This window comes from Paraburkholderia sp. NPDC080076, from assembly GCF_050281145.1.
Classification (GTDB): Bacteria; Pseudomonadota; Gammaproteobacteria; order Burkholderiales; family Burkholderiaceae; genus Paraburkholderia.
Genome location: NZ_JBNNWQ010000004.1, coordinates 115,344 through 172,654 on the forward strand (window position 1 = coordinate 115,344; position 57,311 = coordinate 172,654).

The following is a 57,311-nucleotide window of genomic DNA, read 5'->3' on the forward strand; positions in this document are numbered from 1 at the left end:
CAGACCGTTTATAACAAAATGTGCGGCCTTGTGCGCCGCTTCCGATCGCTTCTGCAAACTTTCTTTTCAATCGACACCGGCACAGCAGGTTGTTGCACGTTCGCGGAGCTTTCTCCGAACGCCGGCGCCCTGCCATCCCCGCACGATTACACGGCGCGAACCTCGATGATCTTCGCTGCCTTCCCGGTGCGCTCAGCGAGCCGTGTGCGGTCTTTCACCGCGCCGGCCAACTGACCGCAGGCAGCGTCGATATCATCGCCGCGTGTCTTACGCACCGTGGTGACGACGCCCGCGTCCATCAACACTTGTGCAAACCGTTTGATCTGTTCCGGCTTCGAGCGGATGAGGCCCGATTCGGGGAACGGATTGAACGGAATCAGGTTGAATTTGCACGGCACGTCGCGCGTGAGCGCGAGCAATTCGCGCGCTTGCGCTTCGCTGTCGTTCACGCCGTCGAGCATGCAATATTCAAACGTAATGAAGTCGCGCGGCGCGACCTTCAGATAGCGCTGGCAAGCCGCCATCAGTTCGCGCAGCGGGTACTTCTTGTTCAGCGGCACCAGCATGTCGCGCAGCGGATCGCTGGGCGCATGCAAGGAGACCGCGAGCGCCACCGGCAGATCGGCGCCGAGCCGATCCATCATGGGCACGACGCCCGAGGTGGACAGCGTGACACGGCGGCGCGACAGGCCATAGGCGTTGTCGTCGAGCATCAGGCGCATGGCCGGCACGACCGCGTCGTAATTGAGCAGCGGCTCGCCCATGCCCATCATCACGACGTTCGTGACGACCCGCTCGCCCTTGCCGTCGCCACCCGTGGCGCGGCCGCCGTCCACGCCGCGCGATGCGCGCAGCGCGAACTCAGCCATGCGCAGCTGGCCGATGATTTCGCCGGTGGTGAGATTGCGGGAAAAACCCTGTTTGCCGGTCGAACAGAAACGGCAGTTGACCGCGCACCCGGCCTGCGACGACACGCACAACGTGCCGCGCGTTTCTTCGGGAATGTAGACGGTTTCAACCGCGTTGCTGTTGCCGACGTCGATCAGCCACTTGCGTGTGCCGTCGGTCGAAATATGGTCGCTGACGATGCCCGGCATCGAGATCGCGGCGCGCCCCTTGAGCTTTTCGCGCAAGGACTTCGCGAGATCGGTCATGCCGTCGAAGTCGGCAGCGTTGTATTGGTGAATCCAGCGCTGCAATTGCTTGGCGCGAAACGGCTTCTCGCCCAGGCTGTCGCAGTAGGCGACCAGCCCTTGGGCGTCGAGGTCGAGAAGGTTGACGGTGGGACTGCTCGTCATATCGAATCCTGCCATTTCAGTGCGAGACTACGTTCATGCAACAAGCTGCATGAACGCAATGCCGTTCGCGCCCATTCCTGCTGCTTTTACCTTACTACTTTGCCGGGCGATTCGTGCGATAAATCCAGTCGGCTGCACGAATCGCGCGAGGCAAGTCCTGCTTAACGCGAGTAGACGTTCACTTGCGGGAAGAAGAACGCGATTTCGACGGCAGCCGTTTCAGCCGCGTCGGAACCGTGCACTGCGTTCGCGTCGATGCTGTCAGCGAAGTCGGCGCGGATCGTGCCCTTTTCCGCCTTCTTCGGGTCCGTTGCACCCATCAGGTCACGGTGCTTCAGGATGGCGTTTTCGCCTTCGAGCGCTTGCACGACGACCGGGCCCGAGATCATGAAATCGACCAGGTCCTTGAAGAACGGACGTGCTGCGTGCACGGCGTAGAACTTCTCCGCGTCGGCGCGCGACAGGTGAACCATGCGCGAAGCCACGATCTTCAGACCAGCGTTTTCGAAACGGCTGTAGATCTGGCCGATCACGTTCTTGGCCACTGCGTCCGGCTTGATAATCGACAGGGTGCGTTCGATCGCCATAAAAAACTCCAAAAAATTAAGAGGTTACAGATTCAAATGAATCCGCTATTGTAGCATGTTCCCGTGTATGATTGCGATTGAACCCTTACAACATTGAAAGACTCCAAGCAGGAGTTTCCGAATACTGGTAGCGTAGGCGGTGTCGGTATTTTCCGGGCATTGAAACTCCCTGCCCGCGCGCCAATCTTAGGGATGAGAGCGCCGCGGCCGGCGACAAACATTCCCACCGGCGCAGCCCGACTCGCCACAACCCGCTTCACAACCATACGCATCACGCTTCTGAGGTAAGGAGAGACCATGAACGAACATCCGTATAGCTTTGGCCGCAATGGCGCGGTCAGCACGGTCGAAACGCGTAACCGCGTGCTACGGAACACCTACTGGCTGCTCGCGCTGTCCATGATTCCGACAGTGCTTGGCGCGTGGGTGGGCCTCACCACCGGTTTCTCGCTGTTCGCGGCCACGAGTCCGGCCATGAGCATGCTGGCGTTCTTCGCGATCGCCTTCGGCTTCATGTTCGCCATCCAGAAGACCAAAGACAGCGCGGCCGGCGTGTTCGTGCTGCTCGGCTTCACGTTCTTCATGGGCCTGATGCTGTCGCGCATCCTGAGCTTCGTGCTCGGTTTTTCGAACGGCCCGTCGCTGATCATGCTCGCCTTCGGTGGCACTGGTGTGATCTTCGCGTCGATGGCAACCATCGCCACGGTCAGCAAGCGTGACTTCTCGGGCCTCGGCAAGTGGCTATTCATGGGCGTGATCGTGCTGCTGCTCGCATCGGTCGCGAACGTGTTCCTGCATTTGCCGGCGCTCATGTTGACGGTGTCGGTCATGGCCATCGTGATCTTCTCGGCCTACATGCTGTTCGACGTTCAGCGCGTCGTGAACGGCGGTGAGACGAATTACATCACCGCCACGCTCGCGATCTACCTGGACCTGTACAACGTGTTCGTCAACCTGCTGGCGCTGCTCGGTATCTTCGGCGGCAACCGCAACTAAGCTTGCTTCGGGGCGCGGCGTTCGAAACGTCTCGTCCGGAAAGAAAAAGCCCATAACGAGCGATCGTTATGGGCTTTTTTCATGCGCCGCGGCGTCAGAAGCGCCGGAAATCGAGCATCAGACGCGGATCACACGCTCAGCCACGCAAACCCCTCATCCTGCGACGCCACCACCACTTCCGTCGGCGCCGCGCCCAGCACACCGGCCATGGCGGCTTGCGCCAGCTCTGGCAAATTGTTCTGCTGGCTCAGATGCGCGGCAACCAGATGGCGCAACCGCGATCGATCAAGCGAGGCCAGAATTTCGGCCGCCGCGTCGTTGTTCAGATGCCCATGATTGCCGCCGATGCGCGCCTTCAGCGACTGCGGATAGCGGCTGCCCGCCAGCATCCGCAAGTCGTGATTGCATTCGAGCACCAGCGCGTCGCAGCCGCTCAGCACCGAGCTGATATGCGGCGTGGACGTGCCGACATCCGTCAGCACGCCGAGCCGGCTCGCGCCGTTCGAGAGCACGTATTGCAGCGGCTCGCGGGCGTCGTGTGGAACGGTGTAAGGGAGAATGCTGAGATCGCCGATCGCCACCGCTTCGTCGCCCCACAGCACCTGCAGGTCGACATCGGCTTCGTCGGCGCCCACCGCGCGGGCGGTGCCCCAGCTCATGTACAACGGAATCGACCACTTGCGCGCCAGCGTCAGCGCGCTGCCAATGTGGTCGCTATGTTCATGCGTGATCAGAATCGCGTCGAGACCTTCGACGCTCGCGCCGAGCCGCGTCAGACGCCGCTCGACTTCCTTGGCCGAAAAACCGCAGTCGAGCAGTACACGCGTGGTGGTCGCGCCGCTTTGCGCTTCCACCAGCAAGGCATTGCCTTCACTGCCGCTACCGAGACTCGCGAACCTCACGGGCCGTTTAGTTCAGTTGCGCGTGCAGCAGCGTCACGATGCGCTGCGCGTCGGACGAATTGTCGACCTGCCCGTTCGCAGTCAGCACCGCCACCTGGGTCACCGTGTCGCCCTTCGAACGCACGTTGACGAGGAATTCCTGACCCGGCTTCTTGGACGAATTGCCGCTGTAGAACAGCTTGCCGAGCAGCCCTTCCTTCTTCAGTTCCTGCATCGAGTCCGCGTAGCGCACGTAGTAGATACCCTTCGCGCGGTCGCGGTTGTCGACGGTGAAGTTCGTGCGGTCGAGCGCCAGGCCCACGCGCAGCCATGCACGATCGAACGACTCCTGCAGGTCGAGCGTGGATGCGCCCGCGCTCTGATCGATCGTGGTCGGCGCGACGGCCGTGCGCGCGTCAGTCAGCAGTTCCTTCGATTGCGCTTCGGTCAGGCCGAACTTCTGCATCAGCTTGGTGAGGAACAGCGCCTCGAGCGCCGGATCGCGCGGGCGCTCTTCCCAACGCGACGACGTCTTATCCTGCCCGGTCAACACTTCCTCCATGGCGCTGTGCGTAATGGAGATGTCGGTCGTGTCACCCGGCGCACGCGACACGAGCGTGCGGAAGCTGTCACGAGTGCCCGACGAATACGCGAAGTCGATGACCTTGCCGACCGTGCGGCGGAACCAGTCGTCCGGAATGTTGGCGCGGTTTTCCGCCCAGTCGGTCGTCATGATGCCGGTGGCCGGCGCGTCGGTCTTCAGCACGAAGCCGTTCTCCTGCCAGAACTCCTGCAACTGCGGCCAGAGTTGGTCCGGCGAGCGGCCGTCGACGACCAGCCAGCGGCGATCGCCGTCGCGTTCGATATGCATGCCGAGCGGATCCTGCGCGTTCGGCTGGCCTTCGGTCGAATTGCCGGCGGCCGTGACCGCGCGCGTCTGCGCACCGCCCAGCGCCAGATTGGCCGGCGGAGCGACATAGCGCTCGTCGGTCTTGGTGGTGCTCAAATCGTTCGGAACGGCAAGCGGCGGCGCGCTGGCCGCGCCCTTGTAGTTGACGCGGTCGGAAGCAAACCAGTCGTTCAGCGTGTCACAGCCGGCGAGCGTCGTGAGGGCAAGCGCCAGCGCCGCCATGCGGGTTGCGTGGAGGGAAAGTGCGGAACGTTTCATGAGGTCCTTCGTGATGCTGGAACGCGGTGCCTTGGTTCTGTGTGCCGGGAACGTGGGCTGGATCGACGTCGGTTAAGGGAGTGCCGGTGGCAGGCTTTCGTTGGCGCTGGTGGGTGCCGCGGACGATATCCGCCTAGCCCAGCAGGCCCGCTTCGCGCAGCGCGCCGCGCACCACTTCGTGGTATTGCGCGTCGAGCGGCGTGAGCGGCAGGCGGATTCCGCCCTGCACACGACCCAGTTGCTGCAGTGCCCATTTGGCCGGAATCGGATTCGATTCGATGAACAGGTTCTTATGCAACGACAGGAGTTTCAGATGAATCTCACGCGCGGTCTTCGCGTCCGCGGCCAGGGCGGCCTTGCAAAGCTCGCTCATCGCGCGCGGCGCGACGTTGGCGGTGACCGAAATGTTGCCGTGCCCGCCGAGCAGCATCAGCGCGATCGCGGTGGGATCGTCACCGCTGTAGATGCCGAAGTGCGCCGGCCCGGATTTGATCAGATGCGCGGCGCGATCGATATTGCCGGTCGCTTCCTTCACACCGATGATGCCCGGCACCTGCGCGCAGCGCAGAATGGTTTCGTTGCTCATGTCCGCAACGGTGCGGCCCGGCACGTTGTACAGAATCACCGGCAGATCGACGGTTTCGGCGATCTTCGCGAAGTGGCGGTAGATGCCTTCCTGCGTCGGCTTGTTGTAGTACGGCACGACCTGGAGCGTGGCGTCGGCGCCGACTTCCTTGGCCTGCTGGGTGAGTTCGATGGCTTCGGTCGTGGAATTGCCGCCCGAGCCCGCGATCACCGGAATCCGGCCCGCCGTGTGCTCGACCGCGGTCTTGACCATCAGCACGTGTTCTTCGACCGACAGCGTGGCCGACTCGCCGCTCGTGCCGACCACGACGAGAGCGTTCGTGCCCTCCGCGACGTGCCAGTCGATCAGTTTGCGAAACGCCGGCAGATCGAGGCTGCCGTCTTCGAGCATCGGGGTGATGATGGCAGGAATGCTGCCGCGAATCTGAACGCTGTCGTTGCTGCTGTGGTTGCCGTTAGTCATGAAACGCCATGAATTTGATCAGGTAAACCGCGATTGTAGCGGATTAGCCAGCCAACTCGTAACAAGGCGGAGATGCCGCCTGCGCGGGGTCGTCTGAGCGCTCCGCCTCCAGAATTGCGCAGATCCGCTGGACGTAGGCCGGGCGCGGCTGCGCGAGAAAACCGTCCTGAAAAGCGACCACCCTGAGCTGGCCGTGCACGCGCTCGAGAAGCTCGCCAGGCGCCAGCAGAAACGCCGGATTAGAGGGTTTGCCGACGCTTTCGTTTCCTTGCGCGAAGGTCTCGTAAACCAGTACGCCGCCGGGCGCGAGCGCGCGCAACAACTGCGCAAAGAGTGGACGGTGCAGGTAGTTCGTCACCACGACGGCGGCGAATTTCGCGTCAGCGGGCAACGGCCACGCGGGGCCTTCCAGGTCGGCTTCGAGCGGGGTGACGAGCGGCTCGTCGCGCAGCGCGTCGAGCGCCGCCGCGTCGCGGTCGATGGCGGTCACCGGATGCCCCAGCGACGCAAAGAACCGCGCATGCCGCCCCGCCCCGGACGCGACATCGAGCACCGCGCCGCCCGTCGCGACCAGATGCGCCCAATCGCGCACCCAGGGCGACGGCTCGCCCAATCCATGCATGGCGGTAGCGGGAGTGCTCATCACTTCGGCGCGGCTCAGTTGTACGACAGGCCCATGGCTTCGCGTACTTCGCGCATGGTTTCCGTGGCGAACCTGCGGGCCTTGTCGCAGCCGTCGGCGACGATCGCGCGCAACAGCGACGGATCGTCCATATACTTCTGCGCGCGCTCGAGCATGGGCTGCTGCTCGCGCAGAATGCCTTCGATCACCGGCTGCTTGCACTCGAGGCAACCTATGCCGGCCGTCCGGCAGCCCTTCTGCACCCACTCGTGGGTGGTTTCGTCCGTGTAGACCTGGTGAAGCTGCCACACCGGGCACTTGTCGGGATCGCCCGGATCGGTGCGGCGCACGCGGGCCGGATCGGTCGGCATGGTGCGCACTTTCTTCGTGATGGTCTCCGCGTCTTCACGCAGGCCGATCGTGTTGCCGTACGACTTCGACATTTTCTGGCCGTCGAGGCCCGGCATGCGCGACGCCTCCGTCAACATGGCTTGCGGCTCGACCAGAATGATCTTGCGCGAACCTTCGAGGTAGCCGAACAGGCGCTCGCGGTCGTTCATCGACAGGCTTTGCGATTCCTGCAACATGGCGCGCGCCTGTTCGAGTGCTTCGTCGTCGCCTTCCTGCTGGTAGGCGTTGCGAAGTTCGTGATAGAGCTTGGCGCGCTTGCCGCCGAGCTTTTTCGCGGCGTCGTTGGCCTTCTCTTCGAAGCCCGGTTCGCGGCCGTACAGGTAGTTGAAACGACGCGCGATTTCACGCGTCATTTCGACGTGCGGCACCTGGTCTTCACCAACCGGCACGAGCGAGCCGCGATACAGCAGAATGTCCGCCGCCATCAGCACCGGATAGCCGAGAAAGCCATAAGTGGACAGATCCTTGTCCTTCAGCTTCTCCTGCTGCTCCTTGTAGGTCGGCACGCGTTCGAGCCAGCCGAGCGGCGTGCTCATGCCAAGCAGCAGCGCCAGCTCGGCGTGCTCGGGCACTTTGCTCTGGATGAACAGCGTGGCCTGCGCCGGATCGATCCCGGAGGCCAGCCAGTCGATCAGCACGTCCCAGACGTTCTTTTCGATCACTTCGGGCGTTTCGTAGTGCGTCGTCAGCGCGTGCCAGTCGACCACACAAAAGAAACACGGGTACTCGGACTGCAGCCGCACCCAGTTTTTCAGCACGCCGTGATAGTGGCCGAGGTGCAACGACCCGGTGGGCCGCATGCCGGAGAAGATACGGTCTGGGAACATGGTTATTTAGAAAAGCGAAACAAGGGGAGTCAGAATGGCGGTGATCGCGCTGTAGCCGATCGTGACCAGCGGGTTCAACCAGTATCGCGTCAGCGTACCCGTCATGACCAGCGCCATGACGATGAAAAACCCGTACGGTTCGAGGCGCGACAGCGTGATGGACTGCCGCGGCGGCAACAGCGCCATCAGCACACGGCCGCCGTCGAGCGGCGGCAGCGGAAACAGGTTGAGCACGCCGAGCACGAGATTCACGCCGACGCCCGCTCCCGCCATGCGCGTGAAGAACGGCTCGTCCACGTTCGCCACCGCGAGCGCGACACCGAACAGACCCCAGATCACCGCCTGCACGAAGTTGCAGCCCGGACCCGCCGCTGCGACCCACAGACTGCCCCAGCGCGGATTGCGCAGATTGCCGAAGGCGACCGGCACCGGCTTGGCGTAGCCGAACATGAACGCACCGCTGGTGGCGAAGTACAGCAGCAAGGGAATCGCAATCGTGCCGAGCGGGTCGATGTGCCGCATCGGATTGACGGAGACGCGGCCGAGCACGTAGGCGGTATTGTCGCCGAGCCAGCGCGCGACGTAGCCATGGGCGGCTTCGTGCAGCGTGATGGCGAAAATCACCGGCAGCGCGTAAACCGCAATGGTCTGTATCAGGGAAGAATCCATAACTCGTTATTGTAACAACGCGATTGCGTGCGTCTGTCCGCTTTCACTCATGCCGTCTCTTCGAGGCCGAACGGCGCGAGAGAACCGCGCCCCGGCCGCACCAGCACCGGCTCCGCGCCGGTCAGATCGATCACCGTGGACGGCTCGCAGACACACGGACCGCTGTCGATCACCAGATCCAGTTGCTTCTCCAAACGCTCGCGGATTTCTTCCGGGTCGTTCAGCGGCTGGGTTTCGCCCGGCATGATCAGCGTCGAGCCGAGCAGCGGCTGGCCGAGTTCTTCGAGAATCGCCAGCGTGATCGCGTGATCCGGCACGCGCAGGCCGATGGTCTTGCGCGACGGATGCGACAGGCGCCGCGGCACTTCCTTGGTGGCCTGCAGGACGAACACGTAGGGGCCCGGCGTCACCGATTTGATCAGCCGGTATTGCCGGTTGTCCACCATCGCGAAGTTCGCGAGTTCCGACAGGTCGCGCACCAGCAGCGACAGCAACTGCTTCTCGTCGAGTCCACGAATACGCCGCAGACGCTCGACCGCGTCCTTGTCGTCCAGATGGCAGGCGAGCGCGTAGCTCGAATCCGTCGGCAACGCGACCACGCCGCCGTCGTTGATGATCTGTACGGCCTGCTTGACGAGGCGCGGCTGTGGGTTATCAGGATGAAGCCGAAAGTATTGAGACATGGCGACTAGCGTTGGCTCACGGATGGAAGCGGATAGACGGCAAATTGAACTGCGGCTGAACACCGGTCGGAAGATCGGACGAAAAGCAGGCGCGGCGCACGGCCCGCTTTCGCGCATGACGTGCCGCGACGGCACGGCGCGATCACAGCCAGCGTTCCCAGACGGGCTTCAGATCGGAGGGCAGCGGCGGCAGCGTGCCGAGATCGACGCGGCCTTCGCCGGGTGCGTGGAAGTCTGACCCGCGCGAAGCCTCGAAACCGAACCGGCGCGCGACATCAGCGTATTCGCGATATTGATCGGGCGTATGGCTGCCCGTCACTACTTCGATCGCCTTGCCGCCGAGATCGATGAATTCGGCGAAAAACGCGTCGAATTCAACCGGCGAGTAAGCATAGCGACCCGGATGCGCAATGATCGCTTCGCCACCGGCAGCCTGGATCCAGCCGACCGCGTCGGCCAGTTTGGCCCAGCGGTGCGGCACGTAGCCCGGTTTGCCGTCGCCGAGATAGCGGGTGAACACGTCCTGGGTGGAACTGGCGTAGCCGCTGTCCACCATGAAACGCGCGAAATGCGTGCGCGAAATCATGTCCGGGTTCGACACGTATTTGAGCGCGCCCTGATAGGCGTCGGGAATGCCGAGCGTAGCCAGTTGTTCGCCGATCGCCTCCGCCCGCGCGGCGCGGCCGTTGCGGGTGCGCGCCAGACCGTCGATCAGGATCGAACTGGTCGGATCGATGCCCAACCCAACGATGTGCACCGTGCGCGAGGCCCACGTCACCGAGATCTCGACGCCGCTCAGATAGTCCATGCCGAGCGCCTCGGCGGTGCTTCTGGCTTCGTGCTGGCCGCCCAGTTCATCGTGATCTGTGAGCGCCCACAGCGTCACGCCGCCCGCGTGCGCGCGGCGCGCAACGTCGGCCGGCGCGAACTGGCCGTCGGAAACGGTGGAGTGACAGTGGAGGTCGGCGTTCATCGTTGTCTTGAAAAGGTTCTGCGCTCATTTTACTGCAACGCAGTAAGCGGACGCAGAGCTATCTCACAACGGACGTCCCGAAGGTAGCCCCTCGGTAACCCTCAAACTTTTTTAAGCGCTACGCGCAGAATCCCTCGATCAGCGCGGCCACCTGCTCCGGCTGGTCGTGATGCACCATGTGCCCCGCTTCGTCGATGATCTTCTCGCGCCAGTCGGGGAACGCCTGAAAGCGCGCCTTGAATTCGTCGAGCGGAATCTCGCCGGCGATCCGCGCGAGCGTCGGCGAATTGGCGGCCTCCACGTGCAGGACCTTCGCGCTCACCTTGCGCCACGTCGCCATCACTTCGTCCAGACGATACAGCGCCGGGCCGCGCAGCTTGTGCGCGGGATCGGCGAGCAGCATGTAGCGCCCTTCGCCGTCCGGCTTCGACCAGTGCTGCGCGAGAAATTGCGCGCGTTTCGGGTCGAGCCGCGGATTGGTCTTGATCAGGCGCGCGGCGACGTCGTCGAGCGACGCGTAGCGCTTCAGCTGCGGCGGATCGCGCAATTCGTCGAGCCAGGTGCGCAGGCGCTTGGGCGCTTGTGCCGAGTGCGACGGCGCGAGTCCGAAACCTTCCAGGTCGACCACCCGCCGCACCCGCTCCGGCCGCACGCCCGCATACACGCACGCGATGTTCGCGCCCATGCTGTGGCCGACCAGATTCACTTCGCCGGTCGGCGCGTAGTGGTCGAGCAAGGCGTCGAGGTCGGCCACGTAGTCCTGAATCCAGTAGTTGCCGCCGCCGCGTTCCGCCACCGGCCAGTCCGACAGGCCGAAGCCGCGCATGTCGGGCGCCAGCACCTGCCAGTCGCCGCCCAGCGCGTCGACGACGAACTGGAACGAGGCGGCCACGTCCATCCAGCCGTGCAGCATGAAGAGCATCGGGGCGTCGGGGTTGCCCCAGCGCCGCACATGCAAGCGGATGCCGCGCACCGCGACGAATTCAGACTGCGAAGTGTTCATGAACGGCACGCCAAAAAAAGAATGATCGTTCTATTATAACGAGATAGCCCGCCGATGCGCGGGGTCGGATGGTGAAGGAAGTCTCAGTCGCCGGCGGACGGCGAAGCCGCTTCCGGCACGTCGAGGCCCGCCAGGGCAGCCAGAGCGGCCAGTTCGGCTTCGTCGAAACCGGCGTCGCGGCGCGCCTCGAAATTGAACGGCCCACGTAATTTCGGTGCGTGATACTGGTCGGCGAGGCGCGCGTAAGTCTCGTGAGGGTCGAGGCCGCTGCCGTCGCACAGATGGCGGAACCAGCGATTGCCGATCAGCACGTGGCCGATTTCGTCGCGCAGGATCACGTCGAGAATCGCTGCCGACGCCTGATCGCCAGCCTGCAGCAGGCGCGCGCGGATCGGCGGTGAGGCGTCGAGGCCGCGGGCTTCGAGCGTGCGCGGCACCAGCGCCATGCGCGCCAGCACGTCGCCACGCGTGCGCTCGCACATGTCCCACAGACCGTCGTGGGCCGGAAAATCGCCGTAGACGTGGCCGTATTCGGCGAGGCGCGCGATCAGCAGCGAGAAGTGATAGGCCTCTTCAGCGGCGACTTTGAGCCAGTCGGTATAGAACGCGGCGGGCATGCCGCCGAAGCGCCAGACCGCGTCGAGCGCGAGATTGATGGCGTTGAATTCGATGTGCGCGAGTGCGTGCAGCAGGACCGCGCGCCCTTGCGGCGCTTGCATGCTGCGCCGCTTCAAACCGCGCGGATCGACCAGTTCGGGGCGCGCGGGACGGCCCGGCAGGCCAGCCGGTTCGTCGAGTTCGAGGTCCGCGGCGCATGCCATGCTGCCGTCGAGCACCGCGGCGTAGAGCGCCTGGGCCGCGGCGGCCTTGGCGGCCGGATCGCCTTCGCGCAATGCGGCGAGCGCTGCGGTGCGCGCGCAAGGGGCGTCGCGCCCCGTTTCAGTGGCCGGTGAATGAGGCGAAACGGACGAAACAGCGGACATCATGGCAAGCGGATCGGCAAGGGAAGCTATGAAGGAAGCCAACAACGGCATGGCTGAGGAAATGGCAAAGCCGGCGGCAACCGACGCTTTGGCATACTGCCGTCAAAGCACGCGCCGCAACCGCGCGGCCGGCAGCCTGACCGACGAAGCGGCGAACGCCCCCGCGGCCAGACCAAGCGGCCCAACCACACAACCGTTTACAATACTCGATTCGACCATCCAACGCGCCCGATGCGCCGGCGAGGCGCGACAACCCGGCGTGGCAAGACGTTTCGGGCAGTTCGGCGCAATGTCCGGCACGCGCAGTGACCGATCAAGAGGAGACACCGTGACCATTTACAAGCTTGGCGAAGCCGCCCCGACCATCCATGAAAGCGTCTTCGTCGCCGATTCGGCGAGCATCATCGGCAACGTGACGCTCGGGGAGAACGCCAGCGTCTGGTTCGGCGCGACGATTCGTGGCGACAACGAGCCGATCACCATCGGCGCCGGCAGCAACGTGCAGGAAAACGCCGTGCTGCACACCGACCCCGGTTTTCCGCTGACGATCGAGCCCAATGTGACGGTCGGCCACCAGGTCATGCTGCACGGCTGCACGATCAAGGAAGGCTCGTTGATCGGAATTCAGGCGGTGGTCTTGAATGGAGCGGTAATCGGCCGCAACTGTCTGGTCGGAGCGGGCGCCGTCGTCACCGAGGGCAAGGTATTTCCCGACAATTCGCTGATTCTCGGCGCGCCCGCCAAGGTGGTGCGCGAACTGACCGAGACGGATATCGCCAACATGCAGCGCGGCGCGGCAACCTATGCCGAGCGCCGCGACTATTACAAGGCGCAGCTCGTGCGCATCGGCTAACCAGCCGGAGCGCGCGGCGCGCACGGCGCGGCATCACGCTGCGTCATTCGACCGAGGAAAAGTTGTGAGCGACCAGTTGCAAAAATTCATGTTCAGCGCGGCGCCGGTGCGCGGCGAGATCGTTTCCCTGCGCAATACCTGGCAGGAAGTGCTGACGCGCCGCGATTATCCGGCGCCGGTGCGGACGGTTCTGGGCGAAATGATGGCCGCGTGCGCGCTGCTGTCGGCGAATCTCAAGTTCGACGGCACGCTCATCATGCAGATTTTCGGCGATGGCCCGGTCAAGATGCTGGTGGTGCAGTGCAGCTCGGATCTGTCGATGCGCGCGACCGCCAAGCTGTCCGGCGAAGCGGCCAACGTGATCGGCGAGACGACCAGCATGGTCGAGCTGCTGAACGCGAGCGGCCACGGCCGTTGCGTGATCACGCTCGATCCGGCCAACAAGCAGCCCGGTCAGCAGCCCTATCAAAGTATCGTGCCGTTGTCGGGCGTGGACGGCCCGCTCAACTCGATGGCCGAAGTGCTCGAGCACTACATGCATCACTCGGAGCAGCTCGACACGCGCCTGTGGCTCGCGGCGAACACCGAGCGCGCGGTCGGCATGCTGCTGCAAAAATTGCCGGGCGACGGCGGCATCGTCCCCCATCCGGGCGATCTGGACGCGGACACGTGGGAGCGCGTCTGCACGTTGGGCGGCACGCTGTCGCAAGACGAGCTGCTGAAGGAAGAGCCAGAAACGGTGTTCCGCCGTCTGTTCTGGCAGGAAAACGTCCAGCATTTCGAACCGGCCACGGCGCGCTTCGAGTGCACGTGTTCCCGCGAAAAAGTCGGCGGCATGCTGAAGATGCTGGGCCGCGAGGAAGTCGACGGCGTGCTCGAAGAACGCGGCCATGTCGAGATTCATTGCGAGTTCTGCAACCAGCGTTATGAGTTCGATCCGGTCGACGTCGCGCAACTTTTTGTCGCCGAGGCGCTCTCACAAGGTGTGACGCCCGCGGCTGACCAGCGGCACTGAACAGCTCGTTGGCGCGCGGATTCCATGTGCGCCGAGCGGCGGTTTGTCACGCCTGTATTACGGCAGTAAAAATACCGCGCCGCCCGCTGCCTTTTCAGGGCCCGGGCGGCGCAGTATCTTTGATCATTGGGTTGGATCATTGGCGGTGCGCGCGGCGCATGATTTGCTTAGGCATCCGACCGATGGAGATCGGACATGAACTACCCTACTTCGCCGATACCGCTGCTGCGCCGTGCGCGCACGGTCGCTGTGCTGGCTGTCCTCGCCGGTAGTGGCGCGCTTGCGGGCTGCGTGATGGACCCGCCGGGCCCGTCGCCGATTTATAGCCGGCTGCCCGCCGATCAGTCGGGCATGGCCGCCACCGCCCAACCGCTGACCCCTGAAGAACGCCAGCGCTATGACGCGATCGACCATCAAGTGATGGCCGAGCAGAATCAGGCGATGGCCGCGGAAAATGCGGCACAGGCGTGGTCGCGTTACTACGCGCCGCCTGTCAGCGTGTACGGCAGCTATTACGGCGGTGGATGGGGACACGGCTGGGGTACAGGTGTCGGCATCGGTTACGGGCCGTACTGGGGGTGGTAGGCGGCGGCAAGCTCACACACGCCGCGAGAATCCAGGTTCGACGGGCGGCGGCGAGCCCAAAGAAAAAGGCACGGTTCTCACCGTGCCTTTTTTGCATCCTTCGTACTGAACCGTTGTTGCGCTTCGGCGAAGCTCAATGCGCAGGCTTCTTGTCTTTCTCAGCAGCCGCTTTACCACCGTGCTTGCGATCCGGCTTCGCGCGCGACTCCGGATTCGGTACCACATGCAGCGGCGCGGTCGACATCTCACCACGCGTGGACGTCGTAACCGAAGGCGTGTTCGCCGCCGGCAACGGGGCATTTGGCGAAACGAACTGCACGAACACTTCGCTGTCCTTCACCATGCCCATTTCATAACGCGCCCGCTCTTCGACCGCGGCCGTGCCGTTCTGCAAATCCTGCACTTCGCCCTGAATGCGTTCGTTGCGCAGTTTCGAATCAGCATTTTTTTGCACTTGCTGCGCCAGTTGCTGCTGCAACTCGTGCACGCGCAACCAACCGCCGTGCCCCCACCAGAGCGGGTACTGGATCAGCGCCAGTAGAACGATCAGGACAGCAGTGACAAGCCGCATGAAGTAAGCACAATAAATACACGCCGCCCTGCGCTATACGCAGGGCGGCGGGGTCAATCAAAAACGAAGGATAACCGGCTCATCGGTCAGCGCTTGCAAACCAGCCATTAGCGCAGATTGTAGAACGCCGACTTGCCCGGGTAGCTAGCGATATCACCGAGGTCTTCTTCGATGCGCAGCAACTGGTTGTACTTCGAGATGCGGTCCGAACGCGACAGCGAACCCGTCTTGATCTGACCGGCATTCAGGCCGACCGCGATATCCGCGATCGTCGAATCTTCGGTTTCGCCCGAACGGTGCGAGATCACGGCCGTGTAACCGGCGCGCTTGGCCATTTCGATCGCCGCGAAGGTTTCCGTCAGCGTGCCGATCTGGTTGATCTTGATCAGGATCGAGTTGGCGATGCCCTTCTCGATGCCTTCCTTCAGAATGCGCGTGTTGGTGACGAACAGGTCGTCGCCCACCAGTTGGACCTTCTTGCCGAGCTTGTCGGTCAGAATCTTCCAGCCGGCCCAGTCGCTTTCGTGCATGCCGTCTTCAATCGACACGATCGGGAACTTGTCGGCCAGGTTCGCGAGGTAGTCCGCGAATTCCGTCGACGACAGTTGCAGGCCTTCGCCGGCCAGTTGGTACTTGCCGTCGTGGTAGAACTCGCTGGCTGCGCAGTCGAGCGCGAGCAGCACGTCTTCACCGGCGCGGTAGCCGGCTTTCTCGATGGCTTGCAGGATGGTCGACAGGCATTCGTCGTTGCTGCCGAAGTTCGGCGCGAAGCCGCCTTCGTCGCCGACGGCCGTGCTCATGCCGCGGTCCGACAGGATCTTCTTCAGCGCGTGGAACACTTCGGCGCCGCAGCGCAGTGCTTCGCGGAAGGTCGGCTGGCTGACCGGCACGATCATGAACTCCTGGATGTCCAGGCTGTTGTTGGCGTGCGCGCCGCCGTTGACGATGTTCATCATCGGCACCGGCAGCTGCATCGCGCCCGAGCCGCCGAAGTAGCGGTACAGCGGCAGGCCGGCTTCTTCAGCGGCAGCCTTCGCGACGGCCATCGACACGGCCAGCATCGCGTTCGCGCCGAGGCGCGACTTGTTGTCGGTGCCGTCGAGTTCCAGCAGGGTCTTGTCGAGGAAAGCCTGTTCGGAAGCGTCGAGGCCCATGATCGCTTCGGAGATTTCGGTGTTGATGTGTTCGACGGCCTTCAGTACGCCCTTGCCGCCGTAACGGCCGGCTTCGCCATCGCGCAGTTCGATCGCTTCACGCGAACCCGTCGACGCGCCCGACGGCACCGCTGCGCGGCCCATCGTGCCTGACTCGAGCAGCACGTCGCATTCGACGGTGGGGTTGCCTCGCGAATCGAGAATCTCTCGACCGATGATATCTACGATAGCACTCATGGTTTCCTCAAGAAATGACGTTGAATTCTTTACTGTGACACTGTATCTGGCACAGCCGGTCTCCCCGGCAAACTACCTGCGCGCCGATACGTTCGACGACCATTGCGTGCATTCGCCGCGTGCTCACGACCAAGTCCATTATGCAAAGCTCTCGTGACACGCGGTGAACGCCTGAATCAGTTGAAATCGCTTTCGAGGAACGGCGCGCGCTTGACGGCCTGATCGAGCGTAACCAGCGTCTCGAGCAGCTCGGCCATGCGATGCAGCGGCACGGCGTTCGGACCGTCCGACCTGGCTTCGGCCGGATTCGGGTGCGTCTCCATGAAGAGCCCCGACACGCCCACCGCCACCGCCGCACGCGCCAGCACCGGCACGAATTCACGCTGACCGCCCGAGCTCGTGCCCTGCCCGCCCGGCAACTGCACCGAGTGAGTGGCGTCGAACACGACCGGCGCGTTGGTTTCGCGCATGATCGCGAGCGAACGCATGTCCGACACGAGGTTGTTATAACCGAACGACACGCCGCGCTCGCACGCCATGAAGCGGTCTTCCGACAGACCGGCTTCACGCGCTGCATCGCGCGCCTTGTCGATCACGTTCTTCATGTCGTGCGGTGCGAGAAACTGGCCTTTCTTGATGTTGACCGGTTTGCCCGAACGCGCGCACGCGTGAATGAAGTCCGTTTGACGGCACAGGAAAGCCGGCGTTTGCAACACGTCGACCACCGAGGCGACCTGCTCGATCTCATGCTCGGCGTGAACGTCGGTCAGCACCGGCAGACCGAGCTGGCGCTTCACTTCCGACAGGATGCGCAAGCCTTCGTCCATGCCCAGACCGCGGAACGACTTGCCGCTGCTGCGATTGGCTTTGTCGTACGACGATTTGTAGATGAACGGAATGTTCAGCTTCGCGCAGATTTCCTTCAGCCGGCCGGCTGTGTCGATCGTCATCTGTTCGGATTCGACGACACAGGTGCCTGCGATCAGGAAAAACGGCTTGTCGAGCCCAATTTCGAAATCGCCCAGTTTCATGCTTTCTCCCCGACTGCGACCGGCGTGCGCGCCTCGTGATGCGCGAGCGCCGCTTCGACGAACGACTTGAACAGCGGATGGCCGTCACGCGGCGTGGACGTGAATTCCGGGTGGAACTGCACGCCGACGAACCACGGGTGCATGCTGCGCGGCAATTCCATCATTTCCGGCAGATCTTCACTCGGGGTACGGGCGCTGATGATAAGGCCGCCGGCTTCGAGCTGGGGCACGAAGCGGTTATTGACTTCATAACGGTGGCGATGGCGTTCGTTCACGTCCTTGCCATAAATCTCTTCGGCCATGGTGCCGGGTTTGATCGGGCAACGTTGCGAACCGAGCCGCATCGTGCCGCCCAGATCCGACTCTTCCGTGCGCTTTTCGACGCGGCCTTCGCGGTCGTACCATTCGGTGATCAGCGCGACCACACGGTTCGGCGTTTCCTGATCGAACTCGGTGCTGTTCGCGTCTTTCAGACCGACCACGTCGCGTGCGAATTCGATCACGGCCAGCTGCATGCCGAGGCAGATGCCGAGATACGGCACTTTCGCTTCGCGTGCATAGCGGATCGCCGCAATCTTGCCTTCGGTGCCGCGACGGCCGAAGCCGCCCGGCACGAGCACGGCGTCCAGATGCTTGAGGCTCTCGACGCCTTGCGTCTCGACTTCTTCCGAATCGATGTATTCGATGTTGACCTTGGTCGACGTATGCATCGACGCATGACGCAGCGCTTCGATCAGCGACTTGTACGACTCGGTCAGATCGACATACTTGCCGACCATGCCGATCGTGACTTCGTGCTTCGGATGCTCCAGCTTCTCGACGAGATCGGACCACATGGACAGATCGGCGGCCTTCGGCGCGAGCTTGAGCTCTTCGCAGATGATCGCGTCCAGACCCTGATCGTGCAGCATCTGCGGAATCTTGTAGATGCTGTCCGCGTCCCACACGGAGATCACGGCGTCTTCCGGCACGTTCGAGAACATGGAGATCTTGGCGCGCTCGTCGTCCGGAATGCGGCGGTCGGCGCGGCACAGCAGCACGTGCGGCGAAATACCGATTTCGCGCAGCTTCTGCACGCTGTGCTGCGTGGGCTTGGTCTTCAGTTCGCCGGCCGTGGCGACCCAGGGCACCAGCGTGAGATGCACGAAGCACGCGCTGTTGCGGCCCATGCGCAGGCTCATCTGACGCGCGGCCTCGAGGAACGGCAGCGATTCGATGTCGCCCACGGTGCCGCCCACTTCGACGATCGCGACGTCCGGCTCACCACACGTCGCGGAAGCCGCGCCGCGTTCGATGAACGCCTGGATTTCATTCGTGATGTGCGGGATGACCTGCACCGTCTTGCCGAGATAATCGCCGCGGCGTTCCTTGCGGATCACCGATTCGTAAATCTGGCCCGTGGTGAAGTTATTGGCCTTGCGCATCTTCGTGCTGATGAAGCGCTCGTAGTGGCCGAGGTCGAGGTCCGTCTCCGCTCCGTCTTCCGTCACGAACACTTCGCCGTGTTGAAACGGGCTCATCGTGCCGGGGTCGACATTGATGTAGGGATCGAGCTTGAGGAGGGTGACTTTAAGACCGCGCGATTCGAGGATCGCGGCGAGGGAAGCGGCGGCAATACCCTTGCCGAGGGAAGATACTACGCCGCCGGTGACGAAAACATATTTGGTCATCGCTGGATGCTCGCGGGAAAAACGGATTATACCGTAAAGCAGGGCCCCAACCCCAGCAAAATCCGAGCGAGGTCGGCACGTGCGTATGCCGCGGCGGCGGCCGTTGCCGTGCTTCGATCATGCACCGTTTTCTGCGGCCGTCAGCCGCGCTGCTCCAGTTCATGCAGCATGCTTTGCACGGCGCGTGCGGTTTCGACCGGTTTTTCCATCGGGTAAAGATGACTGCCCTCGATCCATTCCACATGGCCGCCGGTCGCGCGGCGGGTAGCGTCGAGACCGGCCTGGCGGATTTCCTTCGAACGCGTGCCGGCGATGAAGCCCACCGGCACCGGCGCGCCACGCGCGAGCCGCGAGCCGAGCGTGTGCGGCAAGGTCTTATAGATCTGATATTCGGTGCGGCGGTCGAAGGCCAGCGAGCGCGAGCCGTCGGGTGAAGTCTGCGGAATGCCGAAGTCGATGTAGTCGGAAAGCATGCGCTCGTCCCAGCGCGCGAACGCCGGCTTCGAATGGAAATGGCGCCACGCTTCGTCGCGGCTCGCCCATTGAGTCCGCCGCGTGCGGGTGGCGGCCGCGGGCGAGAGCCGCTCGTCGAGGCCGGTCCATTGCGACACGCGCAGCATGCTGCTGCGCCAGCCGGCGATCACCGGCGAATCGAGCATCACCACGCCCCTCACCCACTGCGGCTTCTTGAGCGCGGCCATCAACGACAGATAGCCGCCGAGCGAATGCCCCACCAGCCACACCGGATGCTCGTACGTCCTGCGAATGTCGTCGAGCAACTGTTCGACCAGATGCGGCCAGTCCTGCGTCACCGGAAAGCGCGCGTCGTGGCCGATCCGCTCGATGTAACGCAGTTCATAGTCGTCGGAGAGTTCGGCGAAGATCGTCCGGTAGGTCGACGCCGGAAAGCCATTCGCGTGCGAAAAGTGAATGATGTTTTTCAACTGCGCTATCTCCGTTCTGTTTTTTTGCGTGCGAGTTGTCGTGCACACCTGCGTGCAGTCACCACGCCCGGCGGCGCGTTTCTTCTATCTGTGCGGCCGGCGATTCATCGACGCCCGTCAGCGATCCATCCAGTAGCGTCGCCGCGTGTCGCGATAGCGCTCGAGCGTGAGCATGGCGCTTTTGCCGGCGACGTCGGCATACGCCTCGGTCTGTGGGCTCACCTCGACGCGCACCGCACCGTCCGCATCGCTGCGCCCGAGTTCGATCTGCCGCGCCTTGTAGCGCTCGAACACACCCGCATTCGGATGACGAAAACGGTTGCGATAGCCTACCTGAAATAGCGCGATGAGCGGGTCGATAGAGTCGAGGAACGGCTCGGTCGACGAAGTCTTGCTGCCGTGATGCGGCACGACCAGCACCTGCGCGCGCAACGCCCCGCGATCACGCGCGAGCAGAACGCGTTCGACGGGCGCTTCGATATCCGCCGTCAGCAAGGCCGTGATGCGTGACGATTCTGCTTGAATGCGGCTAAGCGACGGGCTCGCGGCGGCGGGCAACGTGCTGACCCGCAACACGCAGCAATGCGAGTTCGGCTTGCCTTGCAGCGGACCGGCGTCCGGCCAGAGCATCGCGAACTCCACACCGTCCCACTGCCAGCGCTGGCCCGCCGCGCACGGCAGCGTGTCGGCGCGGTGCTGCCTCGCGTTCGACCACAGCGCATTCGACGGCGCCAAAGCCGCCACCATTTGATGTACCTCGATCACGTCCAGCACGGCGGGCGCGCCGCCCGAATGATCGGAGTCGGCGTGACTGATGATCAGCGTGTCGAGCGCCGTCACGCCATGCGCCTGTAGAAACGGCACGACCACCCGCTCGCCGGCGTGAGTCGACTCCGGACCCGGCCCGGTATCGAACAGCAAGGTGTGATGCGCCGTTTCGACCAGCACCGAGGTGCCCTGACCGACGTCCAGCGCCGTCAGACGGAAACTGCCGTGCGGCGGCCCGGACGGCGCCGGCATCAGAAGCGGCAGCCATGTCAGCGGCGCGGCCCAGCGCAGCGGCCAGCCACGCGGCGCCAGACACCAGAGCGCGCCCACTGCCGCCGCGGCCAGCGTCCACGCATCCGGTTGCGGCAGACGCCAGAGCGCCCAGGCGGGACCGGACAGCCTCTGCAACCCCGCTGCCAGCAACTCGAGCAAAGTGTGCGCGACGTGCCACGCGTAGGCGTCAAGCGGCGCGGGCAATGCGACGCCGGCCAGCACCGCCGGCGTCACCAGCATGCTTACCCACGGAATCGCGAAGGCATTCGCGAGCGGGCCGATCAGCGGAATCTGCGCGAACCAGTAGACAGTCAACGGCGCGAGCGCGACCGTCACGGCGAATTGCACGTGCGCGGCGCTGCGCAGCCGCTCGACGGTACTTCGCATGCGGCGGCGCACGCGATCACGCAACCTCGACCATCGGCTCGATGCCTCGCCGCCCTCGCCCGTTTCGTCGCGGTGCTGTCGATGATCCTGCACACGGGGCCGCCCCGACATGGCGAACAGAATCGCCGCCACCGCGCAGAACGACAACCAGAATCCCGCCGACGCGACCGCCCAAGGATCGATCAGCAGCACGAGCCCCAAGGCCCACGCGAGCACCGCCGAGCGGGCCACATTGCGCCCGCTGATAAAAGCGAGCGCGACGACCCCTGCCATCCACAGCGCGCGCTGCGCCGGCACATTGAAGCCGGCCAATGCAGCGTGCAGCGCGGCGAACACCGCGCCGCCCGTGACCGCGACGACTTGCGCGGGCAGCCGCAACGGCCAGTTGCGGCCGAAAAATCCGGAGCGCCGCCAGAACGCGCCCGCCAGCCAGCCCGCGAGGCCCGCGACGAAACCGATGTGCAGCCCCGAAATCGCCACCAGATGACTCGTGCCCGTGCCTCGCATCAGCAACCAGTCCGTGGTGCTGACTTCGTCCTGCGCGCCGATGGCGAGCGCCACGACGATCCCGCGGTGCGGCGCGCCGGCGAGCACCGCATCGATCCGTTCGCGCAGTGCGGCACGCCAGCGGTCAACCGTCACGCCAACGCCGCGCGCATAGCCGCGCAATCGCACGGCATGAGCCGGCGCGCTGACATAGCCGGTGGCCCGCACGTTGCGCGCGAGCAGACTCGCCTCGGCATCGCGCACGCCGAAGTTGGCATTGCCATGCGGACGTTTGAGGCGCACCGTCAGCCGCCAGCGTGAGCCGGGTTCGAGCAACGGCGGCGGCGCATCTTCAGCGATCCACGAGAGTTGGATCACATGTGGGAAAGCGTCGATGGGTGCTTCGGCCGATTCAACGTGGAAGAGAAAACGCGCGCCGTTTTCATCGCGTGACGGCAGGCCTTTGATGCTGCCGACCACCTCGATATCGCGCCCTTCCCACGCGTTCGGCAAGCTCACCGCGAGACGCATTTCCGCGCGAACGGCTGCATAGCCGAAGCCCACACATAACGCCGCGCAGGACACCGCGCTCCAGCCGGCGAATGAACGCACACGCTGGCTGACGCGGATCCGGTCGGTTAGTGCAGTGAGAATTGCCGCGCGTGCATACGTGATGCTCGTGGCAGCAGCCGTCAACTTCGCGGCAGCCGTAGCGCCAGCAGCGGCCGCAGTCGCAAGCATCGCTCCAGCGACCGCGTCATCCCGACCAACGCGAGCACTTCCGCACTCGCCCAAACCCCACACCGCCACCACGACCGCGGCACAAGCAACCACCACCAACCCGCACAACGCCATCCAATCCGGCAGCACCGCCTGCCGTTGCAGCCCGATCACGCCCAACGCAAATCCACACCACCATGCCCGCATCCGCCCTCCGCCAGCAATCGCCGGACGACGCAACGCTCGCCGCGCGGGCGTCAGCGAGCCCGCCAGGCGTGGGTATCGCCCGGCGCGAACCACTCAAACCATCGAGTTCAATTATGCAGAGGAAAGTGCGAGGCGCGGCAGCGCGACGAGCGCGTTAGCCGTTGTGCCTAGGGCGGCTTCGTCGGCGGCCATGCCGCGCAGTTGCGCGAGGCCCGCGCCGATCGCCGGAATCTGCTCCGGCGTGTTGCGCTGTTTATAAATCCACGAAGGCGCGATGTCCGGCGCATCCGTTTCCACGACCAGCGCGTCGAACGGCAACTGCTCGGCGAGACGGCGGATTTGCCGCGCCCGCTCGAAAGTCAGATTGCCGCCGAAGCCGAGATGCATGCCCTGGTCGATATACGCCTGAGCCTGCTGAAAACTGCCGTTGAATGCATGCGCGATGCCGCGATGAATCTGATGCCGCCGCAGTCCCTTGATCACCTGATCCTGCGATTTGCGCACATGGCAGATCACCGGCAGATCGAATTCACGCGCGAGCTGCAACTGGCCGTTGTAGAAGAATTGCTGTCGTGCGTCGTCGAGACCCTCGACAAAATAATCGAGGCCGATCTCGCCGATACCGACAAACAGCGGGTCGTCGAGACTCGCCTCGATTTCCATGCGCAACAGATCGAGGTCACTCTCCTGCGCGCCCGGCGTGAACAACGGATGAATACCGAGCGCGTACGCGCCACCATCGACCCGGTGCGCCAGTTCACGCACCGCCGCGAAATTCTGCCGGCCGATCGCCGGAATCACGATCCGTCCCACGCCCGCGCGGCGCGCCGCCGCCGCGACTTCCGCGCGGTCGGCGTCAAATTCCGAAGCGTCGAGATGACAGTGCGTATCGATCCACATGACGTGCCTCGTTATCGGCGCAAGCGGCGCAGCGCCGGCTCACGGCGTCCGGCCATTTAAACCGGCACCGGCGGCTCTTCGTGCAGCACGCCGTCGCGCAGCCGCATGATGCGGTCGCAACGCCCCGCGAGTTCCGGATCGTGCGTGACGATCACGAAGCTCGTATCGAGCGTTTGCGACAGTTCGAGCATCAGGTTGAACACGGTGTCCGCGGTGCCGCCGTCGAGGTTGCCGGTCGGTTCGTCGGCCAGCACGCAGGCGGGCTTCGTCACCAGTGCGCGCGCAATCGCGACGCGCTGGCGTTCGCCGCCCGACAACTCGCCCGGACGATGCTTCGCGCGATGCCCCATGCCGACGCGCTCCAGCACCGCGAGCGCTTCGCGGCGCGATGCTTCGGTCGTCATGCGGCGAATCCGCAGCGGCATCGCAACGTTGTCGAGCGCGGTGAACTCCGGCAGCAGATGGTGGAACTGATACACGAAACCCAACGCGCGATTGCGCAGGTCGTTACGTTCGCGCTCCGAGAGCTTGGTAAAGGGCTTGCCCATCACCGAGACATGGCCGGCGCTCGGATCGTCGAGGCCGCCAAGCACGTGCAGCAGCGTGCTCTTGCCGGAACCCGACGCGCCGACGATCGCCAGCTTCTCGCCGCGCCGCACGCTCAGTTCCGTGTTGTTGAGCACCGTCACGTTCAGACCGCCCTGCACGAACGACTTGGAAATGCCGGTTGCTTCCAGCACGTAGGGATGCGGCACGGTGTCGGAAGAAGCCATGGACAGGTTTGCGGAACGGTCATTCATAGCGCAGTGCCTCCGCCGGACGGACTTTCGCACCACGCCAGCTCGGGTACAACGTGGCCAGCGCCGACATCGCGAAGGCGATGATGCCGATTCGCGCGACGTCGGCCGGAACCAGTTCGGACGGCAGTTCGCTGATGAAATACACCGACGGCGGCAGGAACTGCACACCGATCAGATGTTCGATCATCGGCACGAGCCATGGAATGCTCCACGCGATCAGGCAGCCGAGCGCGACGCCGGTCGCCGTGCCGATAAAGCCGATCGTCACGCCCTGCACGACGAAAATCTTCATGATCGAGCCGGGCTGCGCGCCGAGCGTGCGCAGAATCGCGATGTCGGCCTGCTTGTTGGTCACCGTCATGACGAGCGACGACACCAGATTGAACGCCGCCACCGCGATGATCAGCGTGAGGATGATGAACATCATGCGTTTTTCGATCTGCACCGCGGAGAACCAGGTCTTGTTCTGCTGCGTCCAGTCGCGAATGTATAAATCGCCGGACAGTGTGCGCGCAAGCTGATGCGCGACTTCCGGCGCGCGCTGCATGTCGGTCAGGCGCAGCCGCACGCCGGTCGGCGCGGGCAGCCGGAATAGCGCCTGCGCGTCCTTGATGTTGATCAGTGCGAGCGTGCTGTCGTATTCGTAGTGTCCGGACTCGAAGATGCCCACCACCGTGAACTGTTTTAGCCGAGGCAGCATGCCGGCTGGCGTGATGGTGCCTTCGGGCGCGACCAGCGTGATCTTGTCGTCGACCTGCACGCCGAGATTGGTGGCGAGGTCGGCGCCCAGCACGATGCCGAAGTCGCCCGGCTTCAGCGCGTTCAGACTGCCGCCTTTCATCTCCTTACCGATATCGGACACCTCCGGCTCCAGCGACGGCTCGACGCCGCGCAGCGCCACCCCGCTCACCGCGTCCTGGCGCGTGAGCAGCGCCTGCGCTTCGACATACGGCGCCGCACCGATCACTTCCTTGTTCTGGCGGGCTTCCTTTGCGGTCAGCTCCCAGTTGGGCATCGACCCGGTCGGCGAAAAAATTTCGACGTGCGCGAGCACCGACAGCATGCGGTCGCGCACCTCTTTCTGAAAACCGTTCATCACGGACAACACGACGATCAGCGCCGCGACGCCGAGCGCGATGCCCGACATCGACACGAGCGCAATGAAGGAAATGAAGCCGTTACCGGTCGTGCGTTTGCCGGCGCGGGTGTAGCGCCAGCCAATCTGCCATTCGTAGGGAAATTTCAAGCGAATCCTTGTCTGCGTTCTTCGGCTTTGTGCCGCGCACGATGGCGTGAAGCGCCTGCCGTGCGGCCCGAGCGTCGTGATCATTGGTGTCGTTGCGACGCGGATGGTTCCGGTATGGCGTGCCGTAGCGTAGCAATGCGCGCGCCACCGCGGTCCGCGGCTGTCCGGGAGGCGGCCGTTGCTGTCGCCAACATCGCTGCCACCACTAATCAAGCGCGAAGTTTGCCATACAATGCCGCCCGCTCGCGCAAACGCAGTGTGGACGGGACCTCGAACAGAAACGCCGGCCGCCTGCGGTCCGCTCGGCTCGGCGGCGGCCGTCCTGAACCGGCGCCGCGTCGCCGTGCGCCGCGTTCGGGCACGGCCCCGGTTCCGCCTAACGCAGGTTGTAACGGCCGCGCAGCTCGTTGATGATGCCCGCGGCGGCGCTGTTCGCGGCGGCGCGCACGTCGGCGTCCTTGCGGTCGCGGTGCAGATGGCTGATGTCCCAGTTGCAGCCGCTCTCGTCGTCCACGGTCTCGTGGAAGCCGGTCGGAATCCAGCCGGCCGTGGCCGGGTTCGCATCGAGCGCCTTGACGACCAGCGCTAGCAATTCCTGCTCGGTTTTGAGTTCACGCGACATGCCGGTCTCCCTCGTCATGTGCGCGGTGCCGCCGCGCGCGGCTGTTGCTCCGGCTGCCCGCCGGCGGCGAACCCGGAGGTCCGCTGCCGCCACGCTTCGTCGAGCGGATGCTGATGGTCGGAATACTCGCACTCTTTGCCCTACAATGCGCAGCATCATGCTCGCCAACCGTCTCCATCTTCTCCTGCCCTTCGCGCTGCCCGCCGCAGCGGACGCCTCCACCGCCCTTCACGCCATCCGCAGTCCGGCCCTCGACCGGCTGATCGCGCGCGCGACGCTGGTGGAACGCGTGATCGGCGAAGACTTTCAGCGCACGCTGCCGCACGAGCGCTGGGTAGCACGCCAATTTGGCGCGCTGCCGAGCGGCGCGGCGGCCGCCGACGAAGCGCCGCTCGCGCCGTACATGCTGCGCGCCGACGGCGGCGAACCCGGCAACGCCACATGGGCCTGCGTGCAGCCGGTGCACGTGCGCATCGCGCACGATCATCTGGTGCTGATCGATCCGGCCTCCCTCGATCTGTCCGACGAGGAAGCCGGCGCGCTGCTCGCGGTCGCGCGGCCGCTGATCGAGGAACTCCGCGTGCGTATCGAAGCGCCGCGGCCCGCGCGCTGGTATCTGTCGGGCGACGGCTTCGGCACGCTGGCCGGCGCGTCGCCGTTGCGCGCGAGCGGGCGCAACATCGAAATCTGGCTGCCGCACGAGGCCCATTCCGGCGAGCGTTCGCGCGCGTGGATGAAGCTGCAGAACGAAGTGCAAATGGCGTGGTTCGAGCATCCGGTCAACGAAGCGCGCGAGGCGCGCGGCCTGCCGGCCGTCAACTCGATCTGGTTTCACGCGCAGGGCGCGGCGCAACCGGTGCGCAGTCCGTTCGCGCGGGTGCTGTCCGACGCGGCCGCCACGCGCGGCCTTGCGATGACCGCCGGGGTCGCGAACGGTGCGCCGCCGGGCTCGTTCGGCGCGCTGGCGTCGCTCGCGGACAAGGCGAACGGCGCCACGCACGCGGGCGCGAGCATCACGCTGGTCGAACTCGATCCGTTCTCCGCGCCCTACATCCAGCAGGACTGGGCGCGCTGGAACGGCGCCTTCGCCGCCATGCAAACAGACTGGTTCGAACCCGCGCTCGCCGCGCTGCAATCCGGCGATCTCGCTGAGCTCGGCCTGACCTTGTGCGGCGACACCGGCTCGGTGACGCTCTCGGTTACGCGCGGCGACCTGCGCAAATTCTGGCGGCGGCGCGTGCTCGCCTCGCTCTTCATCGAATAATTGATTGAATGACTCACGGCCTTTCCGAATGACTCGAATCGTTACGCGCGCCTGCTCTCCTGTCGACGCCGAAGTCCTCACCCGCCACGGCCTGCATCCGGTGCTCGCGCGCCTCTACGCATCGCGCGGCGTGTGCATGCCCGACGAAATCGAAACCGGCCTCGCGCGGCTCGTGCCGCCGGTCGCGCTCAAGGGCTGCGAAGACGCCGCCGCCTTGCTCGCCGACGCGATCCAGAACCAACGCCGCATGCTGGTGGTCGCCGACTACGATTGCGACGGCGCCACTGCCTGCGCGGTCGCGGTGCGCGGCCTGCGCATGTTCGGCGGCCGGATCGAATATCTGGTGCCGAACCGCTTCGAGTACGGCTACGGCCTGACGCCCGAGATCGTCGCGCTGGCTGCGCGCAGCGCGTCGGGCAAACCGGATCTGCTGATCACGGTGGATAACGGCATCGCCAGCGTCGACGGTGTGGAAGCGGCCAATGCGCTCGGCATCGACGTGCTGGTCACCGATCACCACCTGCCCGGCGACGAACTGCCGGCCGCCCGAGCGATCGTCAATCCGAACCAGCCGGGCTGCACGTTCCCGAGCAAGTGCATCGCGGGCGTAGGCGTGATGTTTTATGTGCTGCTGGCATTGCGCGCGGAACTGCGCCGCCGCGGCGCCTTCAACGACGCGTTTCCCGAACCGCGCCTCGACGGCCTGCTCGATCTGGTCGCGCTCGGCACGGTCGCGGACGTCGTCAAGCTCGACGGCAATAACCGCGTGCTGGTCGCGCAAGGCTTGCAGCGCATCCGCAAGGGCAAGATGCAGCCGGGCATCGCCGCGCTCTTTCGCGCCGCCGCGCGCGACGCTCGCAGCGCGTCGGGTTTCGACCTCGGCTTCGCGCTCGGGCCGCGCCTGAACGCGGCGGGCCGCCTGTCGGACATGTCGCTCGGAATCGAATGCCTGACGACCGACGACATCGGCCGCGCGTGGGATCTCGCGCAGCAACTCGACACGATGAACCGCGAACGCCGCGAAATCGAAGCCGGCATGCAGCAGCAGGCCCTCGAAGACCTCTCGGCGATCGACCCTGACGGCGCGACTACCATCACGCTGTTCAATCCCAGCTGGCACCAGGGCGTGATCGGCATTGTCGCGGGGCGGCTGAAGGAGAAGTTCCACCGGCCCTCGTTCACCTTCGCGCTCGCCGACGACAGCGGCCAGACCGTCAAAGGCTCGGGCCGCTCGATCGCGGGCTTCCATCTGCGCGACGCGCTCGATCTGATCTCGAAGCGCGAGCCCGGCCTGATCGTCAAATTCGGCGGCCACGCGATGGCCGCCGGCCTCACGCTCGCCGCCGCCGACGTAGCGCGCTTCACCGCCGCGTTCGAAGCGGTCGGCCGCGAATGGCTGTCCGAGGACGCGCTCTCGCGCACGGTGGAAACCGACGGCGAGTTGGAGGACGCGTATTTCACGCCGCAATTCGTCGAAATGCTCGACGCCGCCGTGTGGGGCCAGGGCTTCCCGGCGCCGGTGTTTTCGGGTGAATTCGACATCGCCTCGCAGGCGCTCGTGAAGGACAAGCACCTGAAGCTGCAACTCGTGCGCGGGCGCCAGCGCTTCAACGCGATCTGGTTCAATCACACCGACACGCTGCCCGCTCGCACCACCGTCGCCTATCGCCTCGCGAGCGACACATGGAACGGTGTATCGCGCGTGCAGCTGATCGTGGAGCACGCCGCGAGCTGAGGCGATGCACTGAAGCGGTGAGTCGAAGCCGCGCGGCGCGCCAGGCTCCGGGACGCCGAAAACTTCGAAAAATCTCCGCAAAATCAACCGCAAACACGCGCCGGATCGCTGAACAGCCTCCGGCGCGGCACGCCGATCGGCTATAATTTCCCCTTTTTACGAAGCTATAAAAGATCGACATGGAAGCGGAACGTCTCAACGCGATCGAAGCCTCACTGGCGGACCTGCGCACTCGCGCGGGCGCGCTACGGGGGTATCTTTGACTACGACGACAAAGCACTGCGTCTAATCGAAGTCAACCGGGAACTCGAAGACCCGGACGTCTGGAACGACTCGAAGCACGCCCAGGCCCTCGGCCGGGAGAAGAAGCTGCTCGACGACACCGTCGGCAAACTCACGTCGCTCGATAACGACCTGCGCGACGCGCAGGACCTGTTCGACATGGCCCGCGAAGAAGACGACGAGGAAACACTCCTCGCCTGCGAATCCGACGCGCAAGGCATCGAACAACGTGTCGCCGACATGGAATTCCGCCGCATGTTCGCGAACCCGGCCGATCCGAACAACGCCTTCCTGGACATCCAGGCCGGCGCCGGCGGCACCGAGGCGTGCGACTGGGCCTCCATGCTGCTGCGCCAGTATCTGCGGTACTGCGAACGCAAAGGCTTCAAGACCGAAGTGCTGGAACAGACCGACGGCGATGTAGCGGGCATCAAGAACGCCACGATCAAGATCGAAGGCGAATACGCGTACGGCTTTTTGCGCACCGAAACCGGCGTGCATCGCCTCGTGCGCAAGTCGCCGTTCGACTCGTCGGGCGGCCGTCATACGTCGTTTTCGTCGGTGTTCGTGTACCCGGAAATCGACGACTCGATCGAAGTCGACATCAACCCGGCCGATCTGCGTATCGACACGTACCGCGCGTCTGGCGCGGGCGGTCAGCACATCAACAAGACCGACTCCGCGGTGCGTATCACGCATATGCCGTCGGGCATCGTCGTGCAGTGCCAGAACGACCGTTCGCAGCACCGTAACCGCGCCGAAGCGATGGCCATGCTGAAATCGCGCCTGTACGAAGCGGAAATCCGCAAGCGTCAGGCCGAGCAGGACAAGCTCGAAGCCGGCAAGACCGATGTGGGCTGGGGTCATCAGATCCGCTCGTACGTGCTGGACAACAGCCGTATCAAGGATCTGCGCACCAACGTCGAAATCAGCAATACCAAGAGCGTGCTCGACGGCGACCTCGATCCGTTCATCAGCGCCAGCCTGAAACAGGGCGTCTAAGCGCAACTGGCGCGGCCTGCCCTTGCAACGCCGCGCCGTATCTTTTTACCGCCTGAGGTTTTTACTGACTGGCCACCCGCAAGCGAGCCATTTCCGTGCGGGCCACCGAATACCAAATCATCATGACCGAACCGACCCAGCCGAATGCGGCCCAGCCAAATGTGGCCCAGCCGAATATGGCGCCCGAGGTGGACGACAACAAAATCATGGCCGAGCGCCGCGAAAAGCTGCGCGAGCTGCGTGAGCAAGGCGTCGCCTATCCGAACGATTTCCGTCCCACGCATCACGCCGAAGATCTGCAGTCGCAGTACGAACACGCCGACAAGGAAGCGCTCGAAGCGAATCCGCTCGAAGTCGCGATCGCCGGCCGCATGATGCTCAAGCGCGTGATGGGCAAGGCGAGCTTTGCGACCGTGCGCGACGGTTCGGGTCAGATCCAGTTCTTCATTACGCCCGCCGACGTCGGCCAGGAAACGTACGACGCCTTCAAGAAGTGGGACATGGGCGACATCGTCGCGGCGCGTGGCGTGCTGTTCCGCACCAACAAGGGCGAGCTCTCGGTGCGTTGCACGGAACTGCGCCTGCTGTCGAAGTCGCTGCGTCCGCTGCCGGACAAGTTCCATGGCCTGTCGGACCAGGAAATGAAGTATCGCCAGCGCTATGTTGATCTGATCGTCACGCCCGAAACGCGTAAGACTTTCGTTGCGCGCACGAAGGCGATTTCGTCGATCCGCAAGTTCATGGCCGACGCCGACTTCATGGAAGTCGAAACGCCCATGCTGCACCCGATTCCGGGCGGCGCGGCGGCCAAGCCGTTCACCACGCACCACAACGCGCTCGACATGCAGATGTTCCTGCGTATCGCGCCGGAGCTGTATCTGAAGCGCCTCGTGGTCGGCGGCTTCGAGCGTGTGTTCGAGATCAACCGTAACTTCCGCAATGAGGGCGTGTCCGTGCGCCACAATCCGGAATTCACGATGATCGAGTTCTACGCCGCGTACACCGATTACAAGTGGCTGATGGACTTCACCGAACAGTTGATCCGCCAGGCCGCAATCGACTCGCTTGGCACCGCGACAATCACGTATCAGGGCCGCGAACTCGATCTGGCGAAGCCGTTCCACCGCCTGACGATCACGCAGGCAATCCAGAAGTACGCGCCGCAATACACGAACGAGCAACTCGCCGACAGCGCTTTCCTGCGCACGGAATTGAAGAAGTTCGGCGTGGATGCGTCGCAGCCGCAGTTCCTGAACGCGGGCGTCGGTTCGCTGCAACTGGCGCTGTTCGAAGAGACCGCCGAGTCGCAACTGTGGGAGCCGACCTACATCATCGACTACCCGATCGAGGTGTCGCCGCTCGCGCGCGCGTCGGACAAGGTCGACGGCATCACCGAGCGCTTCGAGCTGTTCATCACCGGCCGTGAAATCGCCAACGGCTTCTCGGAGCTGAACGATCCGGAAGACCAGGCGGCCCGCTTCAAGAAGCAGGTCGACCAGAAAGACGCCGGCGACGAGGAAGCGATGTTCTACGACGCGGACTACATTCGCGCGCTCGAATACGGCATGCCGCCGGCCGGCGGTTGCGGCATCGGCATCGATCGTCTGGTGATGATGCTGACCGACAGCCCGAGCATCCGCGACGTGATTCTGTTCCCGCACCTGCGCCGCGAAGACTGAGCGTTGCGTGGTTCGCATCCTGGAGAACGCCCGGCTCGATGCCGGGCGTTTTTCTTGCTACTTCCTTTGAAAGCACACCTGGCGGCCGTCGGACGGTTTGTAACCATCGGTAAAAGCTGCGCGCCATGCGAGGATTCCGCCGTCCGTGTTCGTCGCGCGAGCGCTTGCCGGAAGCGGCGGTCCGCCGCGCCGCGTGGGCTTTGACAGGACGCCATCGCGGCGATCACCCGGAAATCGTTACAAATTGAAACCCTCACCGAATCGATTTACCAGACACTTTGTCTTACCAAAAGTCGACTCCTGTTGAAGACTGAAGACGGAGGCCAAAATGGACAATCCGAACACGCAACCCGCCACGCAATCCGCGCAGCCTGCGCAACAACGCCGGATTCACCCGCTCGTCGCGACCGCTGCCGGCGCGGTGATCATCGCAAGCCTCGTCGCCACCGCGGCGGTCACGGGCCTGTTCCCGAAGGCATCCAGCAACGGCGCGCAAAACGATCAGACGCAATCGGCGCAAGTCGCCACGCAAGCTAACCAGCAGGGCGTGGTCGATTCGGCGGCGCCTGCCAACCCGACGGCGCAACAGGCAGCACAGCAGCAGGCCGCGCAGCAACAGGCTGCCCAGCAGCAAGCCGCGCAACAGCCGCAGCCCGCGCCCGCTCCGGCGCCTGCGCCCACGCAGCAGCAGCAATACGCGCAGCAGCAACAGGCCCAGCCGGCGCCCAACTATGCCCAGCAACAGCAGCAGCCGGCGCAACCAGCCTACTGCTCGACATGTGGCGTAGTCGAGGCCATCTCGGCGGTGCGTCAGGAAGGTCATGGCACCGGTATCGGCGCGGTCGGCGGCGCGGTGGCCGGTGGCGTGGTCGGCAACCAGTTCGGTAGCGGCGGCGGCCGTACCGCGATGACCGTTCTCGGCGCGCTCGGCGGCGGCCTTGCCGGCAACTCGGTCGAGAAACATATCCGCAGCACCACGTCGTATTCGGTACGGGTGCGGATGGAAAGCGGCAAGACGCGTTACTTCACCTACCATGAAGCGCCGCCGTTCCAGCAAGGTCAGCGCGTTCGGGTTCAGAACGGCACGCTTGTAGCAAGCTAGGGCGTAACCAGGCGGAATTTGCGCCAGACGCAAAAAAGGCGACTCCATTGGAGTCGCCTTTTTCTTTGCCGTAGCCGGCAGCGGCGTGCAGCACATCGCTGACTGGCTTCGGGAAACTCAGTGACGCTCAATAATCCGCGTCTTCAATCCATGCAGCCTGAATCGCCTCGAGGATCTTTTCGTTCGACCGGTTAGGATCGTCGTCGAATCCTTCCAGCTCGGTGACCCAACGGTGCAAGTCGGTGAAGCGCACCTGTTGCGGATCGATGTCCTGGTGCTTGTCAGTCAGGGCCATCGCGATGTCTTGCGTATCGGTCCACTTCATGGCTGCATCCTCCTGTTAGTGGTTTTCCTTCGCGTGATTGATCGAGTAGCGAGGTATTTCGACAACCAGATCCTGCTCCGCCGGCACCATGGCCTGGCACGACAGACGCGAGGCCGGTTCGAGCCCCCACGCCTTGTCCAACAGATCGTCCTCGTCTTCCTCCGATGGCGTCAAGGCGGCGAAACCCTCACGCACGATCACGTGGCAGGTCGTGCACGCGCACGACTTCTCGCACGCGTGCTCGATTTCAATGCCGTGTTCGAGCAAGCTGTCGCAGATGCTCTTGCCGGGCACGGCATCGATCACCGCGCCTTCCGGGCACAGTTCGACGTGAGGCAGCACAACGATTTGAGGCATACATTTTCCGTTTGGGTCTGAGGCACGGCGGCCGCAAACAGGCTCCGTACCATTTTACTGGCGCCGCGCGGACTTTTTAAGTCCACGCGGCGCGATTCGATTCTTTGCGGCGGACCGACCGGGCGGCCCGCCCTGCCGCAACCGCAGCGCTCAGATCTCGTCGAGCTTGCGGCCGGCGAGCGCGCGGCGAATGCCCTTGTTCATGCGGCGGGCGGCGAATTCGTCAGTGCCTTCGGCGAGGGTTTTGGTGGCGGCTTCGATCGTGTCGACATCCTCGCTTTGCGCGACGTTGCGTAATGCATCGAGCAGCGTGTCGAGCTCGGCGCGCTCACTGTCGTCGAGCAGTTCGGCGTCGGCGGCGAGCGCGGCGTCGGTGGCCTCCACGAGTCGCCGCGCTTCGACTTGCGCTTCGCGCAGCGCGCGAGCGCGCATGTCGACTTCAGCGGTCGAGAAGCTGTCTTCGAGCATTCGGGCGATATCGTCGTCGGCGAGACCGTAGGAAGGCTTGACCACCACCGACGCTTCCACGCCCGAGCCCTGCTCGCGCGCGAACACGGACAGCAGACCGTCGGCGTCCACCTGGTAGGTCACGCGAATGCGCGCCGCGCCGGCAGCCATCGGCGGAATGCCGCGCAGCTCGAAGCGCGCGAGCGAGCGGCAGTCGCTGACGAGCTCGCGCTCGCCTTGCACGACGTGGATCGCCATGGCCGTCTGGCCATCCTTGAAAGTCGTGAAATCCTGTGCGCGCGCGACCGGAATCGTCGAATTGCGCGGGATGATTTTCTCGGTCAAACCACCCATCGTCTCCACGCCGAGCGAGAGCGGAATCACGTCGAGCAAAAGCCACTCGTCGCCGTTCGCACCGCGATTGCCCGCGAGCAGATCGGCCTGGATCGCCGCGCCGAGCGCGACCACCTGATCCGGGTCGAGATTGATCAGCGGCGGTTGGCCGAAGAGCGATTCGACCGCGCGGCGGATCACCGGCATGCGCGTCGCGCCGCCGACCAGCACCACGCCCTTGATTTCCTTCGTCGTGACTTTGGCGTCGCGCAGCGCCTTCTTGGTCGGGCCGAGCGTGCGCTGAACCAGCGCCTGCGTGATGGCCTCGAAAGTGGCTTCGTCGATCGTCAGATCGATTTGAGCGCCGTTCGAGAGCGAGGCCTGTAGCTTCGCACTCGGCGCGTCCGACAACGCCTCCTTGGCCACGCGCACGCTGTCCAGCAGCAAGCGCACGTCTTCCGGTGCGAGGGTTTGCGGCGCGATGCCGGCTTGCTCCAGCACATGGCGATACAGCGCGTGGTCGAAATCGTCGCCGCCGAGCGCGGAGTCGCCGCCCGCCGCGAGCACTTCGAACACGCCCTTGGTGAGCTTGAGAATCGACAGATCAAAGGTGCCGCCGCCGAGGTCGTACACGGCGTACAGCCCCTCGGAACCGTTGTCGAGGCCGTAGGCAATCGCGGCCGCGGTCGGTTCGTTCAGGAGGCGCAGCACATTCAGCCCGGCCAGACGCGCGGCATCTTTGGTCGCTTGACGCTGGGCTTCGTCGAAGTAAGCGGGCACCGTGATCACCGCGCCGACCAGTTCGTCGCCGAGCGAGTCTTCGGCGCGCTGGCGCAGCGTCGCGAGAATTTCGGCCGACACTTCGACCGGGCTCTTCACGCCGTCGATGGTGCGGATCTGCACCATGCCCGGTGCATCGATGAAATCGTATGGCGCGTTTTCGGCTCCCTCCACTTCCGCCTTGCCTCGGCCCATGAAGCGCTTGACCGAGACGATCGTGTTGCGCGGATCGCTCGCGGCCTCGGCCTTGGCCGTGCGGCCGATACGGCGGCCGCCCTTTTCCAGGTAGCGCACCACCGACGGCAGCAGCACGTGGCCGTCTTCGTCGGGCAGCACGTCAGGCACGCCGCTGCGCACGGCGGCAACGAGGGAGTTGGTGGTGCCGAGATCGATACCGACCGCCAGACGCCGCTGGTGGGGCGCCGGCGCCATGCCGGGTTCGGAGATTTGCAGTAGGGCCATCTGGATCTTCTCGGGGCCGCTCGACCCCGTCCTGAAATTTTCGCGTTGCTGGTTGTAATGTTACGGCGCCTCGGGTCGCTTCCGCCGCGTTCGTGCCGGCGGTACACGACGTACGGCTCTGGCTCGCTAGTTCTCGAGCCGCTCGATCTGCGTGCCGATTTCCGACGCCACCCGCTCGATGAACATCAACTGGCGCACCGCCTCGCCGGCGGCCTGATTCGCGCCGCTGTCGAGCAAGGCGCCGAGCTTGTCGAAACGCACGCGCTCTTCGTCGCGCAGTTCGGTCAGCAAGGCGTCGAGCGCATCGACGTTCTTCGCCGCGGCCGCGTCCTCGATGCCTTCACGCCATTCCATCTGCTGCATCAGGAACGCCGGCTCCATCGCCGTATTGTGCTCCGCGCCGACGTCGATGCCGCGCAGATGCAGCAGATAGGTGGCGCGCTTCAACGGATCGCGCAGCGTCTGATACGCCTCGTTGGTGCGCGTCGCCCATTGCATCGCGATGCGCTTTTGCGCGTCGCCGGCCGCCGCGAAGCGGTCCGGATGCACTTGCGCCTGCACCGTGCGGTAGGCGTGATCGAGCGCTGATGTGTCGAGCGCGAATTGCGCCGGCAGATCGAACAGGTCGAAGTGGCTGTCGTTCAGCGAGGCCATCGGATAAAAGGAGTCCGTTCAGGAAAGCGCACCGGAGTGCAGTCTAAAAACGCGGCTCGGCAGAGCCTGGCGGCACAGGCGAATTCGCGGATGAAACTAAAAAGGCGGCCCGCGCCGCCTTTGATCCGCTGCACGCGGAATGTCCGGATTTACACGCGGAACGATTCGCCGCAACCGCATTCGTCCTTCACGTTCGGGTTGTTGAACTTGAAGCCTTCGTTCAGCCCTTCACGTGCGAAGTCGAGTTCGGTGCCGTCGATATAGGCGAGGCTCTTCGGGTCGACAATGAGCTTCACGCCGTTGCATTCGAACACTTCGTCTTCGGGCGCGAGTTCGTCCACGTACTCGAGCTTGTAAGCCAAGCCGGAGCAACCGGTGGTGCGCACGCCGACGCGCAAGCCGACGCCCTTACCGCGACGGTTCAGATACTTCTGGACGTGCTGTGCTGCCTTTTCGGTCAACGTAATTGCCATAGCGTTTCTCATTGCGCAGTGCGTGCCGGTCACTCTTCTGCCTGCTCACGCGCTGCTACCCTGCCTGCATCAAATATCGCTCGGACCGGACGGCCCGCTGCAAATTCGCGCCGCCGCCCGTTTCGATTCACCTGAAAACCGCGCTGAAATTGCGCCGTAATCACCGCCTAAGCGTGTTGCTTGTCGCCTTCGACGACTGCTTCACCGTGGCGTTGCTTGTAGTCGGCGACCGCTGCCTTGATCGCGTCTTCCGCGAGGATCGAGCAGTGGATCTTCACCGGCGGCAGCGCGAGTTCTTCGGCGATCTGCGTGTTCTTGATCGACATGGCTTGATCGAGCGTCTTGCCTTTCACCCATTCCGTGACGAGCGAGCTCGACGCGATCGCCGAACCGCAGCCATACGTCTTGAACTTCGCGTCTTCGATGATGCCGTCCGCGCCCACGCGGATCTGCAGCTTCATCACGTCGCCGCATGCCGGCGCGCCGACCATACCGGTGCCGACCGCATCGTCGTCCTTCGCGAAGGAACCGACGTTGCGCGGGTTTTCGTAATGGTCCAGAACCTTGTCGCTATAAGCCATGATTACACTCCTTGATCCGTTTCAACCTGCAATTGCAATTCGATGAATTCGCTATCGTCCCAAACCCGGCGCGTCAGTGCGCTGCCCACTGGATGGTCGAAATATCGATTCCGTCCTTGTGCATTTCCCACAGCGGCGACAAATCGCGCAGCTTCGAAATCTTGGTCTTCAGCAGGTTGATCACGTAATCGACGTCCTGCTCGGTCGTGAAGCGGCCCACCGTGAAGCGGATCGAGCTGTGCGCCAGCTCGTCGTTACGGCCCAACGCGCGCAACACATACGACGGTTCCAGCGAAGCCGACGTACAGGCCGAGCCCGACGACACCGCCACGTCCTTCACCGCCATGATCAGCGACTCGCCTTCGACGAAATTGAAGCTGATGTTCAGGTTGTGCGGCACACGCTTTTCCATGTCGCCGTTCACATACACTTCTTCCATTTCCGACAGGCCGCGCAGCAGACGGTCGCGCAGCATGCGGATGCGTTCGTTTTCCGTCGCCATTTCTTCACGTGCGAGACGGAACGCTTCGCCCATGCCGACGATCTGGTGCGTGGCCAGCGTGCCCGAACGCATGCCGCGCTCGTGACCGCCGCCGTGCATCTGCGCTTCGATACGGATACGCGGCTTGCGGCGCACGTACAGCGCGCCGATGCCCTTCGGGCCATACGTCTTGTGCGCCGAGAACGACATCAGGTCGACCTTCAGCTTTTGCAGGTCGATCGCGATCTTGCCGGTGGCTTGCGCCGCGTCGACGTGGAAAATGATGCCCTTTTCACGAGTGATCTCGCCGATCGCCTCGATGTCCTGGATCACGCCGATCTCGTTGTTCACCGACATGACCGACACCAGAATCGTGTCCGGACGCAGCGCGGCCTTGAGCTTTTCCAGGTCGATCAAGCCGTCGTCCTTGACGTCCAGATACGTGACTTCGAAGCCTTCGCGCTCGAGTTCGCGGCAGGTGTCGAGCACGGCCTTGTGCTCGGTCTTCACCGTGATGATGTGCTTGCCCTTGCTCTTGTAGAAGTGCGCGGCGCCCTTGATGGCCAGGTTGTCCGACTCCGTGGCACCCGAGGTCCAGATGATTTCGCGCGGATCGGCGTTCACCAGCGCGGCGACATTCTCACGCGCTTCTTCGACTGCGCGCTCCGCCGCCCAGCCATACGAGTGGCTGCGCGATGCGGGGTTGCCGAACTGCTCGCGCAGATACGGAATCATCTTGTCCACCACGCGCGGATCGATCGGCGTCGTCGCGCTGTAGTCCATGTAGATGGGCAGATGGAGAGTGTCGTTGTTCATCAATTGCTCCGGGGACGTCATGTGCTCTGGCTTCTGGGTTTCTTATCAGGCTGCGGTGACTGCTCGATACCGCGCCTAGGAACCGGCCATGTTGAAAACGGAATTGGGCCCTTTCGGCGCCACGCGGACGGGTTCGACCGCCGGCGCTTCGTTGCGCCTGTCGCGCAGCACGGCCGGCGCGCCTTCGCGCGAACGCTGCTGGTCCACCAGATCTTTCAGGGAGACCGAATCGAGGTACTCGACCATTTTCTGGTTCAGCGTGGACCACAGTTCATGCGTCATGCAGTGGCCGTCGTGCTGTTTGGTACCCTCGCAAGAGCCCTTGCCGCCGCATTGGGTGGCATCGAGCGGCTCGTCGACGGCGATGATGATGTCGGCCACGGTCACGTCTTCGGCGCGGCGGGCCAGATTGTAGCCGCCGCCCGGTCCGCGCACGGACTCGACGATTTCATGACGACGCAGCTTGCCAAACAGCTGCTCGAGGTACGACAGGGAGATGTGTTGGCGCTGGCTGATACCCGCAAGCGTCACCGGGCCCTGCTCCTGGCGCAGTGCCAGGTCAATCATCGCCGTGACGGCGAAACGGCCTTTCGTGGTGAGTCTCATATGGTGTGGGAACCGCAATTCTCGACAAGTTTTGTCAAGTATAAATACATGAGCGATTTAGTCAAGTATCCCTACCGCGATTTGGGTCATTTGCTTAATTGTTGGATAAGCCCGGCGCGCTCTCTCGCCAAACTCTACACAAGCAATTGGGGACGTAACGCCGCAATCAGGCCACGGCAGGCCGCTTCACACTGATCCAGTACCTGCTCGAAACCTTCTGCGCCGCCGAAATACGGGTCGACGACTTCGCGGGCGCCGCTCCAGCGGGCGTCCGCTTCGGGGACAAACTCCATCAGCAGACGGATCTTGTCGCGTTGCTGCGGCGGGCAGACCTGGCGCAGCGCGGCGACGTTTTTGTCGTCCATCGCAATGAGCAAGTCGAAGCGCTCGAAATCCGCCGCGGCGACCTGACGGCCGCGCAAGGCGGCGAGTTGATATCCGCGCCGGCCGGCCGCCTGCTGCGCGCGCTCGTCCGGCGGCTCGCCGATGTGCCAGTCACCCGTTCCGGCGGAGTCGATCAGAATGCGCTCCGTGAGCTTCGCCTCGCCGACCAGATGGCGCATCACACCTTCCGCGGTCGGAGAACGGCAGATGTTCCCGAGGCAGACAAAGCAGATGGATACGGTTTTCATCAAGGGGCTTTTTCAGGCGCGCGACGCGCGTAGGACGACTGTTAACAAATGGTGCCGCGATTATACAAAGCTGGCCGGAATCTCGCCGGAAGCCGGCGCGCTCATGGCCGCGAGCGTGGCGTTCGGGTCCTGCGACCGATTCCGCTCGCGCTTAACCTTTGCTTACGACGCTTCCGCGATCGGCATCGCCGTCGCGGCGCGCATGGGTTTGGCCGGCAGCGTCGCGGTGTCGTCGATCATGCCGTACGAGACGGCGCGTGCAAGTTCAGCCGTGAGTTGAGCGGCCGCGAGCGGAGCCTGCGGGGCGCGCGACGCAGCGTCGCCGCAAATATGCAGATAAGCAGCCGCAGCGAGCGGCACAACGATGGCGAGGGGCCAGTACACCGATATTGTCTTTTTCATGATGTCGTTTCTTCCGATTAGGGGCAGATGAGTTTGTAACCCACTATGCCCAGTGCGAATGCTATAGGATTTCGCAATCGGGAAAAACCCACTGGCGCGAGATAGAGCGTTGCTCCGAATGGAACAGTGAATTCACGTTTTGCGGCGCACGACGTCGACGCTCGTCATGGCACAAGAAAGAAATCCTTACAAACACATACAAAGCTCTTGCGACGGATGACGATAATAGCGGTCTTACAGAAACATAAATCTCGCACTGGTCCATCACCATGAAACGCTTCGCACCCATCGCCTGCCTCGCTGCCGCCACCCTGCTCGGCGGCTGCGCGGTCTATCCGGACGGCACGCCGATGTACAGCAACGGCTACGGCGGCGGTTACAGCGGCTATGACGATTACGACGGCTACGCCACCGGCGTGCCGGTCGCGCCACAAACCAATGTCTACATGGGCTACAGCAACTACTCTGGCCCCGGCTATTACGACGGACCGGGCCGCTATTACGGACCGGGCTACGGCGGCTATCCGAACCGGGGCCGGCCGAACAACGGCAACTATGGAAACAACGGCAACCACGGCGATAACGGCGGTTGGCACGGTCAGCCTAATGGCAGCTCGCACGGCGGCCCGCCGCCGCAAGGCGGCGTGGGCGGGCCGCGTGGCCCGAGCGGATCAAATGCGCCCCGGCCGGGGGCTGCCAGCCCGCCGCCTCCGCCACCGCCGTCGCAGCAGGCGGGCAATGGCGGTGGTCGTGGTAATGGCAATAATGGGGGCGCCCCCGTGCGAGGGGCACCGGGCCGACAACCTGGCCAGATGACGGACCACTAAGCGCCGCTGGTCGCATAGTTGCGCGGTTCGCATGCGTATCTGTCGACGCACGCGTACCGCGGTTAGTTTTCTGCGGCTACGTCCTGAACGGCAGACGGAGACAGCCGCCAAACGGCACGGCCTTACTTAGATGGCGCGGCGCCGGAATCACCGGCTCGCGCGCAACGCCACCGACCTCTGAAAATACGACGGCGCGATTCGCCCAAGAAGCCCGCTCAGCCGATATGACTGCGCTGCGCCGCATACAACTCCCTGAACGTTCGACCGACCGGAGCGGGCATATCCCGCGTATTGGTCCAGCCCGCGCCGCCCAACGGCAATTTGCCAATCGACCGATTCCTTCCGCCCATGCGTTCCAGCACGCGCACGGCCAGCTTCGTGAAAAGCGCGTACGCATCCGGATGCAGCGCCAGAAAACCCCACACAGCAAGTCCGGCGCGCTCTTTCCAGGGCCGCAGATGCCGCTCCACCTGCTTCTCGCGCAGCTTGCGCAACAGATCGGATAGCGGAATGCCCACCGGGCACACGCTGTTGCACTCGCCGCACAACGTCGCGGCCTGCGGCAAATCCAGCGCCTTGTCGATGCCGACGTAGCTCGGCGTCAACACCGAACCCATCGGGCCGGGATAGACCCAGCCGTACGCGTGGCCGCCCACCTTCTGATACACCGGGCAATGGTTCATGCACGCGCCGCAGCGGATGCACCTCAGCATTTCCTGGAAGTCGCCGCCGATCAGCCCCGTGCGCCCGCCGTCGACGAGCACCACATACATATGCTCGGGACCGTCCTGGTCGCCCTCGCCGCGCGGCCCCGTCAACACGGAAAAATAGTTCGATGTGGTCTGCCCGGTCGCTGAGCGCGGCAATAGACGCATCGCCGTGGCCAGGTCTTCGAGCGTAGGCAGCACTTTCTCGATGCCCGTCACCGCCACATGCACGCGCGGCATCACGGTGCACATGCCTTCGTTGCCCTCGTTCGTGACCAGCACGACCGAGCCCGTTTCCGCCACCACGAAATTGCCGCCGGTCACGCCCATGTCCGCGGTCATGAAATGCGGGCGCAGCATCTCGCGCGCTTCGCGCGTCATGTCGGTAATTTCGGTCAGGCGCGGCCGGTTGTGAGTCTTCGCGAACAGGTCGGCGATCTCGTCCTTATCCTTGTGGACGACCGGGGCGATGATGTGGCTCGGCGGCTCGTTGTCGTTGATCTGCAGGATGTACTCGCCCAGATCGGTTTCGATGGATTGGACACCCATTTGCCCGAGCACTTCGTTCAGGCGCATTTCTTCCGTGACCATCGACTTGGTCTTGATGACCTTCTTCACCTCGTGCCGGCGCGCAATGTCGCCGACGAGCCGCGCGGCCTCCTGGGTCGTCTCGGCAAACAGCACCGTCACGCCGCGCCGGGTCGCTTCGCGCTCGAAGGTTTCCAGCCACACGTCGAGATTCTCCAGCGCGCGATTGCGGCGCTCCTTCAGCGCGGCGCGCGTGGCGGGAAAATCGATCGCTGTCATGGCCGTGGCGCGGGCCGACACGAACTTGGTCGACAGCTTGGTGAGGTTCTGCTGCAGACGCTGGTCGGCGAGTTTCTGACCGGCGCGTGCCTTGAATTGCATCGATTGGACTTGCATGGCGGCCTTGTGCGTATTCGAGCGAAGCGGGCAAAACAGGCGAAGCGCGACTGAAGTACGAGCGCGCGTATCTGAAAACGGTGCGAGTGCGGCAAGCAGCGTTACACGTCGCCGGCCAGCACCTGCGCGATGTGCAGCACGCGCGTGGTGGCGTCGCCGGTACGCCGCAAACGGCCTTCAATATTGAGCATGCAGCCGAGGTCACCGAGCACTACCGTGCCGGTGCCGCTTGCGCTGATATTCGCGCACTTTTCGTCGACGATCGCCGTGGAGATATCGCCGTACTTGACCGCGAACGTGCCGCCGAAGCCGCAGCAATGCTCGCAATCCTTCATCTCGTTCACCGTGACGCCGACCTGCGCCAGCAAAGCGCGCGGCTGCGCCTTCACGCCGAGCTCACGCAGCCCGGAGCAGGAATCGTGATACGTGACCTGACCCGCGAACTCGCCCGGCTGCAATTGCACCTTGGCCACGTTCACGAGGAAATCGGTCAGTTCGAACACCTTGGCGCGCAGCCGGCCGAAGCGGTTCATCAGTTCCGGATCATCGGCGAAGAGATCGCCGTAATGCACGCGGATCATGCCGCCGCATGAACCGGACGGGACCACGACGTAATCGAACTGTTCGAACTCGCGCAGGGTTTTCTCGGCCAGATCGCGCGCGATGCGCCGTTCCCCGGAGTTGTACGCGGGTTGACCGCAACAGGTTTGGGCGGGTGGCACCACCACCTCGAATCCGGCGCCTTCGATCAGCTTGATGACCGAAAAACCGATCTCGGGACGCATCAGGTCGATCAGGCAGGTAACGAACAATCCGACTCGCATGAGCCCTCCTTCGGGAAAACGTCCCTGATTATCCGCTGTTTGCCGCACAATACCAACGGCCAGAAGGCATAGGACGAAAGCGGCTGAAATTGGAATTGGCGTTCCAATCGCTTTCCTTCTTTTCACAATACGGGATACAATCAATTTCCGCTGTTTGACGCGTCAACCGATTCCTCCCATGAGCGACACGAACCCGGATCCCAAAACTTCGATCCAGGTGATCGAACGCATGATGCGCTTGCTCGACGCACTCGCTGCGCATAGCGACCCGGTCAGCCTGAAAGAACTCGCCATCCGCACGGAGCTGCATCCGTCCACCGCGCACCGCATCCTGAACGACATGGTGATGTGCCGGCTGGTCGACCGGTCGGATCCCGGCACCTACCGTCTCGGCATGCGCCTGCTCGAACTGGGCAATCTGGTGAAGGCGCGCCTGTCGGTGCGCGACGCGGCGCTCACGCCGATGCGCGAACTGCATCGTCAGACGGGCCAGACGGTGAATCTGTCGGTACGTCAGGGCGACGAGATCGTCTATATCGAACGTGCTTATTCCGAGCGTTCCGGCATGCAGGTGGTGCGCGCCATCGGCGGACGGGCGCCGTTGCATCTGACCTCGGTAGGCAAGTTGTTCCTCGCCGCCGACGAATCCACTCGCGTGAGGGCCTACGCCACGCGCACCGGCTTGTCGGGCCACACGCAGAACAGCATCACCGACCTGACCAAACTGGAGCGCGAGCTCTCGCACGTGCGCCAGCAGGCCTGCGCGCGCGATAACGAAGAGCTGGAACTCGGCGTGCGCTGCATCGCCGCCGGCATTTACGACGACACCGGCAAACTGGTTGCCGGTCTGTCGCTGTCGGCGCCGGCGGATCGCTTGCAGGATTCCTGGCTCGGCCAGCTTAGCCAGACGGCGCTGATGATCTCTGCGTCGCTCGGCTACCGGCCGCAACCCGCGCAGGACCATTCGCATAGCCATCACGCGTAGCCCGGCGCTGGGCTTACGCTCAAGAAACAAAAAAGCCTCGCAACTGCGAGGCTTTTTGTTTTCATGCGGCCGGTCCGGAAACCGGCCACCGAACCAACGCTTCAGGTACCCGGACCGCTGGCGTCCGCACTAGTAATCCGCGCCTCGCCGCCGCCGTTATCCAGCCACGTGCGCAGACGCGTGGCGTCCGCGAACCGCGAGTACTTACCCGACGAGTCGAGCAACACCATGATCATCGGACGGCCGTGAATGGTCGCCTGCATCACGAGGCACTCACCCGCTTCGTTGATAAAGCCGGTCTTTTGCAGACCGATGTCCCACGTCGGGTTACGCACCAGCGCATTGGTGCTGTTGTACGCCAGCGAGCGCTTGCCGGTGTACACCTCGTAGCTGTGATCGGTCGAGAACCTGCGGATCACCGGATACTGATACGCCGCGTTGACCATCTTCACGAGGTCGCGCGCGCTCGATACGTTCTGACTCGTCAAACCCGTGGGGTTTTCAAAGTGCGTGTCGGTCATGCCGAGCTGCTTGGCCTTCGCGTTCATGGCCGCGAGGAACGCCGGACGGCCGCCCGGGAAATAACGCGACAGCGCCGCGGCCGCGCGATTTTCCGACGCCATCAGCGCGATATGCAGCATGTCTTCACGCGAGAGCACCGAGCCCACCGACAGACGCGAGCCGGTGTTCTTTTCGTAATCGCGGTCTTCGTCCGTGACTTCGATCTGGTCGGTCATCGGCTCTTTCGAGTCGAGCACCACCATCGCGGTCATCAGCTTGGTGATCGACGCGATCGGCACCACGGCGCGCGAGTTCTTGTCGAACAGCGACTCGCCCGAGTTCTGATCGATCACGTAGGCGACGCTCGAGCGCAGCATGAGCGCGTCCGGCGTTTCGTGCAGACCGAAAGCCTGGCCGACGCTCGGCTGACGCGGTTCGTACGCAATGCGGCGCACCACCGAGTGGTGACGGCCGTTCGACGTGTACGTCACGCGCTTGCGCTTGACGCCCGCGCGCGGCGCGTCGTCGTCAGCGGCTACGGTTTTTGCAGCCGCGGCTTTGGTCGATTTCGAGGCCTTGCCCGACACCTTTTCAGGAGCGGCAGCCGGCTTCTTGGCCGCTTTGGCGTGTTTGGAGGTTTTTGCAGGTGCATCGGGCGTGGCGGCAAAAGCGCTCACGGGCGTGGCGAACGCCGCCGCGATGACCATGGAGGCGGCCACCGACAGAGCGGTGCTGCGGGCCGCGCCGTGGATCACTTTTAGCGACGAAAACATGTCGGTTTTCATGGGTGTTCGGTAGGGAGCGGCGAGAGGTTTCCGCAAGTGTAGTAAAACAACGAAAAATTAGCAATTTGAAGCACTTATACGCGCTCCTTAAACCGGCTTGTAAGCTCCGATCGCAAAAACACGAATAAGTGCCGTGCATCGATCGAAAAAAACGATCGCCGGCACGTTACGCCTCGCCGCTGCCGCCATACGCCGGAATCGAGGTGATTCTTCCAGCATAACGGCAATTTCGAGACAACCTTGATCAGGGGAAATACGGTCAGAGCACGGGCGGTCAAACTGCCAGTGCAACAGCACGCGGCAGCAGTCGCGCAGCGAAGTTGTTAAACGCCTGCTGCAGACCGCAACGCGCATTCGACCAGCATGAAGCATTAACGTTCCGTGACACTTTCCGGTTTACACCAAATCGGCCTCCGAAGACTTTTTTAACAATTGCCGGATGTTAGCGTCCCCACTCAGCCCGCGTTTGTCGGTCAAATTGACCTTACAATTCAGTAATAAATACGGCATGATTAGGCACCGGCGCGGTGCGGCGGTTAAATCGACCTGCGTCATAAGGATGTCATGCCGATCGCATAACACTATGTTTTATCAGTAGTTTCTTAATATTGTGCGACGCACAAAAAGCGCTTGACATTCTTTGCAACCATCCTAAAATGGGAACCATTGCTGCGATGCACAATACATCGCGGTCCGGCGGGACGCACCCATGTGTCTCACCATTCACCCAATGCGGTCCGCACAGACAGACCGCGATCCAGGAGCGTAAACCATGACTCTGCTGACCCCCGAGCAATTCGCCGCAGCCCAGAAAGCCAACTTTGAAACGTTGTTCGGCCTGACGACCAAAGCATTCGAAGGCGTCGAAAAGCTGGTTGAGCTGAACCTGCAAGTCGTGAAATCGACGCTCGCGGAAAGCCAGGAAAATGCTCAACGCGCCCTGTCGGTCAAGGACGCGCAAGAATTGCTGGCTCTGCAAGCAAGCCTTGCACAGCCGGTGGCTGAAAAGGCGCTGTCGTACGGCCGCCACGTGTATGAGATCGTTTCGGCAACGCAAGGTGAATTCACCCGCGTCGCGGAAGCGCAATTCGAAGAGCAAAACCGCAAGGTCCAATCGCTCGTCGAGAACGTCGCCAAGAATGCACCGGCTGGTTCGGAAACCGCTGTCGCCGTGATGAAGTCGGCTATCACCGCCGCTAACACCACGTACGAAACGGTTCACAAGGCAACGAAGCAAGCTGTCGAAATCGCTGAAAGCAACTTCAATGCAGCTGCAACGGCCGCATCGAAGGCAGCTTCGCAAGCCGCCGCGCAAGCATCGCGCTCGGCCAAGAAGGCAGTCTAAGCTTCAGTCTCAAGCATCACTCTGCAGGCATCACCCAACGCCGGCACAGCTCGAACGCTGTGCCGGCGTTACCGCAAGCAACAGCGTCGTGTCGTTGCCGCTCACACGGTGTTAATTGGCCGAACGCTCCGATACGTTGAACGGCGTATCGTTTGCCCGGCGAAAGGCCGGGATTTTTTTACCCGACGCTTTTCGCCGTCGCCCGAGTCGTTCAGCATGTATTGATGACGCCGTCGTCGCGCGGCAACCGCCCCACTCTGCTGCCCAAAGAAAAAAACGGCGCGCCCTTTGCGGGGCGCGCCGTTTTTATTTGCATCATCGAATCCGCCTGCACGAATGCAGACGGACCGAATCGCCCTACTTCTTTTTCTGCGGCGGCAGGTCGGTACAGACGCCTTCGTACAACTCGGCGGCCATGCCGATCGATTCGCCAAGCGTCGGATGCGGGTGAATCGTCTTACCGATATCCGTTGCATCCGCGCCCATCTCGACCGCGAGACAGACTTCGCTGATCAGGTCGCCCGCATTCAAACCGACAATCCCTCCGCCGATCACACGATGCGTTTCCTCGTCGAACAGCAGCTTGGTGAAGCCTTCGTCGCGGCCATTGGCGATTGCGCGGCCCGAAGCGGCCCACGGGAACACCGCCTTGCCGTATTTGATGCCTTCGGCCTTCAACTGATCTTCCGTCTTGCCGGCCCACGCCACTTCCGGATCGGTGTAAGCCACCGACGGAATCTGCAGCGCGTCGAAGTAGGCCTTTTCGCCGTGTGCGACTTCGGCGGCGACGTGCGCTTCATGCACGGCTTTGTGCGCCAGCATCGGCTGACCGACGATATCGCCGATCGCGAAGATGTGCGGCACGTTGGTGCGCATCTGCTTGTCCACGTCGATGAAGCCGCGATCCGTCACCGCGACGCCGGCCTTGTCCGCGCCGATCTTCTTGCCGTTCGGCGAACGGCCGACGGCAACCAGCACGAGGTCGTAGCGTTGCGCTTCTGCCGGGGCCTTCTCGCCTTCGAACGACACATAGATGCCGTCGTCTTTCGCTTCGGCCGCCGTGGTCTTGGTCTTCAGCATGACGTTGGCGAAACGCTTGCTGTTGTACTTCTCCCAGACCTTGACCAGATCGCGGTCCGCGCCGGCCATCAGGCCGTCGAGCATTTCGACCACGTCGATCTGCGCGCCGAGCGTGGCGTACACCGTGGCCATTTCCAGCCCGATGATGCCGCCGCCGATCACCAGCATGCGTTGCGGAATTTGCCGCAGTTCGAGCGCGCCGGTCGAATCGACCACACGCGGATCTTCGGGAATGAACGGCAGCTTTACCGCTTCCGAGCCCGCGGCGATGATCGCCTGCTTGAACTTGACGACCTTCTTGCCGCCCTCGACCTGCACTTCCATATGATGCGGATCGACGAACGAACCCGTGCCCGTCACGACTTCGACCTTGCGCATCTTCGCCATGCCGGCGAGACCGCCGGTGAGCTTCTTGACGACGCCCGACTTGAAGTCGCGCAGCTTGTCGAGATCGATTTGCGGCTTGCCGAACGTGATGCCGTGCGAGCCGAGCGCTTCGGCTTCGTCGATCACCAGCGCCGTGTGCAACAGCGCCTTCGACGGAATACAGCCGACGTTCAGACACACGCCGCCGAGCGTCGAGTAACGTTCGACCAGCACCGTCTTCATACCCAGGTCAGCAGAACGGAACGCCGCCGAATAGCCGCCGGGGCCCGAACCGAGCACGAGCATGTCGCACTCGATATCCGCGTTGCCGGAGAAGCTACCGGCTTGCGGAGCGGGCGCAGCCGCTTTGGCCGGAGCCGCCGCCTGCGGTTTTGCTTCCGCTTGAGCGGGCGCTTTCTCAGGTTCCTTGGCCGGAGCCTTCGGTGCATCTTTCGCGGGAGCCGCGTCCGCCGATGTTTCGACGAGCGCGATCACCGTGCCTTGCGAGACTTTGTCGCCGGCTTTGACGCGGACTTCCTTGACCGTGCCGGCGGTATCGCTCGGCACTTCGATGGAGGCCTTATCGGACTCGAGCGTCATCAGCGCCTGCTCGTTCTCGATGACGTCGCCCGCTTTGATATTGACTTCGATGACATCGACATCCTTGAAGTCACCGATATCCGGCACTTTTACTTCGACGAGACTCATTAGTGTCCCCTTCTCTTATTGATCGTGATGAGACGAACGCACTTCACTTCGGCCTGAAGGCTGGCGACGTCCTGGACAGAATCAGCCTTTGCTGTCCGCCCAAGGACGCGCCTTTCTTTTGCCTACTTTTCTTTGGAAGACAAAGAAAAGTAGGTGCCGCCCCGCACAGGGGCAACACTAATAGACCGACATGAATGCAAGTTCAACGAGAGACGCGGATAACAAACAAAAAACCCGCGCCCCACGCAACCCAATCACCACATCAAAGAATCACACGCCGGAAATCGGCAAGAAGCGCCCCAAGATACGCATTGAACCGCGCCGCCGCAGCACCATCAATCACACGATGGTCATACGACAAAGAAAGCGGCAAGATCAGACGCGGCACAAACTGCTTGCCGTCCCAAACCGGCTTCATCGCGCCACGCGACAACCCGAGAATGGCGACTTCAGGCGCATTGATAATCGGCGTGAAGTTCGTGCCGCCAATGCCACCCAAAGAAGAAATCGAGAAGCACCCACCTTGCATCTGATCCGGCTTGAGCTTGCCATCGCGCGCAGCCTTCGACAGCTCCGCCATTTCCTTGGCGATCTCGATCAAACCTTTCTTATCCGCATCGCGAATGACCGGAACGACCAGACCGTTCGGCGTATCAGCCGCAAAGCCGATATGGAAGTACTGCTTGAACACCAGGTTATCGCCGTCGAGGCTGGCGTTGAACGTCGGGAACTGCTTCAGGGCGGAAACCACCGCCTTGATCACGAAAGCCAGCATGGTGATCTTCACACCGGCCTTTTCGTTTTCCTTGTTCAACTGCACGCGCAGCGCTTCGAGATCGGTGATATCCGCTTCGTCGTTGTTCGTGACGTGCGGAATCATGACCCAGTTGCGATGCAGATTGGCGCCCGAAATCTTCTTGATACGCGACAGCGGCTTCGGATCGATCGGACCGAACTTCGTGAAGTCGACCTTCGGCCACGGCAGCAGATTCAGCTCTCCGCCACCCGCGGCAGCCGGTGCGGCAGCGCCAGCCGGCGCGGCCCGCTGGCCGGTCATGACGCCCTTGATGAAGGCGGTCACGTCGGCTTGCGTAATGCGGCCTTTCGGACCCGTGCCCTGCACCTGCGTCACGTCGACGCCGAGTTCGCGCGCGAACTTGCGCACGGACGGCGATGCATGGCTCGCATGGCGCGCGCCGCCTTCGCCGGCCGGAATCACCGGTGCCTGGGCGAGCGCCGACGGAGCCGCCGGAGCCGGCGACGGTGCAGCCGGCGCGTCGGACGGCTTCTCGACCTCCTGCCTGGGAGCCGGAGCCGGCGCAGCCGCGCCGCCTTCCGCTTCCACGACCACGATCACCGAGCCTTCCGACACGGTATCGCCGACCTTGACCTTCAGTTCCTTGACGATGCCGGCAGCCGAGCTCGGCACGTCCATGGTCGCCTTATCGGATTCGAGCGTCACCAGCGACTGCTCTTTCTCGACGCGATCGCCGACCTTCACCGCGACTTCGATCACGGGAATGTCTTTGTAGTCGCCGATATCCGGCACTTTGACTTCCTGCAGACCGCCGCCGCTCGCAGCGGGAGCGGGTGCCGGCGCAGCCGCGGGGGCCGCAGCAGGTGCCGCCGACGGAGCCGGAGCCGCAGCAGGCGCAGGAGCAGCCGCGCCACCTTCAGCACCTTCCAGCACGACGATCAACGAACCTTCCGACACGTTGTCGCCGACCTTGACCTTCACTTCCTTGACGACGCCGGCGGCCGAGCTCGGCACGTCCATGGTCGCCTTGTCCGATTCCAGCGTAACGAGCGATTGCTCTTTTTCGACGGTGTCACCCGCCTTCACCAGCACCTCGATCACAGGAATGTCCTTGTAATCGCCGATGTCCGGCACCTTGACTTCGATCGCTTGACTCATTGTTAGTGTCTCCTGGGCCGCGCACGCGGCCTGCCCCTGGCGATCAGGGGCGGGCGCGCACGCCATGGCACACGGGGAATGATGCCTTAGACGGTCATCGGGTTGGGTTTGGCGGGATCAAGGTCGTACTTCTTGAGCGCCTCGGCGACTACCTTGCGTTCGATCGTGCCTTCATCTGCGAGTGCATTCAACGCGGCAACCGTGACCCAGTAGCGGTCGACTTCGAAGAAGTGGCGCAGCTTTTCGCGCGTGTCCGAACGGCCGTAGCCATCCGTGCCCAGCACGACGAACTTCTGCGGCACGAACGCGCGGATCTGTTCGGTCAGCGCGCGCACATAGTCGGTCGAGGCGATGACCGGACCTTGTGCGTCCTTGAGCAGCTTCTCGACGTGCGAGAGCTTCTTTTCTTCGGTAGGGTGCAGCAGGTTCCAGCGCTGCACTTCGTGGCCTTCGCGAGCCAGTTCGGTAAAGCTCGGCACGCTCCACAGATCGGCGGCGACACCCCAGTCGTTCTTCAGCAGATCGGCGGCGGCGATCACTTCGTTGAAGATCGTGCCCGCGCCCATCAGTTGCACGCGCGGCGCCTTCTTGTCCGCTTCGGCCTTGCGGAACGAGTACATGCCCTTGATGATGTCGGCCGCTACGGATTCGCCCTGCGGAATCGCCGGGTGCTCGTAGTTCTCGTTCATCACCGTGACGTAGTAGTACACGTCTTCCTGATCCGCGACCATGCGGCGCAGGCCGTCCTGCATGATGACCGCGAGTTCGTAACCGAACGTCGGATCGTAGCTGATGCAGTTCGGCACCGAAGCCGCCCACAGCAGCGAGTGACCGTCTTCGTGTTGCAGGCCTTCGCCGTTCAGCGTCGTGCGGCCGGCCGTGCCACCCAGCAGGAAGCCGCGCGAACGCATGTCGCCCGCCGCCCATGCCAGATCGCCGATGCGCTGGAAGCCGAACATCGAGTAGAAGATGTAGAACGGAATCATGATCTCGCCGTGCGTCGAGTAAGACGTCGCGGCTGCGATCCAGTCGGCCATACCACCGGCCTCGTTGATGCCCTCCTGCAGAATCTGACCGGTTTCCGACTCACGGTAGAACATCAGCTGGTCGGAATCTTCCGGCACGTACTTCTGGCCTTCCTGATTCCAGATACCGATCTGGCGGAACAAACCTTCCATACCGAAGGTACGCGACTCGTCCGGCACGATCGGCACGATGCGCTTGCCCAGCGCCTTGTCTTTCAGCAGGATGTTCAGGATCCGCACGAACGCCATGGTCGTGGAGATCTCGCGGCCTTCGCCCGTGCCCTTCAACAGCGGCTCGAATGCCGACAGTTCCGGCACCGGCAGCGACTCGGCCTTCTGGCGACGCGCCGGCAGATAGCCGCCGAGGTCCTGACGGCGAGCACGCATGTACTCCAGTTCCTTCGAACCTTCTTCGAACTTGAGGTACGGCACGTTGACAAGGTCTTCGTCGGCGATCGGCAGGCGGAACTGGTCGCGGAATTTCTTCAGCTGATCCACGTGCAGCTTCTTCTGCTGGTGGGTGATGTTCATCGCCTGGCCGGCTTCGCCCATGCCGTAGCCCTTGATCGTCTTCGCGAGAATGACGGTCGGCTGGCCCTGCGAATTCGACGCTTCCTGGAACGCTGCGTAGATCTTGTGCGGATCGTGGCCGCCGCGGTTCAGGTTCCAGATTTCCTCGTCGGACCATTCGGCGACCAGCGCCTTCAGTTCCGGCGTGTTGAAGAAGTGTTCGCGCACATACGCGCCCGACTCCGACTTGTACGTCTGGTACTCGCCGTCGACCACATCCATCATGCGGCGCATCAGCGCGCCCGACTTGTCGCGTTGGAACAGCGCGTCCCAGCGGCTACCCCAGATGACCTTGATGACGTTCCAGCCGGCGCCGCGGAACTCGCTTTCCAGTTCCTGGATGATCTTGCCGTTTCCGCGCACCGGACCGTCGAGGCGCTGCAGGTTGCAGTTGATCACGAACACGAGGTTGTCGAGCCGTTCGCGGCCGGCCATGCCGATCGCGCCGAGCGATTCCGGCTCATCCGTCTCGCCGTCGCCGAGGAAAGCCCAGACCTTGCGGCCGTCGGTCTTCGCAATGCCGCGCGCCTGCATGTACTTCATGAAGCGCGCCTGATAGATCGCCATGATCGGGCCGAGACCCATCGAGACGGTCGGGAATTGCCAGAAGTCCGGCATCAGCCACGGGTGCGGGTACGACGAGATGCCCTCGCCGCCCACTTCCTGACGGAAGTTGTCGAGCTGGTTCTCGGTCAGACGGCCCAGCAGGAACGCGCGCGAGTAGACGCCCGGCGACGAGTGGCCCTGCACGAACACGAGATCGCCGCCATGTTCGGCCGACGGCGCGTGCCAGAAGTGGTTGTAGCCGACGTCGTACAACGTGGCGGCGGAAGCGAACGAGGCGATGTGGCCGCCGACGTTGGTGTCCTTGCCGGCGCGCAGCACCATCGCGATGGCGTTCCAGCGCGTGTACGAGCGGATACGGTGTTCGAGGTCCTGATCGCCGGGGATCTTCGCCTGACGCGAAACCGGGATCGTATTGATGTAAGGCGTGTTGGCCGAGAACGGCAAATGTTCGCCGTGCACGCGGGCGAATTCAATCTGTTTCTCGATCAGGTAGTGAGCGCGATCTGGGCCCACAGCAGAAATCACGCCATCCAGCGCTTCAAGCCATTCGCCGGTTTCCTGGGGATCGTCGTCTTTTTCAGCAGCGACATATTTCATGACTTCGTCGGGTACAGCGGACATGCTCGTCTCCTGGATGTAGAGGAACGCTCTTTGAACAGACGACGCGGACGAAGCACGGCCGCGGCAGCTTCGGCCGATTGTAATAAGGGTCCCGACGTCCACGCAACAAAATTTTCGAATTACGAGATCGAATCTCATAATGCGAAAAATTGTTGCGGCGCAACCTGATTTGACTGCCGATCGACGGATACGTTGGCTAGTTTGCGCCGATTAATGGTCCTTTCCGCGCTTTTTTGCGCCATTTGCTAGCTTCACGCTGCGCTACAATGCCACGCATGTTGACCGAACGGCTTTTCGCACGCTCGGCGCGCACCGCCGGTTCGCCCGCGGATTCGACGCCGTCCTCCCGCTGGCACCACGGACCGTGGTGGTCCAATTCCTATTTGCTCACGCCGCTCCTGTCGATCCTGGTCTTCCTGGTCGTCATGAGTCTGATTTTGTGGAGCCTGAACCGGCGCGAACAGCAACAGCAGGAAGACACGCTTTACCGTAATGTCGCGTGGGCGCAGCAGCAGATCCGCCTGTCCATGACCGGCGCGCAGGAGCAGATCCAGGCGCTCGCGCGCGATCTGGTCGCCGGCCACGCCGATCCGCATTCGTTCCAGGTGTCCACCACGGACATCATGCAGGGGCATCCCGAGATCCTCTACATGAACTGGTACACGAGCCAGCAACAGCCGCGCTGGCCCAATACCGCGCTGCCGGTGTTCGGCCAGCGTCTGGCCAAGCCGAACGACACGCAGATGGACGAAGCCGTCAAAGCGGCCTTCGCCGAGGCGCGCAACACGCGCCGCCAGGTGTATTCGCCGCTCATCTACGACGACCTAGGCAACGGCTACATCACGCTGCAAACGCCGGTGTTCCGCGACCGCGACTTCCTCGGCACGATCGCCGCCGTCTTCTCGGTGGAAGGGATCCTCAAGCACGACATCCCGCCTGAGCTGTCCGCCAAGTACAAAATCTCGATCATCGACGTGAACAACCGCGAGTTGACCACCACGTCGACCCGCCCGCGCCTGCCGCGCGACATGTTCTACGATCTGCCGCTCGACCCGCCGGGCCAAGGCGTCTCGGTGCGCGTCTACGCGTTCCCGCAGATGACCAACTTCACCAACAACACGCTGGTGTGGCTGGTGGCGGGTCTCTCCTGTTTCGTGTTGTGGAGCCTGTGGAGCTTGTGGAAACACACGCGCCAACGCTTCGAGGCGCAGCAGGCGCTGTACGCCGAAGCGTTCTTCCGTCGCGCGATGGAAAACTCCGTGCTGATCGGCATGCGCGTGCTCGACATGCATGGGCGCATCACCCACGTCAATCCGGCGTTTTGCCGCATGACCGGCTGGGACGAAAGCGATCTGGTCGGCAAGAACGCGCCGTTCGCCTACTGGCCGCGCGACGCTTACCCCGAAATGCAGCGCCAGCTCGACATGACGCTGCGCGGCAAGGCGCCCTCTTCCGGCTTCGAATTGCGGGTACGCCGCAAGGATGGCTCGCTGTTCCATGCGCGTCTCTACGTGTCGCCGCTGATCGACAGTTCGGGCCGCCAGACCGGCTGGATGTCGTCGATGACCGACATCACCGAGCCGAAGCGCGCGCGCGAAGAACTCGCCGCCGCGCACGAGCGCTTCACCACGGTGCTCGAAAGTCTCGACGCCGCCGTCTCCGTGCTGGCCGCCGACGAAGCCGAACTGCTGTTCGCCAACCGCTATTACCGGCATCTCTTCGGCATTCGCCCGGACGGTCATCTGGAATTGGCGGGCGGCGGGTTCGATAGCGCACAGGCGTCGTCCGATTCGATCGATATGGTGGATACCTACGCCGGCCTACCCGCCGCCGCGTTGACCGAAAGCACCGCCGATGCGCAGGAAATCTACGTGCAGAGTATCCAGAAGTGGTTCGAAGTGCGCCGCCAGTACATTCAGTGGGTGGACGGCCACCTCGCGCAGATGCAGATCGCAACCGACATCACGACCCGCAAGCAGGCCCAGGAGCTGTCGCGCCAGCAAGACGAGAAGTTGCAGTTCACCAGCCGTCTGATGACGATGGGCGAAATGGCCTCGTCGCTCGCGCACGAACTGAACCAGCCGCTCGCCGCGATCAATAACTATTGCTCCGGAACCGTGGCACTGGTTAAATCCGGTCGGACGACCCCTGACAATCTGCTGCCAGTGCTCGAAAAGACCGCCCAGCAAGCGGTGCGCGCGGGCATGATCATCAAGCGCATCCGCGAGTTCGTGAAGCGCAGCGAGCCGAAGCGGCAAGCCACGCGCGTGGCCGATATCGTCGCCGATGCCGTGGGTCTGGCCGAAATCGAGGCGCGCAAGCGCCGCATTCGCATCGTCACGGATCTGCGCTCGCGCCTGCCGGTGATCTACGTCGACCCGGTGCTGATCGAGCAGGTGCTGGTCAACCTGCTGAAGAACGCCGCCGAAGCGATGGCCGAAGCCCGTCCGAATGCGGTCGATCCGGTGATCCGCGTAGTCGTGAGGCTGGAGAGCGGGTTTGTCTGCATCAGCGTCGTCGACCAGGGACC

51 protein-coding genes (1 of these 51 only partly in view) are annotated in these 57,311 nt (G+C 63.4%); 13 read left to right on the plus strand and 38 right to left on the minus strand.

Annotation, left to right across the window (positions count from 1 at the left end; translation table 11 throughout):
- Positions 1-146: 146 nt before the first annotated feature.
- Both rlmN and ndk read right to left on the minus strand, forming a co-directional pair.
- Positions 147-1,298 (minus strand): 23S rRNA (adenine(2503)-C(2))-methyltransferase RlmN, encoded by a 1,152-nt coding sequence (rlmN, locus tag ACQKRQ_RS17555; RefSeq protein ID WP_427478457.1) that lies wholly within the window; start codon positions 1,296-1,298, stop codon positions 147-149.
- 161 nt (positions 1,299-1,459) lie between these two features.
- Positions 1,460-1,885, minus strand: coding sequence for a nucleoside-diphosphate kinase (ndk, locus tag ACQKRQ_RS17560; protein WP_012433533.1), 426 nt, complete (start codon positions 1,883-1,885; stop codon positions 1,460-1,462).
- A gap of 297 nt (positions 1,886-2,182) precedes the next feature.
- Here ndk and ACQKRQ_RS17565 point away from each other — a divergent pair, with 297 nt between their 5' ends.
- Positions 2,183-2,881 (plus strand): Bax inhibitor-1/YccA family protein, encoded by a 699-nt coding sequence (locus ACQKRQ_RS17565; RefSeq protein ID WP_106279488.1) that lies wholly within the window; start codon positions 2,183-2,185, stop codon positions 2,879-2,881.
- Between the two features lie 128 nt (positions 2,882-3,009).
- Here ACQKRQ_RS17565 and ACQKRQ_RS17570 read toward each other — a convergent pair whose 3' ends face one another.
- From ACQKRQ_RS17570 to ACQKRQ_RS17615, 10 genes are all read right to left on the minus strand, one after another.
- Positions 3,010-3,783, minus strand: coding sequence for an MBL fold metallo-hydrolase (locus ACQKRQ_RS17570; protein ID WP_427478459.1), 774 nt, complete (start codon positions 3,781-3,783; stop codon positions 3,010-3,012).
- 7 nt (positions 3,784-3,790) lie between these two features.
- The gene (bamC, locus tag ACQKRQ_RS17575; protein WP_132373854.1) at positions 3,791-4,930 is read right to left on the minus strand and encodes an outer membrane protein assembly factor BamC; all 1,140 of its coding nucleotides are present in this window, start codon (positions 4,928-4,930) and stop codon (positions 3,791-3,793) included.
- Positions 4,931-5,063: 133 nt separating this feature from the next.
- Positions 5,064-5,978, minus strand: coding sequence for a 4-hydroxy-tetrahydrodipicolinate synthase (dapA, locus tag ACQKRQ_RS17580; protein WP_427478461.1), 915 nt, complete (start codon positions 5,976-5,978; stop codon positions 5,064-5,066).
- Between the two features lie 43 nt (positions 5,979-6,021).
- On the minus strand, positions 6,022-6,621 hold the full coding sequence (locus ACQKRQ_RS17585; RefSeq protein ID WP_427478463.1) for a class I SAM-dependent methyltransferase: 600 nt from the start codon (positions 6,619-6,621) through the stop codon (positions 6,022-6,024).
- A 14-nt stretch (positions 6,622-6,635) separates the two neighbouring features.
- On the minus strand, positions 6,636-7,838 hold the full coding sequence (locus ACQKRQ_RS17590; protein WP_427478465.1) for a tryptophan--tRNA ligase: 1,203 nt from the start codon (positions 7,836-7,838) through the stop codon (positions 6,636-6,638).
- Positions 7,839-7,844: 6 nt separating this feature from the next.
- Entirely contained in the window at positions 7,845-8,507 is a 663-nt protein-coding gene (locus ACQKRQ_RS17595) for a site-2 protease family protein (RefSeq protein ID WP_132373850.1), read from the minus strand.
- Between the two features lie 47 nt (positions 8,508-8,554).
- Positions 8,555-9,190, minus strand: a complete 636-nt coding sequence (locus tag ACQKRQ_RS17600) for an L-threonylcarbamoyladenylate synthase (protein ID WP_132373849.1) — start codon at positions 9,188-9,190, stop codon at positions 8,555-8,557.
- A 142-nt stretch (positions 9,191-9,332) separates the two neighbouring features.
- Positions 9,333-10,163 (minus strand): 3',5'-nucleoside bisphosphate phosphatase, encoded by an 831-nt coding sequence (locus ACQKRQ_RS17605; RefSeq protein WP_132373848.1) that lies wholly within the window; start codon positions 10,161-10,163, stop codon positions 9,333-9,335.
- A gap of 118 nt (positions 10,164-10,281) precedes the next feature.
- Positions 10,282-11,166 (minus strand): alpha/beta fold hydrolase, encoded by an 885-nt coding sequence (locus tag ACQKRQ_RS17610; RefSeq protein WP_132373847.1) that lies wholly within the window; start codon positions 11,164-11,166, stop codon positions 10,282-10,284.
- Positions 11,167-11,249: 83 nt separating this feature from the next.
- Positions 11,250-12,152, minus strand: a complete 903-nt coding sequence (locus tag ACQKRQ_RS17615) for a ferritin-like domain-containing protein (RefSeq protein WP_427478466.1) — start codon at positions 12,150-12,152, stop codon at positions 11,250-11,252.
- Positions 12,153-12,477: 325 nt separating this feature from the next.
- On the opposite strand from ACQKRQ_RS17615, the gene ACQKRQ_RS17620 reads away from it, so the two are divergent.
- The 3 genes from ACQKRQ_RS17620 (at position 12,478) to ACQKRQ_RS17630 (ending at position 14,602) form a co-directional block, all read left to right on the plus strand.
- Entirely contained in the window at positions 12,478-13,002 is a 525-nt protein-coding gene (locus ACQKRQ_RS17620) for a gamma carbonic anhydrase family protein (RefSeq protein WP_132373845.1), read from the plus strand.
- Between the two features lie 64 nt (positions 13,003-13,066).
- On the plus strand, positions 13,067-14,017 hold the full coding sequence (gene hslO, locus ACQKRQ_RS17625; RefSeq protein ID WP_132373844.1) for an Hsp33 family molecular chaperone HslO: 951 nt from the start codon (positions 13,067-13,069) through the stop codon (positions 14,015-14,017).
- 195 nt (positions 14,018-14,212) lie between these two features.
- Entirely contained in the window at positions 14,213-14,602 is a 390-nt protein-coding gene (locus ACQKRQ_RS17630) for a hypothetical protein (RefSeq protein WP_408431669.1), read from the plus strand.
- Positions 14,603-14,735: 133 nt separating this feature from the next.
- Here ACQKRQ_RS17630 and ftsB read toward each other — a convergent pair whose 3' ends face one another.
- From ftsB to ACQKRQ_RS17680, 10 genes are all read right to left on the minus strand, one after another.
- A complete protein-coding gene (ftsB, locus tag ACQKRQ_RS17635; RefSeq protein ID WP_132373842.1) occupies positions 14,736-15,173 on the minus strand; it encodes a cell division protein FtsB in 438 nt (145 codons plus the stop codon).
- Positions 15,174-15,280: 107 nt separating this feature from the next.
- A complete protein-coding gene (gene eno / locus ACQKRQ_RS17640) occupies positions 15,281-16,564 on the minus strand; it encodes a phosphopyruvate hydratase (RefSeq protein WP_054038196.1) in 1,284 nt (427 codons plus the stop codon).
- Positions 16,565-16,740: 176 nt separating this feature from the next.
- Positions 16,741-17,595 carry a 3-deoxy-8-phosphooctulonate synthase gene (gene kdsA, locus ACQKRQ_RS17645; protein WP_427478470.1) on the minus strand — a complete coding sequence of 285 codons (855 nt, stop codon included), beginning with the start codon at positions 17,593-17,595 and terminating at the stop codon, positions 16,741-16,743.
- Entirely contained in the window at positions 17,592-19,265 is a 1,674-nt protein-coding gene (locus ACQKRQ_RS17650) for a CTP synthase (protein WP_342960367.1), read from the minus strand. The genes kdsA and ACQKRQ_RS17650 overlap by 4 nt, the downstream gene beginning before the upstream one ends.
- Before the next feature lie 140 nt (positions 19,266-19,405).
- Entirely contained in the window at positions 19,406-20,209 is an 804-nt protein-coding gene (locus ACQKRQ_RS17655) for an alpha/beta fold hydrolase (protein WP_132373839.1), read from the minus strand.
- 117 nt (positions 20,210-20,326) lie between these two features.
- Positions 20,327-23,050 (minus strand): DNA internalization-related competence protein ComEC/Rec2, encoded by a 2,724-nt coding sequence (locus ACQKRQ_RS17660; RefSeq protein ID WP_427478472.1) that lies wholly within the window; start codon positions 23,048-23,050, stop codon positions 20,327-20,329.
- 111 nt (positions 23,051-23,161) lie between these two features.
- Positions 23,162-23,950, minus strand: a complete 789-nt coding sequence (locus ACQKRQ_RS17665; RefSeq protein WP_132373837.1) for a TatD family hydrolase — start codon at positions 23,948-23,950, stop codon at positions 23,162-23,164.
- 56 nt (positions 23,951-24,006) lie between these two features.
- On the minus strand, positions 24,007-24,750 hold the full coding sequence (gene lolD / locus ACQKRQ_RS17670; RefSeq protein ID WP_106279458.1) for a lipoprotein-releasing ABC transporter ATP-binding protein LolD: 744 nt from the start codon (positions 24,748-24,750) through the stop codon (positions 24,007-24,009).
- Positions 24,743-25,996, minus strand: a complete 1,254-nt coding sequence (locus ACQKRQ_RS17675) for a lipoprotein-releasing ABC transporter permease subunit (RefSeq protein WP_132373836.1) — start codon at positions 25,994-25,996, stop codon at positions 24,743-24,745. The genes lolD and ACQKRQ_RS17675 overlap by 8 nt, the downstream gene beginning before the upstream one ends.
- A 376-nt stretch (positions 25,997-26,372) precedes the next feature.
- Entirely contained in the window at positions 26,373-26,618 is a 246-nt protein-coding gene (locus ACQKRQ_RS17680) for a hypothetical protein (RefSeq protein WP_427478475.1), read from the minus strand.
- Between the two features lie 145 nt (positions 26,619-26,763).
- Here ACQKRQ_RS17680 and ACQKRQ_RS17685 point away from each other — a divergent pair, with 145 nt between their 5' ends.
- The 5 genes from ACQKRQ_RS17685 to ACQKRQ_RS17705 all read left to right on the plus strand — a co-directional run bounded on the left by ACQKRQ_RS17685 (position 26,764) and on the right by ACQKRQ_RS17705 (position 33,682).
- A complete protein-coding gene (locus ACQKRQ_RS17685) occupies positions 26,764-27,882 on the plus strand; it encodes a regulator (protein WP_427478476.1) in 1,119 nt (372 codons plus the stop codon).
- Between the two features lie 28 nt (positions 27,883-27,910).
- A complete protein-coding gene (gene recJ, locus ACQKRQ_RS17690; RefSeq protein ID WP_427478477.1) occupies positions 27,911-29,617 on the plus strand; it encodes a single-stranded-DNA-specific exonuclease RecJ in 1,707 nt (568 codons plus the stop codon).
- Positions 29,618-29,796: 179 nt separating this feature from the next.
- A protein-coding gene (prfB, locus tag ACQKRQ_RS17695; protein ID WP_132373832.1) for a peptide chain release factor 2 occupies positions 29,797-30,901 on the plus strand; the annotation gives its coding sequence in 2 pieces (ribosomal slippage) (positions 29,797-29,877 and positions 29,879-30,901; 1,104 coding nt in all).
- Between the two features lie 122 nt (positions 30,902-31,023).
- Positions 31,024-32,580 (plus strand): lysine--tRNA ligase, encoded by a 1,557-nt coding sequence (gene lysS / locus ACQKRQ_RS17700; RefSeq protein WP_132376839.1) that lies wholly within the window; start codon positions 31,024-31,026, stop codon positions 32,578-32,580.
- Between the two features lie 328 nt (positions 32,581-32,908).
- Entirely contained in the window at positions 32,909-33,682 is a 774-nt protein-coding gene (locus ACQKRQ_RS17705; protein ID WP_132373831.1) for a glycine zipper 2TM domain-containing protein, read from the plus strand.
- A gap of 127 nt (positions 33,683-33,809) precedes the next feature.
- On the opposite strand, the gene iscX is transcribed toward ACQKRQ_RS17705, so the two are convergent.
- The 10 genes from iscX to ACQKRQ_RS17755 all read right to left on the minus strand — a co-directional run bounded on the left by iscX (position 33,810) and on the right by ACQKRQ_RS17755 (position 41,031).
- Complete coding sequence (gene iscX / locus ACQKRQ_RS17710; protein WP_007181290.1) at positions 33,810-34,007, minus strand: Fe-S cluster assembly protein IscX; 198 nt, start codon at positions 34,005-34,007, stop codon at positions 33,810-33,812.
- A gap of 15 nt (positions 34,008-34,022) precedes the next feature.
- Entirely contained in the window at positions 34,023-34,364 is a 342-nt protein-coding gene (gene fdx, locus ACQKRQ_RS17715; protein WP_097389705.1) for an ISC system 2Fe-2S type ferredoxin, read from the minus strand.
- A gap of 150 nt (positions 34,365-34,514) precedes the next feature.
- Complete coding sequence (hscA, locus tag ACQKRQ_RS17720; protein WP_427478481.1) at positions 34,515-36,386, minus strand: Fe-S protein assembly chaperone HscA; 1,872 nt, start codon at positions 36,384-36,386, stop codon at positions 34,515-34,517.
- 126 nt (positions 36,387-36,512) lie between these two features.
- The gene (hscB, locus tag ACQKRQ_RS17725; protein ID WP_427478482.1) at positions 36,513-37,040 is read right to left on the minus strand and encodes a Fe-S protein assembly co-chaperone HscB; all 528 of its coding nucleotides are present in this window, start codon (positions 37,038-37,040) and stop codon (positions 36,513-36,515) included.
- 149 nt (positions 37,041-37,189) lie between these two features.
- Entirely contained in the window at positions 37,190-37,513 is a 324-nt protein-coding gene (gene iscA / locus ACQKRQ_RS17730) for an iron-sulfur cluster assembly protein IscA (protein WP_012433565.1), read from the minus strand.
- A 167-nt stretch (positions 37,514-37,680) separates the two neighbouring features.
- Positions 37,681-38,094, minus strand: a complete 414-nt coding sequence (gene iscU / locus ACQKRQ_RS17735) for a Fe-S cluster assembly scaffold IscU (RefSeq protein ID WP_028199493.1) — start codon at positions 38,092-38,094, stop codon at positions 37,681-37,683.
- A 73-nt stretch (positions 38,095-38,167) separates the two neighbouring features.
- On the minus strand, positions 38,168-39,391 hold the full coding sequence (locus ACQKRQ_RS17740) for an IscS subfamily cysteine desulfurase (RefSeq protein WP_132373828.1): 1,224 nt from the start codon (positions 39,389-39,391) through the stop codon (positions 38,168-38,170).
- A gap of 75 nt (positions 39,392-39,466) precedes the next feature.
- Positions 39,467-39,997, minus strand: a complete 531-nt coding sequence (iscR, locus tag ACQKRQ_RS17745; RefSeq protein ID WP_094783140.1) for a Fe-S cluster assembly transcriptional regulator IscR — start codon at positions 39,995-39,997, stop codon at positions 39,467-39,469.
- A 134-nt stretch (positions 39,998-40,131) separates the two neighbouring features.
- Positions 40,132-40,629, minus strand: coding sequence for a low molecular weight protein-tyrosine-phosphatase (locus ACQKRQ_RS17750; RefSeq protein ID WP_427478486.1), 498 nt, complete (start codon positions 40,627-40,629; stop codon positions 40,132-40,134).
- A gap of 162 nt (positions 40,630-40,791) precedes the next feature.
- Complete coding sequence (locus ACQKRQ_RS17755; RefSeq protein WP_132373826.1) at positions 40,792-41,031, minus strand: hypothetical protein; 240 nt, start codon at positions 41,029-41,031, stop codon at positions 40,792-40,794.
- 269 nt (positions 41,032-41,300) lie between these two features.
- Between ACQKRQ_RS17755 and ACQKRQ_RS17760 the strand changes: the two genes are divergently transcribed.
- On the plus strand, positions 41,301-41,858 hold the full coding sequence (locus ACQKRQ_RS17760; RefSeq protein ID WP_427478488.1) for a hypothetical protein: 558 nt from the start codon (positions 41,301-41,303) through the stop codon (positions 41,856-41,858).
- A 215-nt stretch (positions 41,859-42,073) separates the two neighbouring features.
- On the opposite strand, the gene ACQKRQ_RS17765 is transcribed toward ACQKRQ_RS17760, so the two are convergent.
- On the minus strand, positions 42,074-43,489 hold the full coding sequence (locus ACQKRQ_RS17765) for a lactate utilization protein B (RefSeq protein ID WP_427478490.1): 1,416 nt from the start codon (positions 43,487-43,489) through the stop codon (positions 42,074-42,076).
- A 101-nt stretch (positions 43,490-43,590) separates the two neighbouring features.
- Positions 43,591-44,313, minus strand: a complete 723-nt coding sequence (locus tag ACQKRQ_RS17770) for a (Fe-S)-binding protein (protein WP_408175848.1) — start codon at positions 44,311-44,313, stop codon at positions 43,591-43,593.
- Between the two features lie 178 nt (positions 44,314-44,491).
- Here ACQKRQ_RS17770 and ACQKRQ_RS17775 point away from each other — a divergent pair, with 178 nt between their 5' ends.
- Positions 44,492-45,298, plus strand: a complete 807-nt coding sequence (locus tag ACQKRQ_RS17775) for an IclR family transcriptional regulator (protein WP_132373822.1) — start codon at positions 44,492-44,494, stop codon at positions 45,296-45,298.
- A 101-nt stretch (positions 45,299-45,399) separates the two neighbouring features.
- On the opposite strand, the gene pbpG is transcribed toward ACQKRQ_RS17775, so the two are convergent.
- Entirely contained in the window at positions 45,400-46,584 is a 1,185-nt protein-coding gene (pbpG, locus tag ACQKRQ_RS17780; protein WP_427478492.1) for a D-alanyl-D-alanine endopeptidase, read from the minus strand.
- 772 nt (positions 46,585-47,356) lie between these two features.
- Here pbpG and ACQKRQ_RS17785 point away from each other — a divergent pair.
- Positions 47,357-47,929, plus strand: coding sequence for a phasin family protein (locus ACQKRQ_RS17785; RefSeq protein ID WP_095418901.1), 573 nt, complete (start codon positions 47,357-47,359; stop codon positions 47,927-47,929).
- Between the two features lie 357 nt (positions 47,930-48,286).
- On the opposite strand, the gene lpdA is transcribed toward ACQKRQ_RS17785, so the two are convergent.
- From lpdA to aceE, 3 genes are all read right to left on the minus strand, one after another.
- A complete protein-coding gene (gene lpdA, locus ACQKRQ_RS17790; RefSeq protein WP_427478494.1) occupies positions 48,287-50,083 on the minus strand; it encodes a dihydrolipoyl dehydrogenase in 1,797 nt (598 codons plus the stop codon).
- A 262-nt stretch (positions 50,084-50,345) separates the two neighbouring features.
- Positions 50,346-51,998, minus strand: a complete 1,653-nt coding sequence (aceF, locus tag ACQKRQ_RS17795; protein WP_427478495.1) for a dihydrolipoyllysine-residue acetyltransferase — start codon at positions 51,996-51,998, stop codon at positions 50,346-50,348.
- An 86-nt stretch (positions 51,999-52,084) separates the two neighbouring features.
- On the minus strand, positions 52,085-54,781 hold the full coding sequence (gene aceE, locus ACQKRQ_RS17800) for a pyruvate dehydrogenase (acetyl-transferring), homodimeric type (RefSeq protein ID WP_427478497.1): 2,697 nt from the start codon (positions 54,779-54,781) through the stop codon (positions 52,085-52,087).
- 275 nt (positions 54,782-55,056) lie between these two features.
- On the opposite strand from aceE, the gene fixL reads away from it, so the two are divergent.
- Positions 55,057-57,311: the 5' portion of an oxygen sensor histidine kinase FixL gene (gene fixL, locus ACQKRQ_RS17805; RefSeq protein ID WP_132376838.1), read on the plus strand. The gene runs 262 nt beyond the window's last position; the window shows 2,255 of its 2,517 coding nt (coding positions 1-2,255); its start codon is at positions 55,057-55,059; its stop codon lies off the right edge, out of view.

Bases quoted from the DNA above. Each gene is read 5' to 3' on its own strand.
- lysS (WP_132376839.1), top strand. From the start codon at position 31,024: ATGACCGAACCGACCCAGCCGAATGCGGCCCAGCCAAATGTGGCCCAG.
- eno (WP_054038196.1), bottom strand. From the start codon at position 16,564: ATGAGTGCTATCGTAGATATCATCGGTCGAGAGATTCTCGATTCGCGA.
- ACQKRQ_RS17605 (WP_132373848.1), bottom strand. From the start codon at position 10,163: ATGAACGCCGACCTCCACTGTCACTCCACCGTTTCCGACGGCCAGTTC.
- ACQKRQ_RS17615 (WP_427478466.1), bottom strand. From the start codon at position 12,152: ATGATGTCCGCTGTTTCGTCCGTTTCGCCTCATTCACCGGCCACTGAA.
- dapA (WP_427478461.1), bottom strand. From the start codon at position 5,978: ATGACTAACGGCAACCACAGCAGCAACGACAGCGTTCAGATTCGCGGC.
- recJ (WP_427478477.1), top strand. From the start codon at position 27,911: ATGACTCGAATCGTTACGCGCGCCTGCTCTCCTGTCGACGCCGAAGTC.
- iscA (WP_012433565.1), bottom strand. From the start codon at position 37,513: ATGGCAATTACGTTGACCGAAAAGGCAGCACAGCACGTCCAGAAGTAT.
- fdx (WP_097389705.1), bottom strand. From the start codon at position 34,364: ATGCCTCAAATCGTTGTGCTGCCTCACGTCGAACTGTGCCCGGAAGGC.
- iscR (WP_094783140.1), bottom strand. From the start codon at position 39,997: ATGAGACTCACCACGAAAGGCCGTTTCGCCGTCACGGCGATGATTGAC.
- lolD (WP_106279458.1), bottom strand. From the start codon at position 24,750: ATGAATGACCGTTCCGCAAACCTGTCCATGGCTTCTTCCGACACCGTG.
- ACQKRQ_RS17610 (WP_132373847.1), bottom strand. From the start codon at position 11,166: ATGAACACTTCGCAGTCTGAATTCGTCGCGGTGCGCGGCATCCGCTTG.
- ACQKRQ_RS17775 (WP_132373822.1), top strand. From the start codon at position 44,492: ATGAGCGACACGAACCCGGATCCCAAAACTTCGATCCAGGTGATCGAA.
- ACQKRQ_RS17760 (WP_427478488.1), top strand. From the start codon at position 41,301: ATGAAACGCTTCGCACCCATCGCCTGCCTCGCTGCCGCCACCCTGCTC.
- ftsB (WP_132373842.1), bottom strand. From the start codon at position 15,173: ATGCGGCTTGTCACTGCTGTCCTGATCGTTCTACTGGCGCTGATCCAG.
- ACQKRQ_RS17630 (WP_408431669.1), top strand. From the start codon at position 14,213: ATGAACTACCCTACTTCGCCGATACCGCTGCTGCGCCGTGCGCGCACG.
- ACQKRQ_RS17665 (WP_132373837.1), bottom strand. From the start codon at position 23,950: ATGTGGATCGATACGCACTGTCATCTCGACGCTTCGGAATTTGACGCC.
- ACQKRQ_RS17650 (WP_342960367.1), bottom strand. From the start codon at position 19,265: ATGACCAAATATGTTTTCGTCACCGGCGGCGTAGTATCTTCCCTCGGC.
- hscB (WP_427478482.1), bottom strand. From the start codon at position 37,040: ATGGCCTCGCTGAACGACAGCCACTTCGACCTGTTCGATCTGCCGGCG.
- rlmN (WP_427478457.1), bottom strand. From the start codon at position 1,298: ATGACGAGCAGTCCCACCGTCAACCTTCTCGACCTCGACGCCCAAGGG.
- ACQKRQ_RS17565 (WP_106279488.1), top strand. From the start codon at position 2,183: ATGAACGAACATCCGTATAGCTTTGGCCGCAATGGCGCGGTCAGCACG.
- ACQKRQ_RS17785 (WP_095418901.1), top strand. From the start codon at position 47,357: ATGACTCTGCTGACCCCCGAGCAATTCGCCGCAGCCCAGAAAGCCAAC.
- ACQKRQ_RS17600 (WP_132373849.1), bottom strand. From the start codon at position 9,190: ATGTCTCAATACTTTCGGCTTCATCCTGATAACCCACAGCCGCGCCTC.
- aceE (WP_427478497.1), bottom strand. From the start codon at position 54,781: ATGTCCGCTGTACCCGACGAAGTCATGAAATATGTCGCTGCTGAAAAA.
- ACQKRQ_RS17595 (WP_132373850.1), bottom strand. From the start codon at position 8,507: ATGGATTCTTCCCTGATACAGACCATTGCGGTTTACGCGCTGCCGGTG.
- bamC (WP_132373854.1), bottom strand. From the start codon at position 4,930: ATGAAACGTTCCGCACTTTCCCTCCACGCAACCCGCATGGCGGCGCTG.
- ACQKRQ_RS17765 (WP_427478490.1), bottom strand. From the start codon at position 43,489: ATGCAAGTCCAATCGATGCAATTCAAGGCACGCGCCGGTCAGAAACTC.
- ACQKRQ_RS17660 (WP_427478472.1), bottom strand. From the start codon at position 23,050: ATGCGGGCATGGTGGTGTGGATTTGCGTTGGGCGTGATCGGGCTGCAA.
- ACQKRQ_RS17755 (WP_132373826.1), bottom strand. From the start codon at position 41,031: ATGAAAAAGACAATATCGGTGTACTGGCCCCTCGCCATCGTTGTGCCG.
- ACQKRQ_RS17680 (WP_427478475.1), bottom strand. From the start codon at position 26,618: ATGTCGCGTGAACTCAAAACCGAGCAGGAATTGCTAGCGCTGGTCGTC.
- ACQKRQ_RS17770 (WP_408175848.1), bottom strand. From the start codon at position 44,313: ATGCGAGTCGGATTGTTCGTTACCTGCCTGATCGACCTGATGCGTCCC.
- iscU (WP_028199493.1), bottom strand. From the start codon at position 38,094: ATGGCTTATAGCGACAAGGTTCTGGACCATTACGAAAACCCGCGCAAC.
- ACQKRQ_RS17590 (WP_427478465.1), bottom strand. From the start codon at position 7,838: ATGTTCCCAGACCGTATCTTCTCCGGCATGCGGCCCACCGGGTCGTTG.
- lpdA (WP_427478494.1), bottom strand. From the start codon at position 50,083: ATGAGTCTCGTCGAAGTAAAAGTGCCGGATATCGGTGACTTCAAGGAT.
- ndk (WP_012433533.1), bottom strand. From the start codon at position 1,885: ATGGCGATCGAACGCACCCTGTCGATTATCAAGCCGGACGCAGTGGCC.
- ACQKRQ_RS17685 (WP_427478476.1), top strand. From the start codon at position 26,764: ATGCGCAGCATCATGCTCGCCAACCGTCTCCATCTTCTCCTGCCCTTC.
- ACQKRQ_RS17585 (WP_427478463.1), bottom strand. From the start codon at position 6,621: ATGAGCACTCCCGCTACCGCCATGCATGGATTGGGCGAGCCGTCGCCC.
- pbpG (WP_427478492.1), bottom strand. From the start codon at position 46,584: ATGAAAACCGACATGTTTTCGTCGCTAAAAGTGATCCACGGCGCGGCC.
- ACQKRQ_RS17705 (WP_132373831.1), top strand. From the start codon at position 32,909: ATGGACAATCCGAACACGCAACCCGCCACGCAATCCGCGCAGCCTGCG.
- ACQKRQ_RS17750 (WP_427478486.1), bottom strand. From the start codon at position 40,629: ATGAAAACCGTATCCATCTGCTTTGTCTGCCTCGGGAACATCTGCCGT.
- hscA (WP_427478481.1), bottom strand. From the start codon at position 36,386: ATGGCCCTACTGCAAATCTCCGAACCCGGCATGGCGCCGGCGCCCCAC.
- kdsA (WP_427478470.1), bottom strand. From the start codon at position 17,595: ATGAAACTGGGCGATTTCGAAATTGGGCTCGACAAGCCGTTTTTCCTG.
- aceF (WP_427478495.1), bottom strand. From the start codon at position 51,998: ATGAGTCAAGCGATCGAAGTCAAGGTGCCGGACATCGGCGATTACAAG.
- iscX (WP_007181290.1), bottom strand. From the start codon at position 34,007: ATGAAGTGGACCGATACGCAAGACATCGCGATGGCCCTGACTGACAAG.
- ACQKRQ_RS17740 (WP_132373828.1), bottom strand. From the start codon at position 39,391: ATGAACAACGACACTCTCCATCTGCCCATCTACATGGACTACAGCGCG.